The 55,455-nt window shown below is 62.7% G+C and carries 56 protein-coding genes and 1 tRNA gene; 33 read left to right on the top strand and 24 right to left on the bottom strand.

The features are described from left to right. Positions 1 to 80: 80 nt before the first annotated feature. The gene (locus tag V7N12_RS01220) at positions 81 to 1,130 is read right to left on the bottom strand and encodes a LacI family DNA-binding transcriptional regulator (protein ID WP_443089927.1); all 1,050 of its coding nucleotides are present in this window, start codon (positions 1,128 to 1,130) and stop codon (positions 81 to 83) included. A gap of 195 nt (positions 1,131 to 1,325) precedes the next feature. Between V7N12_RS01220 and V7N12_RS01215 the strand changes: the two genes are divergently transcribed. From V7N12_RS01215 to V7N12_RS01185, 7 genes are all read left to right on the top strand, one after another. After that, positions 1,326 to 2,648, top strand: a complete 1,323-nt coding sequence (locus V7N12_RS01215; protein WP_333712078.1) for an ABC transporter substrate-binding protein — start codon at positions 1,326 to 1,328, stop codon at positions 2,646 to 2,648. A gap of 108 nt (positions 2,649 to 2,756) precedes the next feature. Further along, a complete protein-coding gene (locus tag V7N12_RS01210) occupies positions 2,757 to 3,704 on the top strand; it encodes a carbohydrate ABC transporter permease (RefSeq protein WP_333712076.1) in 948 nt (315 codons plus the stop codon). Continuing rightward, a complete protein-coding gene (locus V7N12_RS01205; RefSeq protein WP_333712074.1) occupies positions 3,701 to 4,639 on the top strand; it encodes a carbohydrate ABC transporter permease in 939 nt (312 codons plus the stop codon). Before V7N12_RS01210 ends, V7N12_RS01205 begins: the two co-directional genes overlap by 4 nt. After that, entirely contained in the window at positions 4,639 to 4,824 is a 186-nt protein-coding gene (locus V7N12_RS01200) for a hypothetical protein (RefSeq protein WP_443089926.1), read from the top strand. Before V7N12_RS01205 ends, V7N12_RS01200 begins: the two co-directional genes overlap by 1 nt. A 2-nt stretch (positions 4,825 to 4,826) precedes the next feature. Next, complete coding sequence (locus tag V7N12_RS01195) at positions 4,827 to 5,924, top strand: ABC transporter ATP-binding protein (protein ID WP_333712072.1); 1,098 nt, start codon at positions 4,827 to 4,829, stop codon at positions 5,922 to 5,924. Then, positions 5,917 to 6,912 (top strand): ABC transporter ATP-binding protein, encoded by a 996-nt coding sequence (locus V7N12_RS01190; protein WP_333712070.1) that lies wholly within the window; start codon positions 5,917 to 5,919, stop codon positions 6,910 to 6,912. The genes V7N12_RS01195 and V7N12_RS01190 overlap by 8 nt, the downstream gene beginning before the upstream one ends. 12 nt (positions 6,913 to 6,924) lie before the next feature. Beyond that, complete coding sequence (locus V7N12_RS01185) at positions 6,925 to 8,544, top strand: dihydroxyacetone kinase subunit DhaK (protein ID WP_333712069.1); 1,620 nt, start codon at positions 6,925 to 6,927, stop codon at positions 8,542 to 8,544. A gap of 176 nt (positions 8,545 to 8,720) precedes the next feature. Here the strand turns inward: V7N12_RS01185 and V7N12_RS01180 are convergent. The 4 genes from V7N12_RS01180 to V7N12_RS01165 all read right to left on the bottom strand — a co-directional run bounded on the left by V7N12_RS01180 (position 8,721) and on the right by V7N12_RS01165 (position 12,429). Further along, a tRNA-Arg gene (locus V7N12_RS01180) sits at positions 8,721 to 8,797 on the bottom strand. A 73-nt stretch (positions 8,798 to 8,870) separates the two neighbouring features. Then, positions 8,871 to 10,256, bottom strand: coding sequence for a sensor histidine kinase (locus V7N12_RS01175; protein ID WP_333712067.1), 1,386 nt, complete (start codon positions 10,254 to 10,256; stop codon positions 8,871 to 8,873). 19 nt (positions 10,257 to 10,275) lie between these two features. Continuing rightward, positions 10,276 to 11,694 (bottom strand): dihydrolipoyl dehydrogenase family protein, encoded by a 1,419-nt coding sequence (locus V7N12_RS01170; RefSeq protein ID WP_333712066.1) that lies wholly within the window; start codon positions 11,692 to 11,694, stop codon positions 10,276 to 10,278. Positions 11,695 to 11,697: 3 nt separating this feature from the next. Then, the gene (locus V7N12_RS01165) at positions 11,698 to 12,429 is read right to left on the bottom strand and encodes a TVP38/TMEM64 family protein (RefSeq protein WP_333712065.1); all 732 of its coding nucleotides are present in this window, start codon (positions 12,427 to 12,429) and stop codon (positions 11,698 to 11,700) included. Between the two features lie 289 nt (positions 12,430 to 12,718). On the opposite strand from V7N12_RS01165, the gene rpmH reads away from it, so the two are divergent. Genes rpmH through yidD form a run of 3 tightly spaced genes read left to right on the top strand, consistent with a single transcriptional unit; the run spans position 12,719 to position 13,472 of the window. Next, positions 12,719 to 12,853, top strand: a complete 135-nt coding sequence (rpmH, locus tag V7N12_RS01160; RefSeq protein WP_333712064.1) for a 50S ribosomal protein L34 — start codon at positions 12,719 to 12,721, stop codon at positions 12,851 to 12,853. Between the two features lie 23 nt (positions 12,854 to 12,876). Next, on the top strand, positions 12,877 to 13,254 hold the full coding sequence (gene rnpA, locus V7N12_RS01155) for a ribonuclease P protein component (protein WP_333712063.1): 378 nt from the start codon (positions 12,877 to 12,879) through the stop codon (positions 13,252 to 13,254). Next, positions 13,251 to 13,472, top strand: a complete 222-nt coding sequence (gene yidD / locus V7N12_RS01150) for a membrane protein insertion efficiency factor YidD (protein WP_333712061.1) — start codon at positions 13,251 to 13,253, stop codon at positions 13,470 to 13,472. Before rnpA ends, yidD begins: the two co-directional genes overlap by 4 nt. On the opposite strand, the gene V7N12_RS01145 is transcribed toward yidD, so the two are convergent. Next, positions 13,469 to 14,005, bottom strand: coding sequence for a DUF3833 family protein (locus tag V7N12_RS01145; protein ID WP_333712060.1), 537 nt, complete (start codon positions 14,003 to 14,005; stop codon positions 13,469 to 13,471). The two genes, yidD and V7N12_RS01145, sit on opposite strands and share 4 nt — an antisense overlap. Positions 14,006 to 14,095: 90 nt before the next feature. Between V7N12_RS01145 and ttcA the strand changes: the two genes are divergently transcribed. The 3 genes from ttcA (at position 14,096) to V7N12_RS01130 (ending at position 17,552) form a co-directional block, all read left to right on the top strand. Beyond that, a complete protein-coding gene (gene ttcA, locus V7N12_RS01140) occupies positions 14,096 to 14,977 on the top strand; it encodes a tRNA 2-thiocytidine(32) synthetase TtcA (RefSeq protein ID WP_333712059.1) in 882 nt (293 codons plus the stop codon). Between the two features lie 249 nt (positions 14,978 to 15,226). Beyond that, positions 15,227 to 16,768, top strand: coding sequence for a PstS family phosphate ABC transporter substrate-binding protein (locus tag V7N12_RS01135; RefSeq protein ID WP_333712058.1), 1,542 nt, complete (start codon positions 15,227 to 15,229; stop codon positions 16,766 to 16,768). A 175-nt stretch (positions 16,769 to 16,943) separates the two neighbouring features. After that, complete coding sequence (locus V7N12_RS01130; protein ID WP_333712057.1) at positions 16,944 to 17,552, top strand: LolA family protein; 609 nt, start codon at positions 16,944 to 16,946, stop codon at positions 17,550 to 17,552. A gap of 39 nt (positions 17,553 to 17,591) precedes the next feature. Here V7N12_RS01130 and V7N12_RS01125 read toward each other — a convergent pair whose 3' ends face one another. Then, positions 17,592 to 18,182: a transglycosylase SLT domain-containing protein gene (locus tag V7N12_RS01125; RefSeq protein ID WP_333712055.1), complete on the bottom strand. Its 591-nt coding sequence runs from the start codon at positions 18,180 to 18,182 to the stop codon at positions 17,592 to 17,594. A gap of 76 nt (positions 18,183 to 18,258) precedes the next feature. Beyond that, complete coding sequence (locus tag V7N12_RS01120; RefSeq protein WP_333712054.1) at positions 18,259 to 19,140, bottom strand: AEC family transporter; 882 nt, start codon at positions 19,138 to 19,140, stop codon at positions 18,259 to 18,261. A gap of 81 nt (positions 19,141 to 19,221) precedes the next feature. Here V7N12_RS01120 and hspQ point away from each other — a divergent pair, with 81 nt between their 5' ends. Then, positions 19,222 to 19,548: a heat shock protein HspQ gene (gene hspQ, locus V7N12_RS01115; RefSeq protein WP_333712137.1), complete on the top strand. Its 327-nt coding sequence runs from the start codon at positions 19,222 to 19,224 to the stop codon at positions 19,546 to 19,548. Positions 19,549 to 19,633: 85 nt separating this feature from the next. Continuing rightward, complete coding sequence (gene yaaA / locus V7N12_RS01110; protein WP_333712052.1) at positions 19,634 to 20,419, top strand: peroxide stress protein YaaA; 786 nt, start codon at positions 19,634 to 19,636, stop codon at positions 20,417 to 20,419. On the opposite strand, the gene V7N12_RS01105 is transcribed toward yaaA, so the two are convergent. Both V7N12_RS01105 and V7N12_RS01100 read right to left on the bottom strand, forming a co-directional pair. Next, positions 20,420 to 20,713, bottom strand: coding sequence for a Dabb family protein (locus V7N12_RS01105; protein ID WP_333712050.1), 294 nt, complete (start codon positions 20,711 to 20,713; stop codon positions 20,420 to 20,422). Positions 20,714 to 20,785: 72 nt separating this feature from the next. After that, complete coding sequence (locus V7N12_RS01100) at positions 20,786 to 21,961, bottom strand: acetyl-CoA C-acyltransferase family protein (protein WP_333712048.1); 1,176 nt, start codon at positions 21,959 to 21,961, stop codon at positions 20,786 to 20,788. 155 nt (positions 21,962 to 22,116) lie between these two features. On the opposite strand from V7N12_RS01100, the gene V7N12_RS01095 reads away from it, so the two are divergent. The 5 genes from V7N12_RS01095 to selD are packed head-to-tail and all read left to right on the top strand — an operon-like array spanning position 22,117 to position 28,846. Then, the gene (locus V7N12_RS01095; RefSeq protein WP_333712046.1) at positions 22,117 to 22,773 is read left to right on the top strand and encodes an ABC transporter ATP-binding protein; all 657 of its coding nucleotides are present in this window, start codon (positions 22,117 to 22,119) and stop codon (positions 22,771 to 22,773) included. Further along, a complete protein-coding gene (locus tag V7N12_RS01090) occupies positions 22,770 to 25,151 on the top strand; it encodes an ABC transporter permease (RefSeq protein WP_333712045.1) in 2,382 nt (793 codons plus the stop codon). Before V7N12_RS01095 ends, V7N12_RS01090 begins: the two co-directional genes overlap by 4 nt. Beyond that, on the top strand, positions 25,141 to 26,175 hold the full coding sequence (locus tag V7N12_RS01085) for a lipocalin-like domain-containing protein (protein WP_333712043.1): 1,035 nt from the start codon (positions 25,141 to 25,143) through the stop codon (positions 26,173 to 26,175). Before V7N12_RS01090 ends, V7N12_RS01085 begins: the two co-directional genes overlap by 11 nt. Next, a complete protein-coding gene (locus V7N12_RS01080; RefSeq protein WP_333712042.1) occupies positions 26,168 to 26,725 on the top strand; it encodes a pyridoxamine 5'-phosphate oxidase family protein in 558 nt (185 codons plus the stop codon). Before V7N12_RS01085 ends, V7N12_RS01080 begins: the two co-directional genes overlap by 8 nt. A 24-nt stretch (positions 26,726 to 26,749) precedes the next feature. Continuing rightward, entirely contained in the window at positions 26,750 to 28,846 is a 2,097-nt protein-coding gene (selD, locus tag V7N12_RS01075) for a selenide, water dikinase SelD (protein WP_333712041.1), read from the top strand. On the opposite strand, the gene mnmH is transcribed toward selD, so the two are convergent. The 4 genes from mnmH to V7N12_RS01055 all read right to left on the bottom strand — a co-directional run bounded on the left by mnmH (position 28,815) and on the right by V7N12_RS01055 (position 33,531). After that, positions 28,815 to 29,885 (bottom strand): tRNA 2-selenouridine(34) synthase MnmH, encoded by a 1,071-nt coding sequence (gene mnmH, locus V7N12_RS01070; protein WP_333712039.1) that lies wholly within the window; start codon positions 29,883 to 29,885, stop codon positions 28,815 to 28,817. The genes selD and mnmH overlap by 32 nt on opposite strands. 36 nt (positions 29,886 to 29,921) lie before the next feature. Then, the gene (locus V7N12_RS01065; RefSeq protein ID WP_333712037.1) at positions 29,922 to 30,710 is read right to left on the bottom strand and encodes a metallophosphoesterase family protein; all 789 of its coding nucleotides are present in this window, start codon (positions 30,708 to 30,710) and stop codon (positions 29,922 to 29,924) included. A gap of 8 nt (positions 30,711 to 30,718) precedes the next feature. Then, the gene (gene serA / locus V7N12_RS01060) at positions 30,719 to 32,311 is read right to left on the bottom strand and encodes a phosphoglycerate dehydrogenase (RefSeq protein ID WP_333712035.1); all 1,593 of its coding nucleotides are present in this window, start codon (positions 32,309 to 32,311) and stop codon (positions 30,719 to 30,721) included. Between the two features lie 74 nt (positions 32,312 to 32,385). Beyond that, positions 32,386 to 33,531, bottom strand: coding sequence for a phosphoserine transaminase (locus tag V7N12_RS01055; RefSeq protein ID WP_333712034.1), 1,146 nt, complete (start codon positions 33,529 to 33,531; stop codon positions 32,386 to 32,388). A gap of 224 nt (positions 33,532 to 33,755) precedes the next feature. On the opposite strand from V7N12_RS01055, the gene serB reads away from it, so the two are divergent. Both serB and V7N12_RS01045 read left to right on the top strand, forming a co-directional pair. Beyond that, entirely contained in the window at positions 33,756 to 34,631 is an 876-nt protein-coding gene (gene serB, locus V7N12_RS01050) for a phosphoserine phosphatase SerB (RefSeq protein WP_333712033.1), read from the top strand. 38 nt (positions 34,632 to 34,669) lie between these two features. Further along, a complete protein-coding gene (locus V7N12_RS01045; RefSeq protein ID WP_333712032.1) occupies positions 34,670 to 35,791 on the top strand; it encodes a trans-sulfuration enzyme family protein in 1,122 nt (373 codons plus the stop codon). Here the strand turns inward: V7N12_RS01045 and V7N12_RS01040 are convergent. Both V7N12_RS01040 and V7N12_RS01035 read right to left on the bottom strand, forming a co-directional pair. Further along, positions 35,788 to 36,162 carry a rhodanese-like domain-containing protein gene (locus tag V7N12_RS01040; protein WP_333712031.1) on the bottom strand — a complete coding sequence of 125 codons (375 nt, stop codon included), beginning with the start codon at positions 36,160 to 36,162 and terminating at the stop codon, positions 35,788 to 35,790. The genes V7N12_RS01045 and V7N12_RS01040 overlap by 4 nt on opposite strands. Positions 36,163 to 36,345: 183 nt before the next feature. Next, entirely contained in the window at positions 36,346 to 37,032 is a 687-nt protein-coding gene (locus V7N12_RS01035) for a response regulator transcription factor (protein ID WP_333712030.1), read from the bottom strand. Between the two features lie 158 nt (positions 37,033 to 37,190). Here V7N12_RS01035 and ribA point away from each other — a divergent pair, with 158 nt between their 5' ends. The 3 genes from ribA to V7N12_RS01020 all read left to right on the top strand — a co-directional run bounded on the left by ribA (position 37,191) and on the right by V7N12_RS01020 (position 39,460). Continuing rightward, entirely contained in the window at positions 37,191 to 38,264 is a 1,074-nt protein-coding gene (ribA, locus tag V7N12_RS01030; protein WP_333712029.1) for a GTP cyclohydrolase II, read from the top strand. Positions 38,265 to 38,414: 150 nt separating this feature from the next. Then, on the top strand, positions 38,415 to 38,909 hold the full coding sequence (locus V7N12_RS01025) for a L,D-transpeptidase family protein (RefSeq protein ID WP_333712028.1): 495 nt from the start codon (positions 38,415 to 38,417) through the stop codon (positions 38,907 to 38,909). A gap of 68 nt (positions 38,910 to 38,977) precedes the next feature. Further along, entirely contained in the window at positions 38,978 to 39,460 is a 483-nt protein-coding gene (locus tag V7N12_RS01020; protein WP_333712027.1) for an RNA pyrophosphohydrolase, read from the top strand. Between the two features lie 3 nt (positions 39,461 to 39,463). On the opposite strand, the gene V7N12_RS01015 is transcribed toward V7N12_RS01020, so the two are convergent. The 4 genes from V7N12_RS01015 to V7N12_RS01000 form a co-directional block, all read right to left on the bottom strand. Further along, positions 39,464 to 40,651 (bottom strand): lytic murein transglycosylase, encoded by a 1,188-nt coding sequence (locus tag V7N12_RS01015; RefSeq protein WP_333712026.1) that lies wholly within the window; start codon positions 40,649 to 40,651, stop codon positions 39,464 to 39,466. A 102-nt stretch (positions 40,652 to 40,753) separates the two neighbouring features. Next, complete coding sequence (gene rnr, locus V7N12_RS01010) at positions 40,754 to 43,009, bottom strand: ribonuclease R (protein WP_333712025.1); 2,256 nt, start codon at positions 43,007 to 43,009, stop codon at positions 40,754 to 40,756. An 81-nt stretch (positions 43,010 to 43,090) separates the two neighbouring features. Beyond that, positions 43,091 to 44,233, bottom strand: coding sequence for a succinyl-diaminopimelate desuccinylase (gene dapE / locus V7N12_RS01005; RefSeq protein ID WP_333712024.1), 1,143 nt, complete (start codon positions 44,231 to 44,233; stop codon positions 43,091 to 43,093). 23 nt (positions 44,234 to 44,256) lie between these two features. After that, the gene (locus V7N12_RS01000) at positions 44,257 to 44,994 is read right to left on the bottom strand and encodes a heme-dependent oxidative N-demethylase family protein (RefSeq protein ID WP_333712023.1); all 738 of its coding nucleotides are present in this window, start codon (positions 44,992 to 44,994) and stop codon (positions 44,257 to 44,259) included. Positions 44,995 to 45,077: 83 nt separating this feature from the next. Here V7N12_RS01000 and V7N12_RS00995 point away from each other — a divergent pair, with 83 nt between their 5' ends. After that, positions 45,078 to 45,473 (top strand): hypothetical protein, encoded by a 396-nt coding sequence (locus V7N12_RS00995; protein WP_333712022.1) that lies wholly within the window; start codon positions 45,078 to 45,080, stop codon positions 45,471 to 45,473. Here the strand turns inward: V7N12_RS00995 and V7N12_RS00990 are convergent. The 3 genes from V7N12_RS00990 to dapD are packed head-to-tail and all read right to left on the bottom strand — an operon-like array spanning position 45,450 to position 46,918. Continuing rightward, positions 45,450 to 45,803 carry a hypothetical protein gene (locus V7N12_RS00990; RefSeq protein ID WP_333712021.1) on the bottom strand — a complete coding sequence of 118 codons (354 nt, stop codon included), beginning with the start codon at positions 45,801 to 45,803 and terminating at the stop codon, positions 45,450 to 45,452. The two genes, V7N12_RS00995 and V7N12_RS00990, sit on opposite strands and share 24 nt — an antisense overlap. Further along, positions 45,800 to 46,081 (bottom strand): hypothetical protein, encoded by a 282-nt coding sequence (locus V7N12_RS00985; protein WP_333712020.1) that lies wholly within the window; start codon positions 46,079 to 46,081, stop codon positions 45,800 to 45,802. Before V7N12_RS00985 ends, V7N12_RS00990 begins: the two co-directional genes overlap by 4 nt. 6 nt (positions 46,082 to 46,087) lie before the next feature. Further along, positions 46,088 to 46,918: a 2,3,4,5-tetrahydropyridine-2,6-dicarboxylate N-succinyltransferase gene (gene dapD / locus V7N12_RS00980; RefSeq protein ID WP_333712019.1), complete on the bottom strand. Its 831-nt coding sequence runs from the start codon at positions 46,916 to 46,918 to the stop codon at positions 46,088 to 46,090. A gap of 141 nt (positions 46,919 to 47,059) precedes the next feature. Between dapD and V7N12_RS00975 the strand changes: the two genes are divergently transcribed. Then, a complete protein-coding gene (locus V7N12_RS00975; RefSeq protein WP_333712018.1) occupies positions 47,060 to 47,905 on the top strand; it encodes a TIGR00730 family Rossman fold protein in 846 nt (281 codons plus the stop codon). A gap of 1 nt (position 47,906) precedes the next feature. Then, positions 47,907 to 48,392 (top strand): gluconokinase, encoded by a 486-nt coding sequence (locus V7N12_RS00970; RefSeq protein WP_333712017.1) that lies wholly within the window; start codon positions 47,907 to 47,909, stop codon positions 48,390 to 48,392. Here the strand turns inward: V7N12_RS00970 and V7N12_RS00965 are convergent. After that, complete coding sequence (locus tag V7N12_RS00965) at positions 48,375 to 49,379, bottom strand: LacI family transcriptional regulator (RefSeq protein ID WP_333712136.1); 1,005 nt, start codon at positions 49,377 to 49,379, stop codon at positions 48,375 to 48,377. The genes V7N12_RS00970 and V7N12_RS00965 overlap by 18 nt on opposite strands. 243 nt (positions 49,380 to 49,622) lie before the next feature. On the opposite strand from V7N12_RS00965, the gene V7N12_RS00960 reads away from it, so the two are divergent. The 5 genes from V7N12_RS00960 to V7N12_RS00940 all read left to right on the top strand — a co-directional run. Then, positions 49,623 to 50,849 (top strand): ABC transporter substrate-binding protein, encoded by a 1,227-nt coding sequence (locus tag V7N12_RS00960; protein ID WP_333712016.1) that lies wholly within the window; start codon positions 49,623 to 49,625, stop codon positions 50,847 to 50,849. Positions 50,850 to 50,955: 106 nt separating this feature from the next. Then, positions 50,956 to 51,885: a carbohydrate ABC transporter permease gene (locus V7N12_RS00955; RefSeq protein ID WP_333712015.1), complete on the top strand. Its 930-nt coding sequence runs from the start codon at positions 50,956 to 50,958 to the stop codon at positions 51,883 to 51,885. Between the two features lie 7 nt (positions 51,886 to 51,892). Beyond that, entirely contained in the window at positions 51,893 to 52,795 is a 903-nt protein-coding gene (locus V7N12_RS00950) for a carbohydrate ABC transporter permease (RefSeq protein ID WP_333712135.1), read from the top strand. Positions 52,796 to 52,798: 3 nt separating this feature from the next. Continuing rightward, positions 52,799 to 53,878 carry an ABC transporter ATP-binding protein gene (locus V7N12_RS00945; protein ID WP_333712013.1) on the top strand — a complete coding sequence of 360 codons (1,080 nt, stop codon included), beginning with the start codon at positions 52,799 to 52,801 and terminating at the stop codon, positions 53,876 to 53,878. Beyond that, positions 53,875 to 55,455, top strand: a 1,581-nt coding sequence (locus tag V7N12_RS00940; RefSeq protein WP_333712012.1) for a glycoside hydrolase family 2 protein, incomplete at its 3' end; no start/stop codon positions are given. The genes V7N12_RS00945 and V7N12_RS00940, both read left to right, overlap by 4 nt.

Genomic DNA, 55,455 nt, shown 5'->3' with positions numbered 1-55,455 from the left:
AAGCGCTGTGCATCGTCTGGACCTGCACCGGATACGAAGCAGACATCGGAGCTGGCCGTCCATGCGGCTTCCGCGCTTGGTCAGATATTCGTCCGCAACTGTATCTCGATCCGGATCTGCTCCTGCGATCCAAGCGTCATGCGACGGTCAACGATACCCTTCAGGCGCCGGATTGCACTGCGGACGAGATGACCTGCATCTTGCGCGATGACGCCATCAAGTGTGCCATCACGCAGGGCCTGTTCGGTAAAGGGCGTGCGCTCGTGCGCGATCCTGACGATGTCGCGCGGGACATCCATTTCAGCGAGGATGGACAGAGGGCTGCGTGCTTCGGAAGCGACGATGTATATTCCCACGACGTCCGGATGCGATTGCAGGCTGGCACCGATGATGGTCCGGGCGCGGTCGGCATTGCCGTAGGTTTCGAGAGAGGGCAGGGTGCATAATGCGGGAAAGTTCTCGCCGATCTCCTGATCAAAGCCGAGACGGCGTTCCAGACTATCGCGCGACTGCATGCTTTCGGCGATCACCATGACGGTGCCGCGCCGTCTGCCCACGAATTTCCCCATCAGAAGTCCAGCCGTTGCCCCGGCGGCCCTGTTATCGATCCCGACCCAGTCGGCGTCCATCATGGACTGATTTGAAATGAATGGCAGTGCAGCCACGCCGCGTTCCTGCAATCGGATGATTGCGTCACGGACCTGTGGTGATTCCGGCGACATGATCGCTACGCCTGCGACATCTGTCTTGGACAGCGATGAGAGATAGGCAGAAATGCTGTAGGGGTCGTTTTCGTCGATGTGATACACGTCAAACCACATGCGATCGGCGGAAAACAAGGTCTCGGCTTCCTGAATCCGGCGGATGATTTGATCCAGAAACTGGTCCCCAGATCGGGGCAGCGCAAAGATGAACCGATAACTTTGCGATTTCGCCAGATTGGCGGCTTGAAGATTCCGAACGAATCCCAGCTCTTCAATCGCCTTGTTGACGCGATCTACGGTTTCCTGACGCACGCCATCGCGCCCGTTCAGCACACGGTCCACGGTCGCACGACTGACCCCGGCAGCCTTTGCAAGGTCCTTGGTCGTCGGGCGCAGCATCGCTTTGTGCTCCAACACGTTCTTCATTTCCGTTTTTTTATCAGTAACTTGCCAACCTCGGTCTTGGCCAGCGTAAATTTCCTCGCGCTTGGATAACAGGTTTTGATGCACGTGTCTCAAAAAATGCTTGTTTTGATGCACGTGCCTCATTAACGTTGCGACAGGCGGCAGATGCAGCGAGGAGGCTGAGCCGGTCACATATCCTGAGGAGGAGGATAAGCAATGAAACGCAGTCTTATGACGACAACGGCGGCCGGTGCGCTGGCGGTAGCAAGCCTTGCATCCGCAGCCCAAGCTGAAACCTTGACGCTGTGCTGGGCCGCATGGGACCCGGCCAATGCGCTGATCGAGCTGAGCAAGGATTTCGAGGCGCAATCCGGCCACACCATGCGGTTCGAGTTCGTGCCGTGGACAAGCTTCGCTGACCGGATGTTGAACGAACTGAACTCTGGCGGTCAGTTGTGTGATCTGATGATCGGCGACAGCCAGTGGATCGGCGGCGGCGCCGAGAACGGCCATTATGTCAAGTTGAATGACTTTTTCGATGCCAACGGCATCAGCATGGATGACTTCATCCCCGCCACCGTGACGGGGTATTCCGAATGGCCCAAGAATACGCCCAACTATTGGGCGCTGCCTGCCTTCGGCGACGTTGTCGGCTGGACCTATCGCAAGGACTGGTTCGAGCGCCCCGAGCTACAGGCCGAGTTTCAGGAAACCTATGGCCGGGCGCTGGATGTGCCTGCAACGCTGGAAGAACTGAAAGAGATCGCGCAATTCTTCCAGGGTCGTGATATCGACGGCACCACGGTTTACGGCGCTGCGATCTACACCGAACGTGGGTCCGAAGGGATCACGATGGGTGTCACCAACGCGCTCTATAACTACGGCTTTCTGTATGAAAACCCCGATCAGCCCTATGATCTGGATGGGTTCGTGAACTCGGCAGGCGCCGTCGCGGGGCTTGAGTTCTACAAAGAGCTTTACGATACCGCCACACCCCCCGGATCTTCGAACTGGTACATGGGCGAAAACATCGACGCCTACCGGTCCGGACAGGTGGCGATGCAGATGAACTTTGCCTTCATCTGGCCGGGTGTCGAGGCGGACGAGAACGTGGGCGGCGGCCGGTCGGGCTACTTCCCGAACCCTGCCGGACCTGCCGGACAATTCGCCCAGCTTGGCGGACAGGGGATCTCGGTGGTTGCCTACTCGACCAAACAGGATGCGGCATTGGAATACATCCAGTGGTTCGCACAGCCTGAAATTCAGGCGAAGTGGTGGGAACTCGGCGGCTATTCCGCACTGAGTGCTGTTGTCGAAGACCCCGGTTTCGCCACCAGCCAGCCTTATGCGCAGACCTTCCTCGACAGCATGGCGATCGTCAAGGATTTCTGGGCCGAACCTGCCTATGCCGACCTGTTGCTGACAATGCAGAACCGCATTCACAACTATGTCGTCGCAGGACAAGGCACCGCACAAGAGGCGCTTGACGGGCTGGTCGCGGACTGGATCGAAATCTTCGAGGACGAGGGCAAGCTCTGATCCTCTGAGGCCGCCTGTCATGGGCGGTGCAATGGCCCCAGCCGGTTCTGTTTCTCCCCCTCCGGCTGGGGCGGCCTTTCCGTCAATAACGCCCCAAGGACGACCCCGATGACCCATTCCCCCATCGACAGGGCGGCTGCGAGCACGCCCGACGGGGTGGCCCGCCGTATCCGCGGACTTTCCGACCGGACCATCGCTTGGATCTTTGTCGCGCCCACGATTTTCTTGCTTCTGGCGGTCAATATCTTCCCGCTGATCTGGACGATCCGGCTGAGCTTTACCGATTACCGTGTCAACCGCCCCAACAACGAAATGTCATGGGTGGGATTACGCAATTACGAACGCATCCTGTCGGACCCGGATATCTGGAACACGATGCAGGCGACAGCGCATTTCCTGATCTGGACGATCATCCTGCAAGTTCTGATCGGCTTTACGCTGGCCTATCTCATCAACATGAAATTCAGGGGCAATGACTTGTGGACGACGATTATCGTCTTCCCGATGATGTTGTCGCCCGCCGTTGTCGGTAATTTTTGGACATTTCTCTATCAGCCGCAAATCGGACTTTTCAATTACGTTGTCGCGTTCTTCACCGGCGCGGATCCTGCCAGTTTCTCGATGATCGGAGACGTCCATCTGGCCCCCTGGGCCATCATCATCGTCGATACATGGATGTGGACGCCTTTCGTGATGCTGATCTGTCTGGCCGGTCTGCGGTCGATCCCCGACAGCATCTATGAAGCCGCCGAATGTGACCGTGCCAGCAAGTGGCGTCAGTTCTGGACCATCACCGTGCCGATGGCGCTGCCGTTTCTGATGCTGGCGGTGCTGTTTCGCGGGATCGAGAATTTCAAGATGTTCGATCTGGTCGTGCAACTGACGGGGGGCGGGCCAGGCAATACCACGACCTTGACGTCGATCGACCTGAAACGCGAGGCATTCGAGCGTTGGCGCACGGGCTATTCGTCCGCCTATGCCGTGATCCTCTTCGTCACCGTATTCGGCCTCGCGTCGATCTATGTCAAAGCCCTGAACAAGGTAAAGCAAAGATGAGCTTTTCCGTCACCGAACCTCGCATGGGAACCAAATGGCTGGCCGGCATCCTTGTCGTCGGCTATGCGATCATCACGATCGTGCCGCTTCTGTGGATCATTGCGACAGGATTCAAGTCACCCAATGATTCCATCGCCTATCCGCCTGTCATTGTGTTCGAGCCCACTTTGGAAGGTTACGTCAACCTGTTCACCGACCGCACCCGCGCCACCCCGCAAATGCTGGAGGCTGCGGGCCCGCCGCAAACCTGGTACGAAGAAATCGCGCGCAACCGTGGCACCGTCATCACCGGCCCGTCGCGCTATGGCGAGAGGTTTCTGAATTCCGTCATCATCGGTTTCGGCTCCACAGCACTTTGCATGATCCTCGGCACCGCGGCGGCCTATGCCTTCAGCCGGTTCCGCGTGCCGCTGAAGGACGATCTGATGTTCTTCATCCTGTCAACGCGGATGATGCCTCCGATTGCGGTCGCCATCCCGATCTTTCTGATGTTCCGCAATCTGGGGCTCAGCGATACCCATCTGGGGATGATCCTGCTGTATACGGCGGTGAATCTGTCGCTGTCGGTCTGGCTCTTGAAGGGGTTCATCGACGAAATCCCCGTCGAATACGAAGAGGCGGCGTTGATCGACGGTTACACGCGGTTTCAGGCCTTCTACAAGGTCGTGCTGCCCCAGGCGGCCACCGGTATCGCATCCACTGCAATCTTTTGTCTGATCTTTGCGTGGAACGAATATGCATTCGCCGTGCTGCTGACTTCAGGGAATGCGCAGACCGCCCCACCCTTCATTCCGACCATTATCGGCACAAGCGGCAAGGATTGGCCCGCAGTCGCGGCAGGAGCCACGATCTTTCTGATCCCTGTCATGGTCTTTACCATCCTGCTGCGCAAACATCTGCTGCGCGGGATCACATTCGGAGCTGTCCGCAAATGATGGGGTTCATTACCGGTCTGCTGCGGTTTCGCCGTGGTGCTTGGGAAATGCTGGCGACAGTCCTGATTGCGCTGGGTGTTGTGATGCTGATGCAGCCTTTTGTGCTGGTGCTCTATACGTGGTCCTTCACCGTCACTCTTGTCGGCACGGTGATGTTCATCATCGTCAGCCATTTTCCGGAATAATCATGGCACAGATCAGGATCGCAAATCTGCGCAAGGACTTCGGGGCGTTCAACGCCGTCAAATCCTCGACATTCACGGTGGAGGATGGCGAATTCTTCATGCTGCTTGGGCCGTCCGGCTGCGGAAAGACGACGACGTTGCGGATGATGGCGGGCCTCGAACTTCCGACATCGGGCGAAGTCTATATCGACGGGCAGGAAGTGGGCCAGAAACCCGCGAGTCAGCGCGACATCGCCTTCGTATTCCAGATGTTCGCACTTTATCCGCACATGAATGTCCGCAAGAACATCAGTTATCCACTGGTCAGCCAGGGAATGAAGCGCGCGCAAGTGGCAGCGAAAGTGCACGAGATCGCGGAAATCCTTGGCATCACCGCTCTTCTGGACAACTCTGTCGGTGGGTTGTCCGGTGGAGACCGGCAACGCGTTGCCCTTGCCCGCGCCATCGTACGCGAACCCAAGGCCTTCCTGATGGACGAGCCGTTGGGTGCGCTGGACGCGGAATTCCGCGAGCGGATGTCCGAGGAATTGCGTGCCCTGCACGACCGGATGGGGGCAACAACCGTATATGTGACCCATGACCAGTTGGAGGCGATGCAGATGGGCGACAAGATCGTGGTGATGAACCACGGATCGGTCGAACAATTCGGCGTGCCCCAGGATATCTACGACTGGCCCGCAACGAAATTCGTCGCAGAGTTCATCGGATCGCCGCCGATGAACTTTCTCGATTTCAACGGCGGCATCGGCGCAGGCGCAGATACTGTGGTGCTGGACGGCATTACCATGCAGGTCCCGCAAAGCCGTGATGGACTATCCGGCGCGCTGACCTTTGGTGTGCGCCCCGAACATGTGCGGCTTGATGACAGCGCACCCTATCGCGGGCGGGTGCGGGCAACGGAATATCTTGGCACGACGCAGATTGTGACCTTTGACACGGCGAACGGCCAGATCAAGGCGCGTCTTGCCAGCGGGGATCATGTTTCTGTGGGAGACACCATCGGTCTCGCCTTTGATCCACGCACCGTCACGATCTTTAATGGCACAACCGGTAAGGCGCTGCGGTCAGCCGCGAATGAAGGAGTGTTGGCCCATGGCTGAAGTGGCCTTGCAAGGCGTTTCCAAATCTTTTGGCGCGACAACGGCGCTGCATGATGTGACGATGACCATTCCCGACGGGTCCTTCGTGGTCCTGCTCGGGCCGACGGGGTCTGGCAAGACGACCACCTTGCGCATGGTGTCGGGGCTGGACAGGCCCGATTGCGGGCGCATCACCATGGCCGGGCGCGACATAACGGGCCTGACGCCCGCACAGCGCGATGTGGCGATGGTATTCCAGCAATACTCTCTCTATCCTCATCTGACGGTAAGGCAAAACCTTGAATTTCCGCTGAAATCCCCACTCCTGCGCACCCCACAGGCCGAGATCGACCGCAAGGTCGGTCAGGTGGCCGAGATGCTGCAGATCAGTCACAAACTCGACAACAAAGCCACGGCCCTGTCCGGCGGCGAGATGCAGCGCGTGTCCATTGGGCGGGCGCTGGTGCGTAATCCGTCGGTCTATCTCATGGATGAACCGCTGAGTTCGCTGGATGCCAAATTGCGGTCCGACCTCAGGATCGAACTTAAGAGCATTCAGGCCAATTCCGGCGCGACCCTGCTTTACGTCACTCATGACCAGATCGAGGCAATGACGATGGCAACCCATGTCGGCGTGCTTGACCACGGGCGGCTGGTCCAGTTCGGCACCCCGCGCGAGATTTACCAGAACCCTGTCAGTATCTATGCCGCCAGCCGCCTTGGCCAGCCGCGCATCAATATCTTGCCTGCGGATGTGTTCGGCAGAGCGCCAGCGGGGGCCACGCATATCGGTCTGCGGCCCGAACAGATCGTTCAAGGCGAGGGGCAGGACGGCATCGTGCAACGCGTCGAAAGGCTGGGCGACCAGACCCGTCTGCATTTGACATTCAAATCCCACGACCTGATTACCGTGACCGACGCGCATACCGACCTGAAAGCTGGTGATGTCGTCAAGATCAGCCCGAAACACCCGTTCTACTTTGCCGCCGATGGCGCGCGCGTTGCTTGAGGAGAAAGCACCATGAAACAATTCATCAACGCCAAGGAAACCATGGTCACTGATGCGATCGATGGCACGATTGCGTCATCGGGAGGTTTGCTGACGCGGCTTGATGGCTATCCGCATATCCGCGTCGTGGTGCGCGCGGACTGGGATAAATCCAAGGTCGCGTTGGTCACAGGAGGCGGGTCTGGCCATGAACCGGCGCATGCGGGTTTCGTCGGGCGCGGGATGCTGACGGCGGCGGTCTGCGGGGATGTATTTGCCTCGCCTTCGGTCGACGCTGTCCTTGCAGGCATCTTGGCCGTGACAGGACCTGCCGGCTGTCTGCTCATCGTCAAGAATTACACTGGTGACCGGCTGAATTTCGGGCTCGCAGCAGAGAGGGCACGGTCCTTCGGGCACAACGTCAGCATGGTGATTGTGGATGACGATGTGGCCTTGCCTGACCTTCCGCAGGCGCGCGGGCTGGCGGGCACGCTGTTCGTGCACAAGATCGCGGGTGCCTTGGCCGAACAGGGCGCCAATCTCGAGACCTGCACTCTCGCGGCAGAACGCGTCATCAAGAGCAGCCGCAGTATCGGGATGTCCCTCGATACCTGCACAGTTCCCGGCTCGTTGAAAGAGGACCGAATTCCGGACGGGATGGCCGAGCTTGGCCTCGGTATCCACGGTGAGGCTGGCGTGGAACAGGTCGCGGCTGGCGGCGCACATGATGCGATGGTGAAGGTAGTCGAGAAACTGGCGGCAACCATGCCTGCGACACCGCATGTCGCGCTTTTGAACAACCTGGGCGGATGTACCGTGCTCGAGATGGCAATTCTGGCCAACGATCTGCTGAAATCGCAGATTGGGTCGCAGGTGCAATATATGGTCGGGCCAGATGCGATGATGACGGCGCTCGATATGCATGGTTTTTCCGTATCGGTGATGGAACTTGCAAAGGGTGACGTGGAGCTTCTGACGCAGCCTGTCGCGGTGGCGGGTTGGCCGGGTTGCAAACCCGTGACGGCGCCAAAGGTGCTGCAGCTTCCCGACGGGCTGTCCCCGATACGCGCCCCTGCATCATCCCATGCGGCGACGCAGGCCTTCCTGACCGACTGCTGCAACGTCCTGATCGCGGCCGAAGCGGATCTGAACGCTCTCGATGCGAAATCCGGCGATGGAGACACGGGATCAACCCTTGCCACCGCAGCGCGCGCGCTCATTGGTGCGATGGACCGCTTGCCTTTGGCGGATCATACACAGCTTTACCGTGCGATCGGACTGGAACTCAGCCAGACCATGGGCGGGTCGTCCGGCGTGCTGCTGGCGATCCTCTTTGCCGCGGCAGGCGATGCGTCGTCATCTGGTCTGCCGATGCGGGACGCCTTGCAGGCCGGTCTGGACCGGATGCGACAGATCGGCGGCGCAAATCTTGGTGACCGGACGATGGTGGATGCCCTGTTGCCAGCGCTCGAAGCCCTGCCGTTCGGTCTGGACGCTGCGGCACGTGCGGCGCGTGAGGGCGCGAATTTCACCGCCACCCTCAACCGCGCCAAGGCAGGCCGTGCGACCTATATCAATCCTGAACAGCTGCTGGGCCACGTCGATCCCGGCGCCGAAGCCGTAGCGCGCCTCTTCGAACACCTCGCGCAATAGGGTCGGGACCAGCCACGAGACTTGGTTCAATCGGGTGTCCGCAAGTCAAGCTGGATGATGGCGTCGAGAATTGCACATGGAGACGTGAACCGGGCGGCGACGTCTTGCCAATTGGCCTGTGTGGGCTGAATGATCCTTAGGGGAAATGCCAATGCGCCGTGAAATCAGGAGGCTAATGGCGGACTGGGGAGGATTCGAACCCCCGACCCCTTGATTCGTAGTCAAGTACTCTATCCAACTGAGCTACCAATCCGCGTGCCGCGTGATTTAGCGATGCTTGGCACGTGATGCAAGGGCGAAATCCGATTCTTTCCCCCGTGTTCCGATCACAGCGAGATATCGTCTTTCGGCAGCCTGATCGCAAAAACCGTGCCGCTCTCGTCGGTCCGCAAAAGTTCCAGCCGCCCACCGTGGCCGCGGATCAGCTCGGCCGCGATCACCAGCCCCAGCCCCGAACCGCCCTTGCGGACACCCCCCTGAAACGGCTGGAACAGATGCTCTTGCGCCTTCTTCGGCAGTCCCGGCCCGGTGTCGCTGATCGTCAGTTGCCAGCTTTGGTCATCCTCGACCGCCTGCAGGCAAATCTCGCCCGGTTTGCCTGTCGCCATGATCGCCTGACGGGCGTTGCGCACAAGGTTGAAGATCACGCGGTAAAGCTGCTCGCTATCGGCGCGCAGTGTCATCGAGGCGGGGATATCCTCGGAGAAGGACACCTCGTCGTCGCCGGCTGCAAGGCGTTCACTATCCACCACCTCGTTCACGATCTGGGACAGGTTGACCCGCGAAAGCGAGGGCGAGGGTTCATCGACACGCCCGAAGGCGAGCGTGGATTCACACAGGTTCACAGCCCGCGTGATCGCGTTCACCAGCTTCGGGGCCATCCGTTTGACCAGCGGGTCGTCAGAGGATTCGATGCGGTCGGTGAAAAGCTGCGCCGATGTCAGGATATTGCGCAGATCGTGGCTGACCTTGGCCACGGCACCGCCAAGCTGGGCCAGCCGCTCTTTCTGCTTCAGCGCGCTGGTCAGTTGGGTTTGCATCTTTTGCAGCGATTCTTCCGCATCGCGCAATTCGCGGACGCTGGCGCTGGGCTTGATGATCTTCCGCGCGTCCTCGGGCGCTGTCGCATAGGCCTGCATATGGGTGACGACACCCTTGATCGGGCGCACCAGCAGGATTTGCACCGCAAGGAACAGCAGACTTGCCGTGATCACGGAAATGAAGGCCGAGAGCAGCAGGATATTCCAGCCATAGGCCAGCAGCGCATTGCGCAGTGGCATCTCGTCCATCGTGACCTCGATCAGCAGGCCGCCGTCCCTGACCGGGTTGCCGATCACACGCACGATCTGGTCTTCCGTCAGGAACAGGGTCCGCAGCGCATCGGTGATCAAGGTCAGGCTGCTCGCGTCCCGCAAATCGTATGTCGCGGCGATAGGTGACGGGATCGGTGAGGACAGCGCAAGCTGGCGGACCTCGTCGCGCCGCAGCACGACGTTGTAGATTTCCGCATTGCGCAGAAGCTCTGCCTCGAGCTCGGGGCTGATCATGTCGTCAGCCTCGAGGGCCAGCGACGCGATCTGCGCCCGCTCGAGCCGGGCCAAGAGGTAATCCTCGCGGAAACGGGCGACAGAGGGCACGAAGATGAACACTTCGGCCAGCATCACGAAAATGACCGTGAGGATCAGAAATCGACCTGAAAGTGAGTTGGTCATGGTCCCTCAGTTGCCGGGGCTACGGCAACCACCGCTGCACGAAGCCCACAACCCGTTTTACGTTTGGGTTGTCGAAAAGTCTCGGACTAAAGTAGGCACCCGCCGCCCGTTTGTTAACCTCGCTGACGGTGGGGTATGGGAGAACCGTATTGGCAATCGCGGACATCTTCATGCGGTTAGCGATGGCCATGGCCCACATGCCGATCAACTCGCCCGCCATATGGCCCGCGATGGTGGCACCGACCGGACGGCCCTTGACCACCATGACCTTGATCAGGCCCTTGGTCTTGCGCTCGGCGATCAGCCGGTCGTTGTGGTGGAAGTCAAAACGGACAACCTCCAGCGCGGGTCCATATTTCTTCTTCGCCTGCGCCTCGGTCAGGCCGACCTGCGCCAGTTCGGGGTCTGTGTAGGTCGCCCATGGGATATGGTCGGTGCGCTGCCTTGCGGGCAGACCGAAGAGGATCGACCGGATCAGAACGCCCGCGTGATAGCCCGCGACGTGGGTGAATTGCAGCCCGCCCGCGACGTCTCCGGCGGCGTAGACCTTCTTGTTTGTGACCGACCGCAGATCGGGGCCGACCTTCAGGCCGGTCCGGTCAAAGGCGATGCCGCCCTTTTCCAGATCGAGCTTTTCGACATTCACCTTGCGCCCGACCGCCACCAGCAGGTGCGAGCCGGTGAAATCGCCCTTGGGCGTGTGGACGGTGACGTCGCCCGCCTTGCCGCTGATCTTTTCCGCCTGCGCCTCTTCGATGATGTTGACGCCTTCGGCCTTGAGGTTTTCCAGCACGATCGCCGCCATCTCGGGGTCGTCCTTGCCAAAGGCTTTCATGCCTTCGATCACGGTCACCTCGCAGCCCAGACGCCGATGCGCCTGCGCCATTTCCATCCCGATGGGACCGCCGCCGATGATCAGCAGGTGCTTGGGCCTTTCGCGCAGGTCGAAGATGTTTTCATTGGTGTAGTAGGGCACATCCGCGATCCCGGGGATCGGCGGCACGAAGGGGCCGGAACCGGTGGCCACGACGAAACGGCGGGCCTCGATCACGGTGTCACCGGCCTGCACCTCGGTCTTTGAGATGAACCGACCGAATTCCTGAATGACCTGCACGCCAAGACCCTCGAACCGGTCGACGCTGTCGACAGGGGCGATCTGCGCGATCACGTCGTGGACGTGATCCTTGGCGGCTGCATAATCGACCGTTGGCGCGACATCGCTGACGCCATATTTCGCGCCGTGATTCATCGCATGGGCCTGCTTGGCGCTGGCGATCAGCGCTTTCGAGGGCACACACCCGTAGTTGAGGCAGTCACCCCCCATCTTGTGGCCTTCCAGCAGGACGACCTTGGCCCCCATCTGGACGGCGCCGGCGGCAACGGAAAGTCCGCCCGAGCCGCCACCGATCACGCAGATATCCGTTTTGATACGTTTCATGGCTTACAGACCTTTCTTGCCGCGCAAGGCATTGATGATGATCGGCAGGGCAGCCAGCACGCAAAGTCCGACGATCGGAAACAGGATCTGCGGCTCGAAGATGATGCCGAGGTTCGGTGTCTCGCCGCGGGCAAAGACCTCGCCCAGACCGGCCCCGACAGAGGTGTAGACAACCGTGCCGGGGATGATGCCGATGAAGGTGGAGATGACGAAGCGGTGCAGCGGCACTTCGAGGAAGGATGGAATGAGGTTCGCCAGAAAGAAGGGCACCGCAGGCACCAGCCGGATCAGGAACAGCATCGACCACTGGTTCTCGTCGATACCGTCCTTGAATTTCTTGACGGTCCCGGCCGCGCCTTCAAGCCGCTTTCCCAGCGCCTCGCCGAAGCCCCAGCGTGCCGCAAGAAAGATGCCCGTTGCGCCGATCGTCGCACCCAGGATGTTGAACAACGCACCCGGGAAGGTCGCGAAAAGGAAGCCGCCGGTCAGGGTCGCCATGGTTGCGCCCGGCAGCGAGAAGGCGACGATCACGACATAGGCCGCGATGAACACCAGAGCGGTCAGCAGATAGTTGTTGTCACGAAACCCGATCAGCGCCTCGCGGTTTTCGGCCAGCGCCTCGAATGTCAGATAGTCGCGCAGGAAGAACGCACCAAGGATCGCGACGATCGCGATGACGATCAGTGGCAAGCGCTTGAGGAACGGGTTCGCAGGGGGTTGTGTCATATCGCTCATGTCTCGGTCCAGGGTATATACGCGGTCGGGGGATAGATGGACCGATCCCCCCAGCGGCGATACCCACATCACGGCCCATTGATAGCGCAAGGCGCGGATGTTTCAGTTTCATGTGTTTTCGCCGTGATGATTGAAACATTTGGTTGCGGTGAAATCTGGCAAATGTTGCAGTTTCTCTGCCTTGTGCGCGTTGACATGGGGCCAACCCGCCTCTAAATGACGGGTCTGAATTGTCAGTCGGCTTCGAATCCCGCTTCGTGGATTTGGCCATCAACCCGGAGAGCCCGCTATGAAGCGCACGTTCCAGCCATCAAACCGCGTTCGCAAGAATCGCCACGGATTCCGCGCACGCATGGCCACCAAGAACGGCCGCAAGATCATCAACGCACGCCGCGCCAAGGGCCGTGCCAAGTTGAGCGCGTAAGCGCCTCGATAGCGTTGCATGTCATGGAACCGCCGGTGGTGCCAGAAAACGGCCCTCCGGCGGTTTCTTTATGCGTGCTGACCAAGCGCGGGGATTTTGTCCGCGCCAGCCATGGTCGCCGCTACGCCGCCCCCGGCTTCAACCTGCAAGCCCGCAAACGCGCGCTGGGCGAGGCCGCAGGGATCCGCATCGGTTTTACCTGTTCCAGGAAGGTGGGCAACGCCGTTGCCCGCAACCGCGCCAAGCGCCGCCTGCGCGAGATCGCGCGTCAGGTGCTGCCCGACCTTGGCCGTGACGGTTGGGATTACGTCCTTGTGGGTCGCAATGACACGACCGCGTCCCTACCTTTCGATCAACTGCTGGCCGATCTGCGCCGCGCATTGAAAAAGGTTCACGGATGACGCCCATGGCCTACATCGTTTCCTTGCCCGTCCGCGCCTACCGCGTGGTCCTGTCTCCATGGGTCGGCCACGGGTGCCGGTATCAGCCGACCTGCTCGGCCTATTCGCTTGAAGCGTTGGAAAAGCATGGCGCGATCAAGGGGACCTATCTGACGATCCGCCGGATCATGCGATGCCACCCCTGGGGCGGCTCGGGGATCGACAACGTGCCGGACTAGAGTTTCTCGAAAGAGATCGTCACGACCCCGATATCGAACCCATACCGTTTGACATAGGCAAGGTTCAGCAACCGGTCATCGGCCAGCAGCCACATCCAGTCGTCGAATGTCACGCGCAGCGTTTCGGTCTCGCCAGTCGCGCTGGGGATCGGCAGGTCGATCTCGTAGACCCAGTTGAAACGGTCGCCGTCCTCCAGCCCCTTTGCCTCGCCGATCACGCCGGGGGCGGTGCCGGTCCAGCTATCCTCGCCGGTCTTCACAAGTGTCCAGATGCGCTGCTCGGTCGATCCGTCCTCATAGACGAAGTCCTCGACCAGCCGCAGACGCTCGCCGTCCCAGTCGCCTGCGATCTCGACCACGAAGTTGCGGCGGACGGTGCCGAGAACATCCTGAAACTGCCCGTAGGCGACCAGTTCACCGTCAAAGAATTCTTCAAGGTTCAGCTTGCGGTCAGACAGAACCGGATCATCAAACGAAGGTTTCCCCGTGCAGGCGGCAAGCAACATCAGGGTGGCGGCAAGAATCAGGCGCATCAGTTTTCTCCGGTCTTTGCACTTGATACGGGGTGCGGGCGTGATCGGATGCCTCTAGGCAGGCGTGTCCCATTCTGGCATATCCGCGCCATGCTTGATGAAACCGAAATCCACCCGCTTTTCGAAGGCGCGCCTTCCACGACGGAGTTCAAGAAACTTCGCAAGCGGATCGTGCGCTATACCCGCGAGGCGATCGAGCAATACGGCATGATCCAGCGTGACGCGCGCGATCCAGACGCGCCTGCGGTGCGATGGCTCGTTTGTCTTTCCGGCGGCAAGGACAGCTATACGCTGCTGGCCGCGCTCTATGAATTGAAGTGGCGCGGGCTGCTGCCGGTCGAATTGATCGCCTGCAACCTCGATCAGGGCCAGCCGGGCTTTCCGGCGACGGTGCTGCCCGCGTTCCTTGAACGCATGGGCGTGCCGCACCGGATCGAATATCAGGACACCTATTCCATCGTCATGGACAAGGTGCCCCAAGGGCGGACCTTTTGCGCGCTTTGCTCGCGGCTGCGGCGGGGGAACCTCTACCGGATCGCGCGGGAAGAGGGGTGTTCGGCGATCGTGCTGGGCCACCACCGCGACGATATCCTCGAAACCTTCTTCATGAACCTCTTTCACGGCGGTCGGCTGGCAACGATGCCGCCGAAGCTTCTGAACGAAGAGGGCGACCTCTTCGTCTACCGTCCGCTGGCCCATGTGGCCGAGGCGGATTGCGAAAAATTCGCGCGTGCGATGAACTATCCGATCATCCCGTGTGATCTTTGCGGATCGCAGGACGGGCTGCAGCGCCAGCAGGTCAAACAGATTCTGGACGGTTGGGAAAAGAACAGCCCCGGGCGGCGGCAGGTCATGTTCCGCGCGCTGATGAATGCGCGCCCCTCGCATCTGCTTGATCCCAAACTCTTTGATTTTGCCGGGCTTGAACGCGGCGCGCCCGACGTGCGCGAGGATGGTCCGGACCTGCGCTAGGACTTGCGGAAGAGGCCATGCTGCGATGCAGCGGCAAAGGCGGGAAATATGGCGGAATTGTGGACCATGCGACAGGCCATCCGATGCGAGACATCGGCTTTGTTGGACATCATGGTGCGGCATTGTTGCCTTTTGGTCCACAGTTCACCAAGTTTTTTGGCAATTCATCCAAGTTTTGCCAGCTTTCGGTGGTCTAGTTGATTCGAAAATGGTTCTGTTGACCACAACATCCTGTCGGAGCGGAAAGAAATGAACGTAAGAGTAATTGCAGCGTTTCTGTGTAGTGCGGCCCCCCTTGCGGTCAGTGCACAACAAGTCAGTCTGACCTCGCCGGACGAGTTCATCAGCGTGGATGGCGAGATCGTGGGTTTCAACGGCGTCATGTTGCGCGTCGAAACAATTGTGGGTACGGTCAGCGTCCCGGCAAGTGAAGTGATCTGCTATGGCGAAGCCTGCCTTGACGTCTTGGCCAATAACGACTTCGGCCTGACGGCCGATCAGCTGGCGGGGGTCGTGGCGTCCCCTCCCGAGGCCCCCACCGCGCCTGCACCAAGCCGTGAATTGACCATCGGTTTTGCCTCTTCGGCCGGCAGCGCAATCCATACCTCGCTTGCGGCGGGGGTAGAGGGTGCCGAGGTTTCGGGCACCACCGTCTCGCTTTCGGGTGGCACGACATTGACCGTGACCGACGATCTGGGTTCCGCCGATGTGGTGGTGCGCACTGTCTCGCTTGCAGGGGTCGCGGATGCGGTCGCGACCGGGCCTTCGGGCTGGGCGTCCAGCACGGAAGGTCTGACGTACCAGATGCTGGGGCTCGATGCGCTGGCCGTTCAGCTGTCGCCCAGCACGGGCCTTAGCGCCATTTCCCTTGACGATCTGTCCCGTATCCTTGCGGGCGAGGTGACCAACTGGTCGCAGATCGGCGGGGCCAATCAGTCGGTTCTGGCGTTGCGTCTTCCCGATGATGCCCTGCTGTCGCGTGATCTGTCTTCCATCCTGATGGCACCGGCGGGCCGAGAGGTTTCGAATGCGGTTCTGGTCATGGGCGACGAGACCAGCATCGCCGCTTCGGTCAATCAGTTCCCGGGCAGCGTCTCCGTTGTCAGCACTGCAAGCGCCATCCCAGAACTGACGGTCCCGGTGATCGGTACGTGCGGGGTGGCTGTTGCGCCCACGCCTTTCACCATCGCCTCGGGCGACTATCCGCTCTTGCGTCCGGTGATGGCACGCCACAACGTCGCACCAAGCCCGGATCTTGTGGATCTGTTTGACGCGGCAGCCGCCGGCGGTGGCCAGTCGGTCGGACTGATCGACGATAGCGCCGTGGTGCAGGACACTGCGGTCAAGAACATGCGCCTGAACGGGCTGATGACGGCGTCGCTGGACGAGGATCAGCGTGCCTCGGCAGCCGCGATGTTCGAGGCTCTTTTGCCGGCGCAGCGTCTGTCGACGACCTTTATCGGTGGCACGGTCAGTGGACCCGAGGCCGGATGGAACCGCGCGATGCTGGTTCACCTGATCGAAACGCTTGCGGAACCGCGCTTTGCCAACCGTGAAATTCTGTTCGTCGGTCTGGGGTCTGGCGATGCGGGCCCGCAGGCGGCACTTGCGGCCTCGGCGCAGGCAGCCTCGGACATGCAGGCGGCGTTCGAGGGTGTCGCGGCAGGTCTGGTCGCGGATGCGGGTCTTCGCCTGTCCAGCGTCGGATTTGGTGATATCGCGCCTGCAACCTGTATCGACGGGCAGGCAGCCGGTGACGAGGCCACGCGCGTCGAGGTCTGGGTCCGCTAAGCGCCTTCCTGACGGACGGACGGACGGAAGCCGCGGCGGTCATCCGCTGCCCTCCGCCCTGTGGGGCAAGCTATCGCCTATCACATCGCCTGATATCGCTTAGCGCGGTATCACATGCTGTTGTCTGACCTGCCCAAGACGTGCAAATCAGCATGCAGCATCATAGGTAGGACCCATGAAGAAACATATCGCATCTTTCGTCGCCGTGATCGCCCTTGTGATCTATGCAGGCGCGGTTTCGGCGCAGCAGTTGTCGCTGCGGCAGATTTCGGATTACCTGAACGCCTTGCAGACGGCGCAGGGTGGATTCACGCAGATCAATGCCGACGGGACGCTGTCGACCGGTCAGATCTATATCAAGCGCCCCGGTCGCATCCGCTTTGAATACAACGCCCCCGATGACACCATGGTGCTGGCTGGCGGCGGTCAACTGGCGATTTTCGACCCCCGTTCCAACGCAGGCCCTGACCGCTATCCGCTGCGGAATACGCCGCTGAGCATCATCCTGCGAGAGAACGTCAATCTGGATGCCGAGAACATGGTCACGAATGTGGTATCGGACGGGACGACGACGACGGTGACCGCGCAGGACCCCGAGAACCCGCAGTATGGCAACATCCAGCTGGTCTTCACCGCCAATCCGGTCGAGTTGCGCCAGTGGATCGTTACCGATGATCTGGGCACGCAGACCACCGTGATCCTCAACGATCTGGTGGCGGGGGCGGAAATCCGCGACGTGCTGTTCAACATTCAGGCCGAGATGCGGCGGCGCGGGAACAACTGAACCCCGCTTTGAAAAAGGCGATCTTCGGGTCGCCTTTCGTCAGATCTTGCGGCAGGCGCGAAGCTGCTGGTCATACATCAGCGCCCGGGCTTCGACCTCGCCCGCGATCCGCACAAGCCAGCTTTTCGACCGCCATGTGCCGCGCAGATAGCCCGTGCGACCGTCATGGTAGGCCAGATACTGGTTGCGGGTGTCGTTGATCGGCACACCTGTTTCCGCGACGGTCAGGGTCATGTACCAGCCCATGAAATCCGTGGCATCGTAGATGTTGTCGCGCCTTGCGCCTCGGCTTCCGACGGTTTGCAGATACTCTGACCAGGTGCCGTCAAGCGCCTGGCTATAGCCGAAGGCCGACGACTGCCGCCCGACGGGGATCACCCCCAGCGCATAGCGGTGCGGCGTGCGGTTGTCGCCGATGAATTTGCTTTCCTGATAGATGATCGCCATCAGCGTCGGGATCGGCACGCCATACTTCCGCTGCACGGTGCGGAACGCATTCAGATAGGACGGGCGCTCGGCCAGAATACTGCAGGCATCGTCAAGGTTGCGCGGGGCCGAGTTATACCCCGTCCCGCCACTGCAACTTGCCAGCAGCATCACTATAGCCATCGCGCGAAAGAAACTGCTCATTTGCCTCTCGCTTTTTTCTGTTTTTCCGAAAGCATAGCGCGAGAAGGCGATTGTGGGAATGCCCAAGACGCCCCGATCACATCACAAATGCAAGGATGACCGGCAAAGCGACGACCGACAACAGGGTCGAGGCCACGACCAGACCCGCAACCGGTCCCGCATCCGCCCCGTATTTTTCGGCGATCAGATAGGATGTGACAGCGACGGGGGTCGCCACTTGCAGGATCAGGACCGCCGAGGCGACAGGGTCGAGGCCGAACCAGAGCGCCGTCGCCCAGCCCGCGCCGACGCAGATCACCAGCTTGGCCAGCGACAGCAGAACCGCCTGTGACATCGCGCTGGTCTCGAGCCGCGCCACGGCGACGCCAAGCGTGATCAGCATCATCGGAATGGCCATCTGCCCGATCAGGTCGATCGTATTGGTCAGAAATACCGGCGTCTGCCATCCCTGCCACAGGAAAAGCGCGCCCAGCAGCGTGGCCCAGACCAGCGGTTCCGAGATCACCTTGCCGAAAGACCCCGCACCCGCAACCATCCAGATCCCTATGGTAAAGGACAACATCGCCATGACCGCGAAGACGACGACCGCGTAGCCCAGCCCAAGTTCACCGAAGGCGAACAGCGCCAGCGGCAGCCCAAGGTTGCCGGTGTTCCCGAAGATCAGCGGGGCAAGATAGGTCCGCGCATCAAGTCGCGCGGCTTTCACCAACACGAAAGTCACCAGCGCGACCAGCACATAGGCCACCAGCGCCGCCAGCGACAGGGCCGCCAGCGCCTGAGGTGCGATCTGGGTTTCCATCAGGGCCACGAAGATCAGACAGGGGACCGAGACCGTCATCGCAAGCCGCGTGACGAACTGGACACGATACTCGAACCCCAGCTTCACCCAGACAAAACCGACCGCCGCAAGCAGGAAAACTGGTGCTGTGACATTCAGGACTGTCAGGGCAAGGTTCACAAACTGTTTCCTTCAAATCTGTCGCTGGCCGATGGACTTTGCACGTGCAGCAGACATATACAGGGGACGAAGATGAAAGACATGCTCAAAACACGCGCCAAATATCACCTCGGCCAAGTGGTCCGGCACCGGAAGCATCCCTTCCGGGGTGTGATCTTTGATGTCGATGCCATGTTCGCCAATACCGACGAATGGTATAATGCCATCCCCGAGGACAGCCGTCCCAGCAAGGACCAGCCGTTCTACCACCTTCTGGCCGAAAACGAGCAGAGCTTTTATGTCGCCTATGTCTCGGAACAGAACCTCGTCGCCGACTACTCGGGCGAACCGGTGGACCACCCCGATGTCGATGACCTCTTCGGGCCGTTCGAGAACGGGCACTATCCCTTGCAGGTTCAGCTGAACTGATCGCCGCGATCCTTGACCGGTCCTGAGGGTGGCCAATGCCGCGCGGCATGTTACATCCCGGCAGAGACTGTAAAGGAGATCCCCCATGCTTGTTGTCGTATCGCCCGCAAAATCGCTGGAGTGGTCCCCCGTCGCGGTGGCGGCGACCGAACCCGCCTTTCAGGACGATGCGGTGCGGCTGGCCAAGACCGCGCGGAACCTGACGCTGCGCGACCTGAGGGGCTTGATGGATATTTCCGATGACCTTGCGCGGTTGAACCGCGACAGGTTCAAGGCTTTCGCGGCAACGCCCGATGCAGAGGCGACCAAACCGGCGGTTTTCGCCTTCAACGGCGATACCTATCAGGGGCTCGAGGCCAGGACACTGTCCGACGACGACCTTGACTGGGCGCAGGATCATCTGCGGATTCTGTCAGGTCTTTACGGCCTTTTGCGCCCGCTCGATGCGATCCAGCCCTACCGGTTGGAAATGGGCAGCCGCCTGAAGACGCGGCGGGGTGCCTCGCTTTATGACTATTGGGGCGACACGATTGCCAAGGCGCTGAACGCGCAGGCCAAGGCGGTGGGCGCCGACACGCTGATCAATTGCGCCAGTCAGGAATACTTTGGCGCCGCCGACCGCAAGGCGCTGAAGCTGCGTGTGATCACGCCGGTCTTCATGGAGGTGAAGGACGAAAAACCCCGCATCGTCAGCTTTTTCGCAAAGCGCGCGCGCGGTGCGATGGCGCGGTTCATCGTCGAAAACCGGTTGACTGACCCGCAAGAGATCAAATCCTTCGCAAGCGGCGGCTACGGCTTCGACCCTGATCTGTCCGAGAATGACCGATGGGTCTTTGTCAGGGACTATCCCGACCAGATGACCAGCCGATAACTAAAAGTCGGCGGCGATCCGGATTTCGCGCAAGGGGCGCACCGCTTTGATAGCGGCCTCATAGAGAGGGTCGGCCTTGTAGGCGGCCAGGGCCTCTTCGCTGTCGAATTCGGCATAGACGACCACGTCCACCTCGGATGACAGGGCATCGCGTCTTGCGTTTTCGCGGACCTCGAAGACGCGCGTATGCGGGATACCCGAGAGCAGGCGCAAACCCTTCACGATGTGCGGGATGTCCGCCTTGTCCTTGGCACTGAAAAACACGACATGGCGCAGGGCGGGGCGGTCGGTCACGGGGGCTGTCCTTTGTCGAAAGCGGTCTGGGTGACGTCATAGCGCCTGCCTTCCCCGCTGCAACCCTTGGTGTCAGAGCCGCGCGATCGCCAGTGCAATTCCCTGACCGCCGCCAATGCACATGGTGATCAGCGCCCGCTTGCCGCCGATGCGTTCCAGTTCATACATCGCCTTGACGGTGATGATCGCGCCGGTCGCGCCCACCGGATGACCCAGCGCAATCGCCCCGCCATTGGGGTTCACGCGGGCCGGATCGAGACCAAGCTCCTTGCTGACCGCAAGGGCTTGGGCGGCGAAGGCTTCGTTGCTTTCGATCACATCGAAGTCGTCCACAGTCAGCTTCAGCCTGACCAGCAGGTTCGCCACCGCAGGCACGGGTCCGATGCCCATCACCTCGGGGCGCACGCCCGCATGGGCATAGCCCAGAATGCGGAACCTCGGGGTCAGGCCTGCCGCCTCTGCCGCGTCAGCGCGGGCCAGCACGATGGCCGCCGCCCCGTCATTGAGACCCGAGGCATTGCCCGCCGTCACCGTCCCGTCCTTCCGGAAGGCGGGGCGCAAGCCGGCCAGCGCCTCGGGCGAGGTCGCCTTGGGGTGTTCGTCGCGCACAAAGTCCACCATCTCGCGCCGCTGCTTGACCTGCACCGGCACGATCTGGCTGTCGAAATGGCCCGCTTCGATGGCCGCTGCCGCGCGCCGCTGGCTTTCCAGCGCGAAGGCATCCTGTTCGGCGCGGGTGACGGTGTGTTCCGCCGCGACATTCTCGGCCGTGATCCCCATATGCCCCGTCCCGAAGGGGCAATTCAGCGCGCCCAACATCATGTCCTGTGTGCGGATATCGCCCATCTTGGCGCCCCAGCGCTGGTCGGGGATGATGAAGGGCGAGCGGCTCATGTTCTCGGCGCCGCCTGCCAGACCGAAGTCCGCGTCATCCAGCATCAGCGATTGCACGACCGAGACGATGGCCTGCACGCCCGATCCGCAAAGACGGTTGACGTTCATCGCAGGTGTGGTGTCCGGCACGCCTGCACCCATCGCCGCCACACGGCTGAGATACATGTCCCGGGGCTCGGTGTTGATCACATGTCCAAAGGCGACATGGCCGATCTGCGCACCTTCCACGCCTGCGCGGTCAAGCGCCGCTTTGGCCGCGACAGTGCCCAGTTCAATCGGCGTCGTGCCCGCAAGCGATCCGCCGAATGTGCCGATGGCCGTCCGCGCACCACCAAGAATGACGATATCTGTCATTTTCCCCCTCCCGAAACATGTTTCAGTCATGCTACCGCAAGACAAAGGAAGCGCCAGAAAAACGTGGCGGCAAGACCGTTACTCTGGCAATCAAATCGGGCTGATTGCGGCCTGGGCCGGTTTCCTTTCGCCGATCTCGTGTTAGGTCACCTGCCATGCTGCTGGACGTGAAAGACCTTCATAAAACCTACCAGACCGCCGACGGTCCCTTTGCCGTGCTGCGTGGCATCGACCTGCAACTTGCGGCGGGCGAGACGCTGGCCCTGACGGGCGAATCCGGCAGTGGCAAAAGCACGCTTCTGCACCTGATCGGCGGTCTCGATACCGTGGATCGGGGCGCCATCCTGATCGAGGGGCAGGATATCGCAAAGGCCGATGACACCGCCCGCGCGGCCTTGCGGCGCGGCACGGTGGGTGTTGTCTTTCAGCAGTTCAACCTGATCCCCAGCCTGACGGTTGCGGACAATATCGCCTTTCAGGCACGGCTGGCGGGGCGGCATGATCCGGCATGGACCGACGCGCTGACCGACCGGCTGGGTCTGACCGAACAGCGCGGCAAATACCCCGAGCAATTGTCCGGTGGCCAGCAACAGCGCGTCGCGATAGCCCGCACGCTGGCCCCGCGCCCCAAGCTGGTGCTGGCGGACGAACCGACAGGCAACCTTGACGAGGACACCGCCTCGAAAGTCATGGACCTGATGCTGGACCTTGTGGCCGAGACAGGCGCGGGGCTCTTGATGGTGACCCATTCGCAGGCGCTGGCGGGCCGCTTGGGTCGTCGCCTGCACTTGCGGTCAGGGCTGCTGGCATGACGCGGACGGTGCTCGCGGCTCTTTTGTCGCATTGGCGGCGCAATCCCTTGCAATTGTTCACCTTGCTGGCGGGGCTGGCGCTGGCGACGGCGCTCTGGTCCGGTGTGCAGGCCGTCAATGCCGAGGCGCGGGCCAGTTATGACGCTGCCGCCGCGACCTTGGGCGAGGGTCAGTATGACCGTCTGGTGCGCCGCGACGGGCAGCCGATGGATCAGGCGACCTATGTCGCGCTCAGGCTCGCCGGTTGGCTGGTCAGTCCGGTGGTGCAGGGACGCTATCAGGGCGTGCGGATCGTCGGGGTGGAACCACTGACGATGCCTGCGGGCCTTGCGCCGGTGCAGGTGGCGGATGGTGCCGAGATCACCGATTTCCTTGGCGCAGAAGGCCTGTTCATCGCTGATGCCGGAACGGCAGCCGAACTTGCCGGTCTGAATGTCGTGACAGACCAGAATACCGCCCCTAACACCGCTCTGACCGATATCGGTGCAGCACAGCGGCTCTTGGGCAAGGCGGGCCTGATCGACAGCCTGATCGTGCTGCCGCGCCAGCCGATCGGACAAACACAGCTGGAGGCCATCGCCCCCGACCTGATCCGCCAGCCCGCACAAGGCGGCAGTGACATCGGGCGGCTGACGGACAGTTTCCATCTGAACCTCACCGCTTTCGGCCTTCTGTCCTTTGCCGTCGGCATCTTCATCGTCCATGGCGCAATCGGTCTGGCGTTCGAGCAGCGCCGCCCCGTGGTGCGGACCTTGCGCGCGCTGGGCGTGCCGCTGGGGCGACTGATGGCAGTGATCGCGGCCGAGCTTTTGCTTTTCGCGCTGGTGGCGGGCCTGATCGGCGTGGCACTTGGGTATGTGATCGCGGCCGTTCTGCTGCCGGATGTCGCGGCGACCCTGCGCGGCCTTTATGGGGCGGATGTCGCGGGAACGCTGCAACTGCGGCCTGTCTGGTGGCTGTCTGGCTTGGGCATCGCGCTGGGCGGGACCGCGCTGGCTGCAAGTGGGGCATTGGCGCAACTGGCGCGGATGCCGATGCTGGCAGCCGCGCAGCCGCGCGCGCTGGCGATGGCGGCAGGGCGCAGGGCGCGGGTGCAGGGTGGGATCGCGCTGATCCTGCTGGCCACCTCCGGCATCCTTATGGCAACGGCCGAGGGGCTGGCGGCCGGGTTCGCCCTGCTGGGTTCACTGCTGATCGGTGCCGCATTGGCCCTGCCGTTGGTGCTGGACCGCACCCTTGCTGGCCTCGCCGCGGGGGCGCGCGGCGTCAAGGCCGCTTGGTTCTGGGCCGATACACGCCAGCAGCTGCCGGGTCTGTCGCTTGCGCTGATGGCGCTCTTGCTGGCGATGGCGGCGAATGTCGGGGTCTCGACCATGGTGTCCAGCTTCCGCCTGACCTTCACCGATTTCCTCGACCAGCGGCTGGCCTCGGAACTTTATGTCCGGACCGAGGATGCCGCACAGACCCAAGCCCTGATCGCCCATGCCACCCCGCGTGTCGATGCGATCCTGCCGATCCAGAGCGTCGAAACCGACGTTCTGGGCCAACCGACCGAGGTTTACGGCGCCCGTGACCATGCCACCTATCGCGACAACTGGGTGTTTCTGTCAGGCACCAGCGATTCGTGGCAGACGACCTTCGCCGGGAAGACGGTCGTGATCAACGAACAGCTTGCGCGGCGCACGGGCCTTGGCATCGGGGACGCGATCACCCTGCAAGGGCGCGTCTTTCCCGTCGCCGGCATCTACGGCGACTACGGCAATCCCATTGGGCAGGCAGTGATCGGCGAGGCGGTCTTTGTGGCGCTATACCCGCAGATCGTTGCGCTGAACTTCGGCCTGCGGATGCCGTCCGACGCGGTCGAAGGGTTTGTCGAGGGGCTGGCGGCGGCGGGCATCCCCGCGACCCAAACGGTCAATCAGGCGGGGATCAAGGCGATCTCGCTGGCCATATTCGAGCGGACCTTCACCGTGACCACCGCGCTGAATGTGCTGACGCTCGCCGTGGCCGGTTTCGCGATATTGATGAGCCTGCTGACGCTGGCGACCATGCGCATCCCGCAACTTGCCCCCGCGTGGGCCGTCGGCATGACGCGGGCCGAGATCGGGCGGCTGGAACTGGTCCGCGCGGTGATGCTGGCGCTGCTGACAGCCTGTCTTGCCTTGCCGCTGGGCCTTGCGCTGGCCTGGGCGCTTCTGGCGGTCGTGAACGTCGCGGCCTTCGGCTGGCGGCTGCCGATGTATCTTTTCCCGCTCGACTATGCGCGTCTGGGGGTCTTCGCCCTGCTGGCCGCCGCCCTTGCCGCCACATGGCCCGCGCGCAGGCTGGCCCGCACCCCGCCTGCCGATCTGCTGAAGGTGTTCTCGAATGAGCGTTAGGGTCCTGTCGTTCCTGCTGCTATTGCTGCCCTTTGCCGCCCATGCGCAGGGCTTTGCGGGCCTTGGCACCGCGGCGGGTGCAGGGTTCACCGAACCGCAGCGCGGCTATACCTTCACCTTCCCGCGGGATCATGGCGCACACCCCGATTTCCGGATCGAATGGTGGTATCTGACGGCGAACATGACCGATGCAGAGGGCACGCCCTACGGGTTGCAATGGACCCTGTTCCGCACCGCATTCGCCCCCCAGACGACAGAGACATGGTCCTCGCCGCAGCTTTGGATGGGGCATGCCGCGGTGACGACAAAGACCGATCACTATGTCGCAGAACGTCTGGCCCGCGACGGGATCGGGCAGGCGGGGGTGATCGCTGATCCTTTCGCTGCATGGATCGACGACTGGCAGCTTGCGGGGGACTGGCAGAGCATGCGCATGACCGCCTCGGGCCCTGATTTCGCCTATGACATGACCCTGACCGCCCAAGGTCCGCTGGTCTTTCATGGCGAGAACGGTTTTTCGGTCAAGTCGCAGAACGGGCAGGCGTCCTACTACTATTCGCAACCCTTCTTCGCCATCGCGGGCACCCTGACCCTGCCCGAGGGCGAGGTCGCGGTCACCGGCAACGCATGGCTGGACCGCGAATGGTCGTCGCAGTTGTTGTCGGACGACCAGACAGGGTGGGACTGGTTCTCGCTGTCGTTTGATAGTGGCGACAAGCTGATGGGGTTCCGTCTTCAGCACAAGGAGGGAAACCACTTTACCGCCGCCACATGGATCACGCCGGACGGCGGGACAACGGCTTTCCCGAACGGTGCCTTTGTTGCAACGCCGCTGTCCACCAACGACAGTGACGTGCCCGTCCGCTGGCGCGTGGAACTGCCCGAGAAGGGCGTGGACGTGACCGTGGCCGCGATCAACGACAACGCCTGGATGACGACCAGTGTTCCCTATTGGGAAGGGCCGGTGACGGTCAGCGGGTCTCACACAGGGATCGGCTATCTGGAGATGACAGGCTATGACTGACTGGTTCGAAACGCCCGAGGGGATTTGGCAAAGGCTGTGGCAGACGCTTGCAACGGGCGTCACCGACCCCGGCCACCCCGCGCGGCTTCCTGCCTTTGCGACGGTTTCACCGCAAGGCTGGCCCGAGGCGCGCAAGGTGGTGTTGCGGTCCGCCGATCAGGCCAGCGCCACGGTGACGGTGCATACCGATCTCTATTCCGGCAAGATCGCAAGCCTTCAGGCGACCCCGCGCGCGGCATTGCTGATCTGGGACGCCGGGGATGCCCTGCAAATCAGGTTGCAGGCCCAGGTGACCATCCAATCGGGCGATCAGACCCGCGCGCTCTGGGACAGCGTTCCCGACCATGCGCGACAATCCTATGGGGTGACGCCACCGCCGGGAACGCCGATCCCGAAGGCCCTTGCCTATGTCAAGGAACCGAACCCTGCCACCTTTGCCGTCCTGACCTGCACCCTCAGCCAGATCGACGCGGTGCACCTGGGGACCGCGCACCGCCGTGCGCACTTCTCACGAGGCCGTGCTTGGATCGGTGAGTGGCTTTCCCCCTGACGAACCAGTCGCTAGAACGAAGGCATGATCACGCTTCCCCTTACCCAAGACCTTGTGTTGATCGGCGGTGGCCACACCCATGCGCTGGTCTTGCGCAAATGGGGGATGAACCCGCTGCCGGGGGTGCGGGTCACGGTGATCAACCCCGGACCGACCGCGCCCTATTCGGGGATGCTGCCGGGGTTCGTGGCAGGGCATTACACGCGGGATGAACTGGACATCGACCTTGTCAGGCTGGCGCGCTTTGCGGGCGCGCGGCTGATCAATGGCGCGGTGGACGGGATCGACAGTGCGGGCCGGACGATCACTGTCCCGGGCCGACCGCCGATTGGCTTCGATGTGGCCTCTGTCGATGTCGGGATCACCTCTGCCATGCCGGACCTGCCGGGGTTCGCCACCCATGCCGTTCCTGCCAAACCGCTGGGCACCTTCGCGGCCCGCTGGGATGCGTTTCGGGCAAGGGCGGAGGCGCCGCAGATCGCCATTCTGGGCGGCGGCGTTGCCGGGGCCGAGCTTGCCATGGCCATGGCCCATGCCTTGCGAGACCGGTCCCCGTCGGTCCGCCTGATCGACCGCAGCCGCATCCTTGCCGGTCTTGGCTACAGGGCGCGCCAGTTGATGCTGGCGGCCTTGTCCGAGGCCGAGATCGAGGTCTTCGAAGAGACCCGGGTGACCGAGGTTTTCGCCGAAGGTCTGGTGCTCAGTGACGGGCGCACCATCCGCAGTGATTTCACCTGTGGCGCGGCAGGGGCCAAGCCGCATGGGTGGATCGCGGGCACGGATCTGGACCTGCATCAGGGGTTCATCCGCGTCGGTCCGACGCTGGAAAGCAGTGTCGCGAGCATCTTCGCCGTTGGCGACTGCGCGCATCTTGCGCATGACCCGCGCCCCAAGGCCGGTGTCTATGCCGTGCGGCAGGCGCCGGTTCTCTTCGACAATCTGCGCGCCGCCCTGTCCGGAGGACGCAAGCGCGCCTACAAACCGCAGCGCGATTACCTCAAGCTGGTGTCGCTGGGGCGCAAGGCCGCACTGGCCGAGAAATTCGGGACCGCGCGGCAGGGGGCCTTGCTCTGGCGGCTGAAGGATCACATCGACGTCAAGTTCATGCGCCAGTTCGACGATCTGCCGATGATGCAGACCCCGACGCTTGCCGGCACGACAGCACTTGGCATGCAAGAGGCGCTGGGCGACAAACCGATGTGCGGCGGATGCGGCGCCAAGGTTGGCCGCGCGGCGCTGCAGACGGTGCTGGGTGACAGCTTCGGCGACGATGCCGCCATGGTGCAAGCCGGTCAGGTGATCAGCACCGATCATTTGCGCGCTTTGGTCGATGATCCGGTCACGATGACGCGCATCGCCGCAATCCATGCGCTTGGCGATATCTGGGCGATGGGGGCTGCGCCGCAGGCCGCGACCGTCTCGCTGATCCTGCCGCGTCTGTCGCCTGTCTTGCAGGAACGCACCCTGGCCGAGATCATGCAGGCCGCGCATCAGGTGATGGACGCCGCAGGCGCGCGGATCATCGGTGGCCATTCCTCGCTTGGGTCGGAATTGACCATCGGGTTCACGCTGACGGGTCTGACAGACAGGCCGATCACGCTGGCGGGGGCGCAGGCGGGCGACCGGCTGATCCTGACCAAACCCATCGGCAGCGGCACGATCATGGCCGCCGAGATGGCGGGCAAGGCGCGGGGGGCGGATGTGATCGCCTGTTTGGACCTGATGATGCAAGAGCAGGGGACCGCATCACGGATCCTGCAACAGGCCCATGCGATGACCGATGTGACGGGCTTTGGTCTGGCAGGCCATCTGCGCGGGATCTGCGATGCCTCGGGCGTCGGGGCGCGCCTGAAGGGTGCTGCGATCCCCGTGATGCAGGGTGCCGGGGCGCTTTCGGCGGCAGGGGTGCGTTCTTCGCTTTTCGCGGACAATCGTCTGGGCGCAGGGGTGGTGAACGGGCCGGTGCCCGACCTGCTTTATGACCCGCAGACGGCAGGGGGTCTCTTGGCTGCCATTGCAGAAGCCGAGGCAGAGCCCTGTCTGAAAGCCCTGCAAGACGCCGGCTACACGGCGGCGATCATCGGCGAAATCACCGCCGAGCCTTCGCTGAGCCTTGTGTGACGACCGCAGCGATCGCATCCGCCAGACGCTCTTGTCCGTCGGTATCCAGCGCATCGGTGGCAAGGGTCGCCAGAACCTCGCGTTCGTCGATGCGCCGCGATTTGGTATAGGCGGGGTCGTAGTGCTGGACCATCAGCGCGTGGGACAGATCGACCAGCGCGCCGTCCTTCGAGAGGGCGATCCAGCCGTCGACCACCGCGTGACCGCGCAGACGGCGTAAGGGGGCCAGTTTCTCGGCCAGCCTTGCCGGGTCCGAGATCACGTCGCGATAGGCTTCGGCCAGATAGCGCGCGCGCGCCTGTGCCGGAATGTCCAGCACGACGCGCGGGGCGGCAAGCATCGCCTGCCACAGCGACTTGGGCAGGTTCAGCCGCCCGATCTTGCTGCTTTCGGCCTCGACGATCACCGGCCGGTCCGGATCAAGTCCCTGCAATGCCACCGCCAGTGCCGTCTCGAACATCTTCTGTGACGGCTGCCCGCCCGGCATCTCGCCCAGAAGCGAGCCGCGATGACAGGCCAGCCCTTCAAGGTCGAGCGTCTGGACACCCCGCGCCGGCAGTCGCGGCAGAAGGGCGGTCTTGGCGGTGCCGGTATAGCCGTCCAGCAGGATCAGCCGATGCGGCAATGGTGCATCATGCAAGGCCCCGTTCACCAGCCGACGGAAGGTCATGTAGCCGCCTTGCACCGTTTCGGCCCGCCAGCCGATCTCGGACAGGATGGTGCGGAAGACGCCCGACCTCTGACCGCCGCGCCAGCAATAGACCAGCGGCCGCCAGCCGCCGTCCTTGTCCTGCAGTGGCCCGTCGATGTGGTCGGCGACATTGCGGATCACCATGCCCGCCCCGATCTTGCGGGCCTTGAAGGGGCTGACCTGTTTGTAGATCGTGCCCACCTCGGCGCGCTGGGCGTTGTCGAGCGCGGGCAGATTGATCGCGCCCGGCATGTGGTCTTCGGCGAATTCCGCAGGCGAGCGTACGTCGATCACGGTGTCGAACCCGTGCTTCAGGATGGCGTCGAGACTGGTGAATTGCAGCGGCATGTGTGGTGCATAGGTCCGCCGAAGGGCAGAGGCAAGCTATGGGGTCAGCGCAACCCGCCCCGCCGCGGTCAAAAGCCAGCAATCGCGGCCTTCGAAGACCGCAGGCACCAGCGGACGGCCATAGCCCGCGCCCCCGTCCAGATCGACGCGGTTGCCGAAATGCCAAGGGGTTTCCAGCGCGGTATGCCCATGCACGACAAGCTTACCGTGGTCATGGTCATTGTCGAGGAAATCCTCCCTGATCCAGAGCAGGTCCTCGACATCCTGATCATGCAGCGGGATGCGCGGGCGCAGTCCGGCATGAACGAACAGCAGATCATCGGTCTTGTGCCAAAGCTGCAGACCTTCGAGGAAATCGAGATGCGCCGCGGGAACGGCAGCAGTGGCCAGCGCCTGCAAACCGGCCTTGTCCGTCGCGCCATCGGGCCCTGCGAAGCAGACAAGGCTTTCGCGGTAGCTGTCCGGCGCGTGGTCCAGATGCATCACGCCCTCGATCCCGTAAGAGGCCAGCGTCATCGGCCCGCCAAGCCGTGCATTCAGCCAGCCCGCACCGGATTTGATCCGCGCATCATGTTCTGTCCCGTCGCGGACAAAGCGGCTGAACATGCGGTCGTGATTGCCTTTCAGGAACGTCCAGTCCCGTCCTGCATCGCGGCCCGCCAGCAAAGTCTCGATCACGGCCCGGCTGTCCGGGCCGCGATCGGTATAATCCCCCAGAAACACGATCCGCGCATCGGGGCCACCATCCGCGCGGATCAGGTCGAGCGCCTGATCCAGCATGGCTTTCTGGCCGTGAATATCGCCGATTGCATAAAGGGGTGTCATCGGCATCCTCAGACGTTGAACCGCAACGGTTTCACCTGCCGGAACTTGCCGGTGGCCTTCAGCGCGTCCATCGCGGCCTGTGGCAATGCCTCGTCCAGATAGAGCAGGGCAATCGCCTCGGCTTTGGCGGCCGCGCGGCCAAGGGTAAAGTTGGCGATGTTCACATCATGCGCACCCAAGGTGGACCCGAGCGTGCCGATGATGCCGGGCACGTCCTCGTTCGTGGTATAGACCATGTGTTCGCCGATCTCGGCGTCGATGTTGATGCCCTTGATCTGGATGAAACGGGGCTTGCCGTCGCTGAAGACCGTGCCCGCGACAGATCGTTCGCGTTGCTCGGTCACGACGGTGACCTTGATGTAGCCCTCGAAGGCGCCCGACTGGTCCTGCTTGGTGGTCGAAACCTTGATGCCGCGTTCCTTGGCGATCACCGGCGCGCTGACCATGTTGGTGTCGGGGTTCGCCTTCATCATGATCCCCGCGATCGTCGCGGCGGTCAGCGCCTTGAGGTTCATCTCCGAGGCCTGACCGTCAAACAGGATGTTGATCGCTGTGATCGGCTCGTCCGTCATCTGGCCGATGAAGTTGCCCAAGTGCCCCGACAGCTTGATCCACGGCCCCATCACCTTGGCCTCTTCGGCGGTGACGGATGGCATGTTCAGCGCATTCTGCACGGCACCCGTCAGCAGATAGTCCGACATCTGTTCGGCCACCTGCAGGGCGACGTTTTCCTGCGCCTCGGTCGTGGCGGCCCCAAGGTGCGGGGTCACGACGACATTGGGCAGGTTGAAGAGCGGGCTTTGCGTGGCCGGTTCGACGGCGAAAACGTCGAAGGCGGCACCGGCGACGCGACCATCCTTCAGGGCATCGGCCAAGGCCTCTTCATCCACCAGACCGCCACGGGCGCAGTTCACGATCCGCACGCCTTTCTTCAGTTTCGCGATATTCTCGCGGCTGAGGATGTTGCGGGTCTGGTCGGTCAGCGGCACATGCAGCGTGATGAAGTCGGAGCGCGTCAGAAGATCGTCCAGTTCGACCTTTTCCACACCGATCTCGGTCGCGCGTTCTTCGGACAGGAAGGGATCGTAGGCGATGACCTTCATCTTCAGACCCAGCGCGCGGTCGATCACGATCGACCCGATGTTGCCCGCGCCGATCACACCCAGCGTCTTGCCGGTCAGTTCCACACCCATGAACCGCGACTTTTCCCACTTGCCCGCATGGGTCGAGGCATTGGCTTCGGGGATTTGCCGTGCGACCGCCATCATCATGGAAATCGCGTGTTCGGCGGTGGTGATCGAGTTGCCGAAGGGGGTGTTCATCACGATGATCCCCTTCTTGGATGCCGCCGCGATATCGACGTTGTCGACGCCGATCCCCGCACGACCGATGACCTTGAGGTTGTCGGCGGCGGCGATGATTTTCTCGGTCGCCTTGGTGGCCGAGCGGATCGCAAGACCGTCATACTGACCGATCACTGCAAGCAGCTTGTCCTTGTCCTTGCCAAGATCGGGCTGGAAATCCACGTCGATGCCGCGGTCCTTGAAGATCTGCACGGCTGCGTCGGATAGTTTGTCGGAGATAAGTACCTTGGGTGCCATTTTCGGTGTCCTTTTCGGGACGGACGCCATGGGATTTCTAGAAATCCCATACGACCGCCGGAATGAATTTGGGGTTAAGTCTGGGCCGCCAATTCGGTCTCGAATGCCCATTCGAGCCACGGCAGCAACTTTTCGATGTCCGAGGTCTCGACCGTCGCACCACACCAGATCCGCAGACCGGCTGGGGCGTCGCGGTAGGCGCCGATGTCGAAGGCGATGGTCTCGGCCTCAAGCCGTTTGGCCACGGCTTTGGCGAAGGCGGCGCCGTCCTTGATCCGGTCGTCGGTGAACTTCAGGCAGACAGAGGTGTTCGACCGCGTGGCAGGATCAACGGCCAGATTGGCAATCCACGGCTTTTCGGCGCAGAAGTTCCAGATCGCCTGCGCATTGGCATTGGCGCGGTGGATCAGCGCATCCAGACCGCCGATGGACTTGCCCCATTTCAGGGCCACCAGATAATCCTCGACCGCCAGCATGGACGGCGTGTTGATCGTCTCGCCCTTGAAGATGCCCTCGATCAGCTTGCCCTTCGAGGTCAGGCGAAAGATCTTTGGCAGCGGCCATGCGGGGGTGTAGCTTTCAAGGCGTTCCACGGCGCGGGGGCTCAGGATCAGCATCCCGTGCGCCGCTTCGCCGCCCATGACCTTCTGCCAGGAGAATGTCGTCACATCCAGCTTGTCCCAGGGCAGCTCTTGCGCGAAGGCGGCGGATGTCGCATCGCAGAGCGTCAGGCCCGCGCGGTCAGCGGGGATCATATTGCCATTGGGAACCCGCACGCCGGAGGTCGTGCCGTTCCACGTAAAGCAGACGTCGTTGTCATAGTTCAGCGCCGCCATATCGACGATATGCCCGTATTCGGCGGTGTGGACCCTGGCGTCGATCTTCAGTTGCTTGACCACATCCGTGACCCAGCCTGCACCGAAGCTTTCCCAAGCGACCATCTCGGCGGGGCGCTCACCCAGAAGCGACCACATCGCCATTTCAAAGGCGCCGGTGTCGGATGCGGGCACGATGCCGATCCGATAGTCGGCGGGCACGCCCAAAACCTCGCGGGTCAGCGCGATCGCTTCGGCCAGTTTGGCCTTGCCGACAGCCGCACGGTGTGACCGGCCAAGCGGCGCGTCACTCAGGGCTTGCAGGTTCCAGACGGGGGGTTTGGCACAGGGGCCGGACGAGAACCGCGGATTGACCGGCCGCGATGCCGGGGTCTTCGTAACCATCGGTGGTATCCTCACAGATATATGCCCCTCGTTGGGGAGGGGTGTCCCGCCGCCGCAGATAGTCCTGTCCGCGATTGGCCGCAACGGGAAAGAGCTGCCGGAAACCGGCAATTCGCGAAAATTTTGCGACAGGCGAGACGCCGATCGGAAACTGACGGGATGCGCATTGCCTCGCGGCTGCATTTGCGCTTTAGAAACACCACGGCCCGAATGGAGAGACCGGCATGTATGTCGTCACCTTGATCACCACCCCGCAGGAACGCAGGCTAGACCGTGCCTTGGTCGACAATCTGCGCAATGCATGGGGGGGCGGTGATGTGGTCTGGCTTGCCATCGACGAAGCTGCGGAATTCGCCATTCCCACGGCGCCCGAAAATCAATGGCAGGTCTGGCAAGACCTGCAACAGGGCTGCGTCGATCTGGTTGTGCAGCCCGCCGCAGGCCGCCGCAAGAATATGCTGCTGGCCGATATGGACAGCACGATGATCCGGCAGGAATGTATCGACGAACTGGCCGCCGAAGCGGGCGTGGGCGAAAGGGTCGCGGCGATCACCGCACGTGCCATGAATGGCGAGCTTGATTTCGAAGAGGCCCTGATCGAACGGGTGGGCCTTTTGCGCGACCTGCCCGAAAGCATCATCGAAGAGGTGCTGGACCAGCGGATCAGCTACATGCCCGGCGGCCACGAACTGGTGAGCACCATGAAGGCGCATGGTGCCTATGCCGCCCTTGTCTCGGGCGGGTTCACGGCCTTTACCAGCCGCGTCGCCGCCGCTTTGGGCTTCGATGAAAACCGCGCGAATACCCTGCTGGTCGCCGATGGGAAACTGAGCGGCGCCGTGGCGCGTCCGATTCTCGGCAAGGCCGCCAAGGTGCAGGCACTGGAAGAGATCACCGCGCGGCTTGGCATTGCCGAAACCGATGTGCTGGCCGTGGGCGATGGCGCAAACGATCTGGGGATGCTCACGCGGGCCGGCACCGGGGTCGCGTTGCACGCCAAACCCGTCGTGCAGGCCGCTTGCGATATCCGCATCAATCACGGCGATCTGACGGCACTTCTTTATCTGCAAGGCTACGGGCGCGACGCATTCGTCACCTGAGGCTTGCCTGCCCGCAGCGCCGCTTCAACAAGGTGTCCATGGACCACAAAGACAAACCCGCGACCATCGCCGCACATGCCGCAGGCGCCATCGATCCGCAGTCCGGTGGCGTGGTGCCCGCACTCCAGCCTTCGACCACGTTCCTGCGGGACGAGGGTTACAATCTCGTCCGCCCCGACAATCTTTATTCACGCCCCGACTCCGACAACCTGCGGCAGGCGGAAGAGGTCATTCGCAGGCTCGAAGGGGCAGAGGAAACGATGCTTTTCCCCTCGGGTATGGCCGCGACTGCCGCTGTGCTTCAGACCCTGCCGAACGCGGCCCATGTCGTGGTTCAGGCGGGGATATACTATGGCACCACGGCTTGGGTCCGCGAATTCTGCACAAGGCGCGGCCTGACCCTGAGCGAAGTTCCAGCCGAGGATCTGGTCGCGCATTGTCGGGCGCATCGGGCGGACCTCGTCCATATCGAGACCCCCTCGAACCCGTGGCTGAAGTCGGTCGATATCGCTGCGGTGAAAGCCGCGACAGGCGGGATCCTGGTCGTCGATGCAACCGCCGCCACGCCGATCCTGACCCGCGCGCTGGATTTCGGCGCGGATATCGTGATGCACTCGGCCACCAAGGCGATCAACGGGCATTCGGACGTGCTGGCGGGCGTTCTGTCAACGCGGGATGCCTCATCGCCTGTTTGGAAGACCATCCGCAACGACCGCAAGATGGCTGGCGCAATCCTCGGTCCGTTCGAGGCCTGGCTTCTGACCCGCGCCATGCGGACCCTGCCGTTACGGGTGGAACGGATGAGCTGGAATGCGCAAAGGCTGGCCGAATTTCTGCTGGCCCATGATCAGGTCGCGGATGTCTTCTACCCCGGCCTGCCGCATCATGCAGGCCACGCCATCGCGCAAAAACAGATGACAGGCGGCTTCGGCAGCCTGATGTCCGTCTTGGTCAAGGGCGATCGGGAACGGGCACTTGCCGTCACCGGCAAGCTGCGGCTGTTCCTGAGTGCGACGTCACTGGGCAGTGTCGAAAGCCTTGTGGAACACCGGCACACCATCGAGCCGCATACCGGGATCCCTGAAAATCTGATCCGCGTCTCGGTCGGGATCGAGGATATCGACGATCTGACCGCGGATTGGGCGCAGGCGCTGGCCTAATCCTCGGTCGGGCCGCCTGCGTCTTTCCACGCGGAAAAACCACCGATGTTGGTCACATCGGTATAGCCCATGTCCATTAGCGTCTTGCCCGCAAGGGCGGCCTGACCGCCCGCCCCGCAGATCAGATAGATTGCGGCATCCTTTTGCAGCACGTCGTTGTAGAAAGGCGTTTCGGGATCGGCGGTGAACTCCATCATGCCACGGGCAATGCGGTGCGCGCCCTTGATCGTGCCCGATTTGGCAATCGCGCCGCTGTCACGCACGTCGATGAAGACCCCACCGCCCGCGTTGTATCTTGCAATGGCGTCCTCTGGCCCCAAGCGCGGCACGACGGCATTCGCTTCGTCCATGAAGTCTTTGGCGGTTTTCATTGCTGTCTCCCAAATGGCTTTGACCCCAACTTAAGCACTCGCGGGCAAATGACCAGCACAGAAAAAAGCCCGGGCGCAAGGCCCGGGCAAGTCCAACAGGGAGGTGAAGATATAACCCGATCTTCAGCGGGAACTTGGGAACCGGCGGCCAGCAAGGGGAAGCACAGGGCCGCCGGAAAGCACTTATGCCACCAGTCTATATCCACCCGATTCGGTAACAAGAAGGCGGGCATTGGACGGATCTGGTTCTATTTTTTGACGAAGACGGTAAATATGTGTCTCCAATGTGTGCGTGGTCACACCGGCATTGTAGCCCCAGACCTCGTGCAGCAGCACGTCGCGGGCGACGACCCCTTCGGTCGCGCGATAAAGGAACTTGAGGATATTCGTCTCTTTTTCGGTCAGACGGATCTTCTTGTCATCCTCGGTCACCAGCAGTTTCTGCGCAGGTTTGAACGTGTAGGGCCCAAGCTGGAAAATGGCGTCTTCCGACTGTTCATGGGTGCGCAACTGGCTGCGGATACGGGCCAGCAGAACCGGAAACTTGAAGGGTTTGCTGACATAGTCATTGGCGCCCGCATCAAGGCCAAGGATGGTGTCCGCGTCGCTGTCCTGTGCGGTCAGCATCACGATCGGACATTTGATGCCCTGTTTGCGCAGCAGGCGGCACAACTCGCGCCCGTCGGTGTCCGGCAGGCCCACGTCGAGGATCATCAGGTCATAAAGACCCTCTTTCGCCTTCACCATGGCGCTGGCGCCGTCGTCGGCCTCGAAAACGTCGAAGTCTTCGGTCATCAGCAATTGTTCGCCCAGCGCCTCGCGCAGGTCGTCGTCATCGTCCACCAGCAAAATCTTCTTCAACTGTGCCATGTGCGCCTTTCCTCCGTCTTGCGTGTAACATTTGTGGTGTTGCTACGTGATCAACAAGTCAGGTGATGATCGTTTCACACGGACGTGTGATTTGACGGGCAATTGTTTCACTTGGCGGCGGAAACGGCTATCAGGTGAAACAAACAGAAAGGTGCACGATGGGTTTTTCCCCCGACATAACCGAGCGTCTGGCCCGTGCCCGGGCCGACCTGCGCATGGGTGTGCCCATCGTTCTGGAAGGCGGCGCGATCATCTTTGCGGTCGAGACACTGGATGCGGTGCGTTTTGCCGACCTGCGCGCGATGGGGATGCCCGTGCTTGCGATCACCTCGTGGCGGGCCGAGACACTGAAGGCCCGCGCCTATGACGGTGATCTGGCGCGGGTGGCCTTGCCGCAGGATGCGACGCTTGCATGGGTGCAGGCGGTTGCCGATCCCGCCGACGATCTGCGCAACCCGATGAAGGGCCCCTTGCAGACCGTGCGCGACGGGTCCGCCGATCTGCACCGCGCGGCCATCGCGCTTGTGAAGTCCGCGCGCCTGTTGCCTGCCGCCTTGGTGATGCCTGTCGCAAATGCGCAGGCCTTTGCGCTGGATCACAACCTGACCATGGTGCCCGAGGCTGCGACCCGCGACACAGCCCTCAGCCCCTTGCGTCCCATCGTGAACGCGCGCCTGCCGCTCGAGGTTTCCGAGGCGGGCCGTCTGCACATTTTCCGCCCCGATGACGGCGGCGAGGAACATTACGCCGTCGAGATCGGCCAGCCCGACCGCAGCAAGCCGGTCCTGTCGCGGCTGCACTCGGCCTGTTTCACCGGCGATCTGCTGGGGTCGCTGAAATGCGATTGCGGCCCGCAGTTGCGTGGCGCGCTGGCGCAGATGGGCGCGGAAGGGGCAGGGGTGCTGCTTTACCTCAATCAGGAAGGGCGCGGGATCGGTCTGGCCAACAAGATGCGGGCCTATTCCTTGCAGGATCAGGGGTTCGACACGGTCGAGGCCAACCACCGGCTGGGGTTCGAGGATGACGAGCGCGATTTCCGCATCGGTGCCGACATCCTGCGGCGGATGGGGTTTTCGCAGGTGCGCCTTTTGACCAACAACCCCGCCAAGGTGGACCGGATGAACGCCTGCGGGCTGCAGGTGGTCGCGCGTGTCCCCCTGAAAGTGGGCGAGAACCGGCACAACCATCATTATCTGGCGACCAAGGCGGCGAAGTCGGGGCATTTGCTATAGTCGGGCAATGGGATTTTCGGGACCGAAAGCGCGTCTTTGGCTGTCTGCGCTCTTTGCCCTTGCGGCATCCCGCGGGCTAGGCATCATGACCGGCGCGCAGGCAGGGCTGCGTTGCACCCTATCCGACCCGCTGCCACTGGATCGACAGCCATGAAACCCACCGACCTTGTCCTGACCCCGACCCATCTGCGGTTCATGAACCGCCGCTTTCCCTGCACCATCGGGCGCGGTGGGCTGACCGCGCGCAAGCGCGAAGGCGACGGCGCGACGCCGCGTGGCACGCACCGAATCGTCGGGATGCTCTACCGTCCCGACCGGATGGAGCGCCCTGCCGATTGGGCCCTGCCGATCGGTCCCTCTGATCTGTGGTCCGACGACCCGGCGCACGAGGATTACAACCTGATGGTCCGCGCGCCTTATCCCCACAGTCACGAACGGCTGCGCCGGCCTGATCCGATGTATGATCTGGTCATCCTGACGGACTGGAATTGGCCCTATGCGGTGAAGGGGCGCGGCTCGGCGATTTTCATACACCAGTGGCGCGGGCCGGGGCGGCCGACGGCGGGTTGCATCGCCGTCCGGCGCGACCATCTGACATGGATCGCTGCAAGGATCCGGCACGAGACGCGGCTGGTCATCGCCTGAGCTTGCAGGCTTGCCTAACCGCCTTGCACACCGCAAAAGGGAAAGCAGACCCAAGTTGAAGGCCGCCCATGTCCCCTGAAGAGATCGCGAAACTCCCCTATCGGCCTTGCGTCGGCATCATGCTGGCCAACCGCGACGGCAAGGTCTTCGTCGCCCAGCGCCGCGACCGTGACACGGATGCATGGCAGATGCCGCAAGGCGGTGTCGACAAGGGCGAAGACCTGCGCGACGCCGCCCTGCGCGAGCTGTTCGAGGAAACCAGCATCCCCGCGACCCGCGTGATGATCGAGGCCGAGACCGCCGGAATGATCCCCTACGACATCCCGCACGATCTGGTCCCGAACATCTGGGGCGGGCGCTATCGCGGGCAGGCGCAGAAGTGGTTTCTGATGCGGTATCAGGGCACCGACGACCAGATCGACCTCGACACCGACCATCCCGAATTCACGGCTTGGAAATGGATGGATGCGGGCGATCTTGTCGCCAATATCGTGCCCTTCAAGCGCGCGGTCTATGAACAGGTGCTTGCCGCGTTCCGCGACAGGCTCTGACCGCTACCGCAGACGTTCCAGCAACCCGACCGAGGGATGCCCGTCCGGGATCAGCCCCTGACTGCGCTGGTAGGCGCGGATCGCCGCACGCGAGTTCGGCCCGATCCGCCCATCGACCCCTTGGGTCGAGAACCCCGCATTGGTCAGCCGCTGCTGCAACGCGATCCGCTCGGCGCGGTTCAGGCCCCGTTCACCGGCGGGCCACGGGGTGCGCAAGGGTCCGGCACCCCTGATCCGGTCGGCCAGATGGCCGACGCCGATGATATAGGCCTCGGCGTTGTTGTAGCGCGCGATGACATCGTAGTTGCGGAAGATCAGGAAGGCCGGACCGCCCGCGCCGGTCGGCGTGATCAGATCGGCGTTGCCATAATTCGGCACCGCGCGCGCATCGACGCCGACAACGCCTTGCGCCGCCCAGTCCGATGGCGCGCGCGTCACCGCCCGGCCGGTCTGGTTAAAGTCGAACCCGCGCGGCAGGATCACCTCGACCCCCCAGGGCTGGCCGCGTTGCCAGCCGAAGCGCCGGAAATAGGCAGCGGTCGAGGCGAGCGCGTCGCTGGGGTCATCCGCCCAGATATCGCGCCGCCCGTCACCGGTGAAATCGACGGCATAAGCTTCATAAGATGTGGGAATGAACTGCGTGTGGCCCATCGCCCCCGCCCATGATCCGGTCATGTTGCGCGGGGCGACATCGCCGTTTTGCAGGATGCGCAAGGCCGCGATCAACTGGCTTTCGAAGAACTGCCCGCGCCGCCCGTCATAGGCCAGCGTGGCCAGCGTCGAGATCAGCGGCACATCACCCCGGCGCTGGCCATAGTTGCTTTCCATCCCCCAGACCGAGGTGACGACATGCCCCTCGACCTCGAAACGCCGGTCGATGGCCGCAAGGACACCGGCATGGCGCTGCACGTTCTCGCGACCGTTGCTGACCCGTGCATCCGAGACCGCCGTCGCCATGTAGTCGGCCAAGGGCCTGACGAATTCGGCCTGATTGCGGTCGCGCTCGATGCTGTCGGGCAGATAGCGCACATCTGCGAAAGCCGCATCAAGGGTCCGGTCGGTGATCCCCGCCGCCCGTGCGCGTCCGCGAAACCCCGCGATCCATCGCTGGAACCCGTCGGCCTGTGCGGCTGTGGTCGTTGCGATAACCGCCCCCGTCACGGCGCCAATGATCATCGTCCTGCGTTGCATCTGCCTGCTCCTCTGGTTTTTTTCTCATCATAGCCGAAGCCATGGCGCCGCAACATCACAACTGCGTAGCGGCGCGGGAAACCGCCGGTTTTCCGGTCGGGACTATTTCCGCGTCCGCTTGACCTTGCGCGCGGTCTTGGCGGCGGCCTTGCGGGCGGCCCCTTGCTTGCGGCGGGGCGGCTTGCCGCGGCCCACCGAAGGGCCGCGCGGCATGATGCGGTCGTCCAGCGCGACCAGTTCGACGATCAGCCCGCCGGTGGTCGGTGCGACCTCGGCCAGTTTCACGGTCGCGCGTTGACCCAGCCCGATGACGGTGCCGGTATCGGACCCCATCAGCGTCTGGCTGTCCGCGTCATAGTGGAAATACTCGCGCCCCAAGGTCCGGATCGGGATCATCGCATCCGCGCCGGTTTCATCCAGTTTCACGAAGACCCCGAATTTCGCGATCCCGCTGATTTTGCCCGTCAGTTCGGCCCCCACGCGATCGGACAGGAAGGCCGCCAGATAGCGGTCGGTCGTGTCGCGTTCCGCCGCCATCGAGCGGCGCTCGGTATCGCTGATCTGTTTGGCGGTATCGGCGAGGTTCTCGACGTCCCAAGGGCTGAGGCCATCGTGACCCCAGCCGTGGGCGGCGATCAGCGCGCGATGCACGATCAGGTCGGCATAGCGCCGGATGGGCGAGGTGAAATGCGCATAGGACCGCAGGGCAAGGCCGAAGTGCCCGAAGTTGTCGGGGCTGTAATAGGCCTGCGTCATGGCGCGCAAGGTGGCCATGTTGATCATCTCGTCGTTCTCGGTGCCCTCGGCCCCGCGCAAGAGCTGGTTCAGATGCGCGGTCTTCAGCACCTGCCCCTTGGCGAGGTTCAGGCCCGAGGCTTGCGCGACCTCGCGCAGCGCCTCCAGCCTGTCGGGATCGGGTTCTTCGTGCACGCGAAACAGCAGCGGGGATTTCTTGGCAATCAGCGTCTCGGCGGCGGCGACATTGGCCAGCACCATGAATTCCTCGATCAGCCGGTGCGCGTCCAGCCGTTCCTTGAAGCGGACCGAGGTCACCTTGCCCTTGTCGTCCAGCACGATCTGGCGTTCCGGCAGGTCGAGGTCCAGCGGCTGCCGCCGCGCGCGCGCCTGCGTCAGCGCCGCAAAGGCGCCGTAAAGCGGGGTGATGATCCCGTCCATCAGCGGGGCGACCTTGTCGCTTGGTTGCCCGTCGACGCCTGCCTGCACCTCTTCATAATTCAGCGAGGCGACGGACCTCATCAGCCCGCGATGGAACTGGTGGTCGATCTTGTTGCCTGCCGCATCGATCCGCATTTCGACGGCAAGGCAGGCGCGTTCGACCCCTTCGTGCAAAGAGCAAAGGTCGCCCGACAGCCGGTCCGGCAGCATCGGCACGACGCGGTCGGGGAAGTAGGTGGAGTTGCCGCGCTTGCGCGCCTCGCGGTCGAGCGCGGCACCGGGGCGCACGTAATGCGCCACATCAGCAATCGCGACCCAGATGATATGGCCGCCTGCGTTTTTCGGATCGGTATCCGGCAGGACAAGGCAGGCGTCGTCGCGGTCACGCGCATCCCATGGGTCGATGGTGATCAGCGGCAGGTCGCGCAGGTCGCGACGCTTGCCCAGGGGCGCTGCTTCGGCCCGTGCGGCCTCTTCTACGACCTCATCGGGAAAGTGATCGGGGATGCCGTGCTGGTGAATGGCGATCAGTGAAACCGCGCGCGGCGCTGTCGGGTCGCCCAGCCGCGCGACGATCCGCGCCTTGGGCAGACCCAAGCGGCCCTTGGGGCCGGCCTGTTCCGCCTCGACCAATTCGCCATCCTTGGCCCCGCCTGTTGCCCCTGCGGCGACCGTCCATTGCTTGTCCGCGCCCTTGTCGATGGGCAGGATGCGTCCGCCTTCGGACCCTGCACGGAAGATGCCGACAATCCGCAAGGGGTTCGCACCGATCCGGCGGATCATGCGGGCGGTGTGGGAATGATCCTCGGTCTTGTCGACGGTCAGGCGGCCGAGGATACGGTCGCCCGCGCCCAAGGCCGGATCGCTTTCGCGCAGCAGCATCAGGATACGCGGCTCGGCCCCTTCGCCGGTCCATTCCAGCGGGCGCGCGAAGATGTCGCCGTCGGCATCGGGGGCCATGATTTCCAGCACTGCAACGGGGGGCAGTTCCTCGGCGTCGCGATAGGAGGACCGGCGCTTGGCGAGCTTGCCGTCGTCTTGCAATTCGCGCAGGGCGCGCTTGAGATCGATCCGCGCCGCCCCCTTGATGCCGAAGGCCTTCGCGATATCGCGTTTCGCGGTCTTGGTGGGGTTCGCGAAAATCCAGTCGAGGATTTCGGACTTCGAGGGGATACGTGTCATGCTATCGCCGTATCACGCCCCCCGAAGGCCGCCAATTTCTTTCGCAGAAATTGGTCCAGAGTTTTCCAAAACGCCGGGTCTCTAGCCGAAATAGTCGCGCAGGATACGGGCATAGATCGCCTTGAGCTGTCGGATTTCGTCCACCTTCACCCTTTCGTCCACCTGATGCATCGTCTTGCCCGTCAGGCCGAATTCGACGACCGGGCAATGATCCTTGACGAACCGCGCGTCCGAGGTGCCGCCGGAGGTCGAGAGTGCGGGTTTTACCCCTGTCTCGGCCTCGACCGCCTTGCCGACCAGATCGGACAGCGCGCCCGGCGGGGTGACAAAGCTTTCGCCGGATACCTTGACCCGCATCGCGACCTGCACGCCGAAGTCGGCGGCGACCTTGTCGGCCTCGCCTTGCATCCACGCGGTCAGGGCTGCGCTGTCATGGGCATCGTTGAAGCGGATGTTCACGGTCGCGTGGGTCTGCGCGGGGATCACGTTGGTCGCGGGATTGCCGGTGTCGATGGTCAGCACCTGTAGCGAGGAGGGATCGAAATGGTCGGTCCCCTCATCCAGCGCGCGGGACGACAGCGCATCCATCAGCCGCGCCATCGCGGGCATCGGGTTTCTGGCGCGATGCGGATAGGCCGCATGTCCCTGCACGCCGGTCACGGTGAAAAAGGCCGCCATCGACCCGCGCCGCCCGATCTTCATCGCTTCGCCCATGACATCGGGGCAGGTCGGCTCGCCCACCAGACAGATGCTCATCCTCTCGCCATTGGCGGCCATCCAGTCAAGAAGAGCGGTCGTGCCGTCGGTCGCGTCACCTTCTTCGTCGCCGGTGATCGCAAGGATGATCGCCCCGTCGGGCGGGGTCTCGGCCACAAAGTCAATCGCGGCAGCGGCAAAGGCCGCAACGCCCGATTTCATGTCCGTCGCGCCGCGCCCAAAGAGATACCCGTCCTTGATCTGCCCCCCGAAGGGCGGCATGGTCCATGCAGCCTCGTCCCCCAAGGGCACCACATCGGTATGACCGTTGAAGCCGAAGGTCCGGTTCGCCCCCTGCCGCCCCCAGCGGGCAAAGAGGTTCGCCACCCCGCCCCGATCCACGCGGGTGCAGTGAAAGCCGCCCTCGGTCAGCACCTTTTCGAGATGCACCAGCGCACCGCCTTCCGCGGGCGTGATCGAGGGGCAGCGGACCAGATCGGCGGTCAGGGCAACGGGATCGACAGGCATGGGGTAGCTCCTTTGCCCCATGGCTAGCGGGGTGGGGCGGGGGATGCAATCGCGGGGTCACCTACGACATAGGTATGGATGGTAAAGACCACCGCCTGCGTGCGTGGCAGGCGCAGGATGCATTGCCGTTCTGACCGGTGATAGGGGCGGGGGGCGTCGGGGTCCTGCCTTACGGGCTGGTGCAGATCGGGGTCGGCATAGCGCAGGCGGTTGAACCGCCAAAGCGGGCGACCCACCTGCACCCCGTCGAAAAGACGTTGCACGCGGGCGGCGATATTGCCGTCATAGGCGGGCACGGGATCGTGGATCGTGGTCAGCGGACGGCCCACCTTGTCGGCCAGTCGCCAGCTTGCCGGAAAGCACAAGGCAGCACCGGTCAGCACATGCTCGGATCCGCGTTTTTCAAGGATGCAAAGGTCCTCTTGCACCAGATGGCCAAGGGTCAGCAGGGGCGCATTGCGGTCGATTTGCACTTCGCGCCCGTCGGGGCATCCGACCGTGCCGCCCGCGACGGTGAACCCCTTGACCGGCAGGATCGCCAGCGTTTCTTCCAGCAGCTCGCGCGCGGGGTCCAGCGCATCGTCAGGCGCAAAAAGCACCGCCGCGCGCTTGTCCCGCAGCAATGCGGCGCGATAGGCCATTTGCGGGGCATAGACCTCATCCACGCGCAGCCAGTCGTCCGGATCGCAGGGCCGCGTGCCCGGAAGGGCCGCGTTTCCCGTGAGGGCTTCGGGGATGGCAGAGTGCAGAATGACAGACATATCGCATTATCGGTCGGCAATACGGCAATGGCCAGCCGCCAAATCATGCTTGAGCGGCGCTTACGCCCGTGCAAGACATGCCCATGATCTATGTCGCCGTCACACCGTCTTCCGTATGGATTGTCCTGATCTTGGCGGGGCTTGCCGTGCTGGTCATGCAGCGACCCAAGGGATCAACCGTCCACAATGTCGCGCTGATTATCGCCATCGCGCAGGCCGCCGTCGCCTTCCTGGCAATCTGGGCCACGGCGGATTATGCCATTGGCAGTTTGGCATGCATGGTCGGTTACACCGGGTCGCGGATCATGGTGATGGTGCTGCTTGCCGTGATCGGAACGCTGGCCACTTTCCTGCTTGCAGCGCGGCAGGCGACGGTTCGGTTGCTGGCAAAGCGCAAGGGCTTTACCGCCGCCTTCGCGATCCTGCAACTGCTGACCCTTGGTGCCACCTACCGGTCAGCCCTGGTCTGCACCGTCTGAAACCGGATCATCGAAGAACGGCGTCATCTGCGCCACGATCACGCTGTTTTCGTCCAGCGCGCGCTGCATCAGCGCCTGTTCGTCATCGTCGATGTCGTGCCCTTCGGCCAGCCGTTCCGCCAGCGTGCCGTAGCCCGAGACATCCAGCGGTGCCAGGTCCGCCTGCTTGAGGATCGCCACCGTTTCGCGCACCGCCTCGGCCTCGTCCACGCCGCTGGCATAGCACATCAGGGCGGCCCCGGTGGCACCCTCTGGCAGGCCATCGCCTGCATTGCGGCCGACCTCGACCAGCAGCGTGTAGACCTGATGGGGCTTCTTGGGCTTGTTCATTCGGTTTCGTCCTCTTCCCAGCGCGACCGGACCGCCCAGATCGTCGAGACGATGATCACGATCTGCAAGGGCGCATAGATCACCACCATCAGGAACAGGATGCGCCAGAACAGCGAGAGGTTCATGATGATCGTGGCCGACACCGCAGGCAGGAACAGCCATGCAAGGATCAGGCCGATCACCAGCACGTCGAAGACGACCGGCAGCCACGCCGCCTTGAACGAGGGCCGCACCCCCGCCTTGATCCGCCTGCGGGCAAGGATGCGGCTGAGGATCATGGCGCGTCAGTCCCGCAGCAACTCGTTGATGGCGGTTTTCGAGCGGGTCTTTTCGTCCACGCGCTTGACGATCACCGCGCAGTAGAGATTGATGTTGTTCTTGGACGGCATCGACCCTGCGACGACCACCGAATAGGGCGGCACTTCGCCATAGATGACCTCGCCGGTGTCGCGGTCGACGATCTTGGTCGATTTGCCGATGAAGACACCCATGCCAAGCACCGCGCCTTCGCGGACGATGCAGCCTTCGACCACCTCGGAACGGGCGCCGATAAAGCAGTTGTCCTCGATGATGGTGGGACCCGCCTGCATCGGTTCCAGCACACCGCCGATGCCGACACCACCCGACAGATGCACGTTCTTGCCGATCTGCGCGCAGGACCCGACGGTCGCCCATGTGTCGACCATCGTGCCCTCATCCACATAAGCGCCGAGGTTCACGAAAGACGGCATCAGCACGACACCGGGCGCGATATAGGCGGACTTGCGCACCACGCAGTTCGGCACCGCACGGAAACCGGCGGCCTTCCAGTCCTTCTTCTTCCATCCGGCAAACTTGCTGTCGACCTTGTCCCACCAGCCGCCGCCCTGCGGGCCGCCTGTCTGCGGTTCCATATCCTTGATCCGGAAACCCAAGAGGACCGCCTTCTTGGCCCATTGGTTCACATGCCAGCTGCCATCCGCCTGCTTTTCCGCCACCCGCAGTTTCCCGCGATCGAGCGCGTTCAGCGTTTCCTCGATCGCCTCGCGGGTCTTGCCCTTGGTGGCAGAGGTGACCGTATCGCGCGCCTCCCAGGCGGCTTCGATGGCGATTTCAAGCGCGGCGTTGTCGGTCATGTCACGGTCCTCAGGCTATCTGCGACCTGCCATATGAAAACAGCGGACACTTGGCAATCCGTCGCAGTCCGATAGCGCGCATGATTGCATCTTGGGGCCGCACAGGGTTTGGTGGGCCACAAGGAGAAGTGAGGCACCCCGATGAAAGACGATCCCGTCCATCCGCTGCGCGACAGCCATCAGGACCGCGAGGCGGTCACCCGTTACCCCGATACGCCGCAGACCCGGTCACCGACCTATGCGCTGGCCTTTGCCGATCCCGATTTCCTCTGCCGTGAGGAACTGCGGCCAGTGCGGTTGCAACTGGAACTGCTCAAGCCCGAGATGCTGATGAACGAGGCGGGGGTGGATTCGACCGTGGTCCTGTTCGGCGGGGCGCGGATACCGGAACCGGGCAAGAAGGACACCGCGCGCACGCAGACCCTTGCGGACCTGTCGCGCTACTACGACGAGGCGCGGGAATTCGCGCGGCTGATGACCGAACGCTCGCTGGCCTCGGGCGGGCGCAAGGACATCATCGTCACCGGCGGCGGACCCGGCGTGATGGAGGCGGGAAACCGTGGCGCCGAAGAGGCGGGCGGGCGGTCCATCGGGCTGAACATCGTGCTGCCGCACGAACAGGCGCCCAATCCTTACGTCACGCCTGCGCTGTGTTTCAATTTCCACTACTTCGCGATCCGCAAGATGCACTTCCTGACCCGCGCCTCGGCCATTTGCATCTTTCCGGGCGGGTTCGGCACGCTGGATGAAACATTCGAAGCATTGACCCTGATCCAGACCGGCCGGATGGCGCGCGTGCCCTTCCTGCTGTTCGGCCGCGCCTTCTGGGAAAAGATCATCAACTGGGAGGCGCTGGCCGAGGCGGGGACAATCTCGGCCGAAGACCTGACGCTCTTCCGGTTCGTCGAAACGGCGCAAGAGGCGATCGACGCCATCGACACATGGGAAGGCAAGGGCGAACGCCGCGGTCAGATCCCGGGGCGTTAGGATGCAGCGCGCGTTCATGGTGATGGGTGTGTCCGGTTGCGGCAAATCCACGGTTGGTGCCGCCTTCGCCAAATCCATCGGCGGGCGTTTTCTGGACGGCGACGACTACCACCCGCAAAGCAACGTCGATCACATGGCGGCAGGGCACCCGCTGACCGACGAGATGCGATGGCCATGGCTGGACCTGCTGTCGCAGGCCGTCAACGCCGCGCGCGCGCATTCGGATACGGTCTTCGCCTGTTCCGCCCTGCGCCGGTCCTACCGCAATTACCTGCGCCAGCGCATCCCCGAACTGCGGGTGATCTATCTCGACGCCCCGCGCGATCTGGTGGCCGCGCGTCTGTCTGTCCGCAGCGACCACTTCATGCCTGCGTCGCTGCTGGACAGCCAGTTCGCCACGCTTCAGGTGCCGGCGATGACCTTCGCCACCCTGCGGATCGACCAAAGCGTCGATGACATGGTGGCGCAGCTAGGACGCCTCGTCTGACGGGACCTCGAGGCCCTGCAACGGCGGCGCATCCGGTTGGCGGATCGCCTGCATGGCGGCCTTGGCAAGGAAAGCACCGGCGGTGCCGACCTCTTCGGACACCGTCAGGATGTCCTTCCGGAACAGGCGCAGGAACGGCACGGCCTCTTTCGAGAAGACGTCGATGGTGTCGCCGACGGTGCGGCCCCTCGCCTCGATGGCGGCGACGGCGGCCATGGCGGAAGAGGTCGAGGCCGTCAGGATCGCATCAATCGACGGGTCCGCCTGCAGCCGTGCGATGACATGATCGACGACATCGCGACTGGGCGAATCGCTGGTGACGCCTTCTGCGATGACGACCTGCGCACCGGAAGTCTTGGCGGCTTCGCGCACGCCTGCCACCAGATGCCGCGCATAGGCCTGCGTCTGTGGTGGTGCGACGACATAGATGTTGCCGCGTCCGCGTCCGGTCAGCCGCTTGGCGGCAATGGACCCGAAGGCATGGTTGTCGAAATCGAAATAGGGGTGCTGGTCGGCCCAATCCGTGCGCCCGTGCGTGGCGAAGGGAAAGCCGCGCTCCATCAGATAGGCGACGCGCGGGTCCTGGGGCTCGATCTGGTTCATGATGATGGCGTCGGCCGATCCGGTCTCGACGATATAGCGGACAGGCACCATCGGGTCCTGATCGGGGAAGTAGGGTGTCACGATCAGGTGATAAGGCGTGTTCCGCAGCCCGCCCGCGACCGAGGCGATCAGCCGCGCGGTGTGGTTCATCATGTCATGCTCGGTCGACATCACCAGACTGATCACGTTCGTGCGCCCGGTGCGCAGACGCACGCCCGCACGGTTCGGGACATAGCCGATCTCGGCGGCGATCTTGCGGATCAGTCGCTTGGTCTCGGCGCCGATGTCGGGCGCATCATTCAGCGCGCGCGAAACCGTCGGCACCGCAAGTCCGCTGATTCGCGAAATCGTCTTGAGGGTCGGCTTTTTCGTTAGCGATAACATCGCTTGCGTTGCCGCAGGGGTTTGCTTTGCGTCTGTCATGTCTTTTCGCACCTTTTCGGCAGTGCCTTCGGACCTCTGAAATTTCACCGGAAAGCAGGATGCATCTCGGCAAAAATATCCTAACAACAAAGCGTTATGCGGTGCCGTAGCGATTTTTCCCAGTCTGCAGAAATTGTCTTGCTAGGTCAATCTAAATCGTTATAGGCTCTTCTACAACGATTTAGAACCAGGGAGGAGAAGATCGTGAAATTGTCAACCAAACTGCTGGCGGCAACCGCACTCGTCAGCGCATCCGCGGCATCTGCCGTTGAGCTTGAAGTCACCCATTGGTGGACATCCGGTGGCGAAGCCGCCGCTGTTGCGAAGTTCGCCGAGGCCTGGAACGCGACCGGCAATACATGGCTGGACGGCGCGATCGCCGGTTCCGGCGGCACCGCCCGCCCGATCATCATTTCCCGCATTCTGGGCGGCGACCCGATGGCCGCGACCCAGTTGAACCACGGCCGTCAGGCCGAGGAACTGATCGAGGCCGGCCTGATGCTGGACCTGACCGATGTGGCGGAAGCCGGCGGATGGACAGACATCGTCAACCCGTCCTCGCTTCTGGACAGCTGCACGCTGGATGGCCGCATCTACTGCGTGCCGGTCAACATCCACTCGGCGCAGTGGCTGTGGCTGAGCCATGAAGCCTATGAAAAGGCCGGGCTGGACGTGCCGACCGACTGGAACGAATTCGTCGATTCCGCCCCTGCACTCGAAGCGGCGGGCGTGATCCCGCTGGCCATGGGTCAGCAGGGCTGGCAGCAGAACCTTGCCTTCGGCGCGATCACCCTTGCGGTGGCGGGTCTTGATGACTGGCGCGAAGTGACCGTGAACAAGAATGCCGATGTCGCCGCAGGCCCAAGCTATGCCGCCGTATTCGAGGCGGCCGCCGATGCCCGCGAACTGGCCCGCAGCAGCACCGTTCAGGACTGGAACCAGGCCACCAACCTTGTGATCACCGGTCAGGCCGGTGCGCAACTGATGGGTGACTGGGCGCAGGGCGAATTCGCCGTCGCAGGTGCGGTCGAGGGTCAGGATTACTCCTGCCTGCCCGGTCTGGGGCTGAACGCCATCCTCGATACGGGCGGTGACGCCTTCTACTTCCCGCTCAACAGCGATCCCGAGATCACAGCCGCCCAGAAAGAACTGGCCGCCCTGCTGATCTCGCCCGAGGTTCAGGTGGCCTTCAACCTTGCCAAAGGCTCGCTGCCTGTGCGGGGTGACATCGACATGTCCGCCGCCAACGGCTGCATGCAGAAGGGTCTCCAGATTCTGGCAGACGGTGGCATCCTGCCATCGGGCGACCAGTCGCTCTCGGCTGATACGCAAACCCAGATCGAAGACCTGATGGCGCAGTTCTGGACGTCGGATATGTCTGCTGCCGAAGCGCAGGAGAAATACGCCGCGATCATCGCAAGCGCTGACTAAGCACTCCTCCCAGATGGCCTGCGGCGCCCTGCGCGTCGTGGGCCTTTTGGGCAATTGACGTCAATCCGGCACAAGATCGGATCAAAAGCCAAAAAGGGGGGATGCCATGTCAGTGGCCGATGAACGGGTGGCCCTGTCCGCCACCAGCGGTGCCAAGCGCCCGATACGCCTTTTCCGGAATATGTCCGCCAAGATCGCTTCGATCCCGATGATCCTGACCGCACTTTGCGTCTTCGTCGGTGGAACCGCATGGACGGTCATCTATTCTTTCACCAACTCACGGATGCTGCCGCGCGAGACCTTCGTCGGCTTCGACCAATACGTGCGCCTTTGGTCGACCGACCGCTGGATCATCTCGATCAAGAACCTTGCCATCTACGGCGTCTGTTCGATGATCCTGACGCTGGTCATCGCCTTCTGCCTTGCGGCCTGCCTTGACAGGAAGATCCGGTTTGAAAGCGCGTTCCGCACGATCTTTCTCTATCCCTTCGCGCTGTCCTTCGTCGTGACAGGCCTGGCGTGGCAGTGGATCCTGAACCCGCAGTTCGGCATGCAGAACGTGGTGCGAAGCTGGGGCTGGGAAAGCTTCACCTTCGATCCGCTCAACAACCCCGATATCGTGATGTTCGGCCTGCTGATCGCGGGTCTCTGGCAGGGGACGGGTCTGATCATGTGCATCATGCTGGCCGGCCTGCGCGGCATCGACGAGGATATCTGGAAGGCCGCCAAGGTCGACGGGATCGGCACGATCAAGACCTATGTGGTCGTGATCATCCCGATGATGCGGCCTGTCTTCATCACCTCGCTGGTGCTGATCGCATCGGGCATCATCAAGCTTTACGACCTTGTCGTCGCCCAGACGGGCGGTGGCCCGGGCCTCAGTTCCGAAGTGCCCGCGAAGTATGTGATCGAATACATGTTCCGCGCGCAGAACCTCGGGCAGGGCTTTGCGGCCTCGACCATGATGCTCTGCTCGGTGGTGATCATCCTGATCCCTTGGGCTTACCTGGAATTCGGAGGCAAGAAACGTGGCTGATACAACCATGCACGCAGGCGCTGCCGCCTTCAGCGGTCCGAAGGGGCCGAAACCGAAACGGCGGTTCAGCCGTGCGAATATCTTCCTTTACGGCACGTTGATCCTCGTCAGTATGTATTACCTGCTGCCGCTCTACGTGATGATCGTGACCTCGCTGAAAGGGATGCCCGAGATCCGTCTGGGCAATGTCTTCGGCCCGCCATTGGAAGTCACCTTCGAGCCATGGGTCAAGGCATGGTCGCAGGCCTGCACAGGGCTTGACTGCACAGGGCTGTCGAAAGGGTTCTGGAATTCGGTGCAGATCCTGATCCCGTCGGTGGTGCTGTCCATCGCCATCGCGTCCGTCAACGGTTACGCGCTGTCCTTGTGGAAGTTCAAAGGGTCCGAGGTCTTCTTCACCATCCTGATCATCGGGGCCTTCATTCCCTACCAGACGATGCTTTACCCCATCGTGATCATGCTGCGGGAAATCGGGCTGATGGGTGATCTTTGGGGGCTGGTGCTGGTGCATACGGTCTTCGGGATGCCGATCCTGACGCTGCTCTTCCGCAACTATTTCGCATCCGTGCCAGAGGAATTGTTCAAGGCCGCCCGGGTCGACGGCGCGGGGTTCTGGCAGATCTATTTCCAGATCATGTTGCCGATGGCGCTGCCGATCTTCGTCGTGGCGATCATCCTTCAGGTCACCGGTATCTGGAACGACTTCCTCTTCGGGGTGATCTACACCAAACCCGAAACCTATCCGATGACGGTCCAGCTGAACAACATCGTGAACTCGGTGCAGGGCGTCAAGGAATACAACGTCAACATGGCAGCCACGCTGCTGACCGGCCTTGTTCCGCTCGTCATCTACTTCGCCTCTGGCAAACTCTTCGTGCGCGGCATCGCTGCGGGTGCTGTGAAAGGCTGATCCATGAACCATTCTGTTGAAATCAAGAAACTCGATCTGTCGTTCGGTCCGGTCAAGGTCCTGCAGAACCTCGATCTGGACATCAACGAAGGGGAGTTCCTCGTGCTGCTGGGGTCGTCCGGTTGCGGGAAATCCACCTTGCTGAACTGCATCGCGGGCCTGCTGGAGATCACCGACGGGCAGATTTTCATCAAGGGCAACAACGTCACATGGGCCGAACCGTCCGAGCGCGGCATCGGCATGGTGTTCCAGTCCTACGCGCTTTACCCGCAAATGACGGTGCGCGGGAACCTGTCGTTCGGTCTGAAGAACGCCAAGGTGCCGAAAGCCGAGATCGACAAGCGTGTCGCCCGGGCCGCCGAGATCCTGCAGATCGAGCCGCTTCTGGACCGCAAGCCGGGGGCATTGTCGGGTGGTCAGCGCCAGCGTGTCGCCATCGGTCGCGCGCTGGTCCGCGATGTGGATGTGTTTCTCTTCGACGAACCGCTGTCGAACCTCGATGCCAAGCTGCGCGTTGACCTGCGCGTGGAACTGAAGCGGCTGCACAACCAGTTGCAGAACACCATGATCTATGTGACCCACGACCAGATCGAGGCGATGACCCTCGCCGACCGGATCGCGATCATGAAGGGGGGCAAGATCATGCAGCTTTCGTCTCCTGACGAAATCTACAACAAGCCGCGCAACCTTTATGTGGCCGATTTCATCGGCTCGCCTTCCATGAACTTCCTCGAAGGCCATCTGGAAGGCGGCAGCTTCAAGGTCGACGATATGGTCATGCCGATGACGGGTTACGAATTCGCCGCCCCGCAGACGGCCGACCGCCCTGCGATCATCGGCATCCGGCCCGAGCATGTGGTGACGGGTGAACTGGTCCCCAATGCGCCGCTGCAATATCAGGTCGATGTCGATCTGGTCGAACCCATGGGGTCCGACACGCTGGTCTATGCCAAGCTGGGCCGCCACGCCTTCCGCATCCGGATGGACGGTCAGGCCAAGGTGAGGGCGGGCGCCACGATCGCCATCGGCATCGACCCATCCAAGGCATCACTCTTCGACAAATCCACCGAGGACCGTTTGTGACACCACTGATACTGTCGGGTGACTGGTCCCTGTCGGATGACAGGGGGCAGCATACCTGCGCAATTGCTCTGCCGACGGACGGTATCACGGCCCTGCATGACGCAGGGCTGATCCCCGATCCCTATTGGGGCCGGAACGAATACGACCTGCGCTGGATCGCCGAAAGGGACTGGACGGCAGGGCGGACAGTGACGCTGGACCGGACAGAGGTGGACCTTGTCCTGTCCGGGGTCGATACGATCGTCGAGGTGCGTGTGAACGGCGCGCATGTCTTCACCTGTGATAACGCGTTCCGCACCTTCCGCATTCCGCTGGGCGGCGTGGCAAAGGTCGGCGAAAACGAGATCGCCTTGACCTTCAAGAACTCCATCGCGCATGCCGCCGCCTTGCAGGCGGGGCAGCCTTTCTACCTGCCATATCAGGAAGGCAACAACCCGATCCCCAACGTCAACCTGCTGCGCAAGCCGCAGTGCGATTACGGCTGGGACTGGAACATCGCGCTGGCCCCTTTCGGCATCTATGGCGAGATGCGGATCGAACCGGCAGATCGCCCGCGCATCGACGCGGTTCTGGTGCATCAGAAACACGACGCAGGCGGCGTCACCCTTCAGGTCACCGCCCTGACAAACCATATCGCCGACACGCTGACCTTCCAGATCGCCGGTCAGTCGGTCACCGCACCGGTCGTGAATGGGAAATGCGCGGCCTCTCTGCGCGTGCAAAGCCCCGATTTGTGGTGGCCGGCGGGGCAGGGCAAGCAGCCGCTTTATGACCTGACCGTCGCGGGTAAGGGCGTCGAAACGACCCGCAGGATCGGTTTGCGCCGGATGGAATGCGTCACCGAGCCCGACGCCTCTGGTCTGGGCTTCAAATTCCGCGTGAACGGCCGCGATATCTTTGCCAAGGGTGCCAACTGGATTCCCGCCGACGCACTGGCGGGCAGGATCACGCCCGAAAAGACCCGCGACCTGCTGCAATCCGCCGTTGACGCCAACATGAACATGATCCGCGTCTGGGGCGGTGGCCGGTATGAGGCCGACTGGTTCTATGATCTTTGCGATGAACTGGGCCTGATGGTCTGGCAGGACTTCATGTTCTCCTGCAACATCTATCCTTCGGACCGCGATTACCTTGCCAACGTGCGGGCCGAGGCGGTCGAGACTGTGCAGCGCCTGCAACACCATGCCTCGCTCGCGCTTTGGTGCGGCGACAATGAACTTGTCGGTGCCCTGACCTGGTTCGAAGAGACCCGCGCCGACCGCGACCGTTACCTTGCGAACTACGACCGACTGAACCGGACGCTGGAAGACGCGCTGCTTGCCACCGACCCCGAGGCGAACTGGTGGCCCTCTTCTCCCTGTGCGGGGCCGCTGAATTTCGCGGATACCTGGCACAATGACGGGGCGGGCGACATGCACTTCTGGTCGGTCTGGCATGAAGGCGGCGAATTCGACCATTACCGCGATGTCGCCCCGCGTTTCTGCTCGGAATTCGGGTTCCAGAGCTATCCCTCGATGACGGTGATCAACAGCTTTGCCGCGCCAAAGGACCAGAACATCGCCGCCCCCGTGCTGGAG

Origin of the sequence: Yoonia sp. (assembly GCF_036770585.1) — a bacterium.
Taxonomy (GTDB): Bacteria; Pseudomonadota; Alphaproteobacteria; order Rhodobacterales; family Rhodobacteraceae; genus Yoonia.
The sequence above is the reverse complement of the archived record's forward strand: the minus strand, read 5'-3'. Positions and strand labels throughout refer to the sequence as shown.

What these genes read in the sequence shown, in the direction of transcription:
- V7N12_RS01220 (WP_443089927.1), bottom strand. Translation starts at nt 1,130, where the DNA reads ATGAAGAACGTGTTGGAGCACAAAGCGATGCTGCGCCCGACGACCAAG.
- V7N12_RS01215 (WP_333712078.1), top strand. Translation starts at nt 1,326, where the DNA reads ATGAAACGCAGTCTTATGACGACAACGGCGGCCGGTGCGCTGGCGGTA.
- V7N12_RS01210 (WP_333712076.1), top strand. Translation starts at nt 2,757, where the DNA reads ATGACCCATTCCCCCATCGACAGGGCGGCTGCGAGCACGCCCGACGGG.
- V7N12_RS01205 (WP_333712074.1), top strand. Translation starts at nt 3,701, where the DNA reads ATGAGCTTTTCCGTCACCGAACCTCGCATGGGAACCAAATGGCTGGCC.
- V7N12_RS01200 (WP_443089926.1), top strand. Translation starts at nt 4,639, where the DNA reads ATGGGGTTCATTACCGGTCTGCTGCGGTTTCGCCGTGGTGCTTGGGAA.
- V7N12_RS01195 (WP_333712072.1), top strand. Translation starts at nt 4,827, where the DNA reads ATGGCACAGATCAGGATCGCAAATCTGCGCAAGGACTTCGGGGCGTTC.
- V7N12_RS01190 (WP_333712070.1), top strand. Translation starts at nt 5,917, where the DNA reads ATGGCTGAAGTGGCCTTGCAAGGCGTTTCCAAATCTTTTGGCGCGACA.
- V7N12_RS01185 (WP_333712069.1), top strand. Translation starts at nt 6,925, where the DNA reads ATGAAACAATTCATCAACGCCAAGGAAACCATGGTCACTGATGCGATC.
- V7N12_RS01175 (WP_333712067.1), bottom strand. Translation starts at nt 10,256, where the DNA reads ATGACCAACTCACTTTCAGGTCGATTTCTGATCCTCACGGTCATTTTC.
- V7N12_RS01170 (WP_333712066.1), bottom strand. Translation starts at nt 11,694, where the DNA reads ATGAAACGTATCAAAACGGATATCTGCGTGATCGGTGGCGGCTCGGGC.
- V7N12_RS01165 (WP_333712065.1), bottom strand. Translation starts at nt 12,429, where the DNA reads ATGAGCGATATGACACAACCCCCTGCGAACCCGTTCCTCAAGCGCTTG.
- rpmH (WP_333712064.1), top strand. Translation starts at nt 12,719, where the DNA reads ATGAAGCGCACGTTCCAGCCATCAAACCGCGTTCGCAAGAATCGCCAC.
- rnpA (WP_333712063.1), top strand. Translation starts at nt 12,877, where the DNA reads ATGGAACCGCCGGTGGTGCCAGAAAACGGCCCTCCGGCGGTTTCTTTA.
- yidD (WP_333712061.1), top strand. Translation starts at nt 13,251, where the DNA reads ATGACGCCCATGGCCTACATCGTTTCCTTGCCCGTCCGCGCCTACCGC.
- V7N12_RS01145 (WP_333712060.1), bottom strand. Translation starts at nt 14,005, where the DNA reads ATGCGCCTGATTCTTGCCGCCACCCTGATGTTGCTTGCCGCCTGCACG.
- ttcA (WP_333712059.1), top strand. Translation starts at nt 14,096, where the DNA reads ATGCTTGATGAAACCGAAATCCACCCGCTTTTCGAAGGCGCGCCTTCC.
- V7N12_RS01135 (WP_333712058.1), top strand. Translation starts at nt 15,227, where the DNA reads ATGAACGTAAGAGTAATTGCAGCGTTTCTGTGTAGTGCGGCCCCCCTT.
- V7N12_RS01130 (WP_333712057.1), top strand. Translation starts at nt 16,944, where the DNA reads ATGAAGAAACATATCGCATCTTTCGTCGCCGTGATCGCCCTTGTGATC.
- V7N12_RS01125 (WP_333712055.1), bottom strand. Translation starts at nt 18,182, where the DNA reads ATGAGCAGTTTCTTTCGCGCGATGGCTATAGTGATGCTGCTGGCAAGT.
- hspQ (WP_333712137.1), top strand. Translation starts at nt 19,222, where the DNA reads ATGCTCAAAACACGCGCCAAATATCACCTCGGCCAAGTGGTCCGGCAC.
- yaaA (WP_333712052.1), top strand. Translation starts at nt 19,634, where the DNA reads ATGCTTGTTGTCGTATCGCCCGCAAAATCGCTGGAGTGGTCCCCCGTC.
- V7N12_RS01100 (WP_333712048.1), bottom strand. Translation starts at nt 21,961, where the DNA reads ATGACAGATATCGTCATTCTTGGTGGTGCGCGGACGGCCATCGGCACA.
- V7N12_RS01095 (WP_333712046.1), top strand. Translation starts at nt 22,117, where the DNA reads ATGCTGCTGGACGTGAAAGACCTTCATAAAACCTACCAGACCGCCGAC.
- V7N12_RS01090 (WP_333712045.1), top strand. Translation starts at nt 22,770, where the DNA reads ATGACGCGGACGGTGCTCGCGGCTCTTTTGTCGCATTGGCGGCGCAAT.
- V7N12_RS01085 (WP_333712043.1), top strand. Translation starts at nt 25,141, where the DNA reads ATGAGCGTTAGGGTCCTGTCGTTCCTGCTGCTATTGCTGCCCTTTGCC.
- V7N12_RS01080 (WP_333712042.1), top strand. Translation starts at nt 26,168, where the DNA reads ATGACTGACTGGTTCGAAACGCCCGAGGGGATTTGGCAAAGGCTGTGG.
- selD (WP_333712041.1), top strand. Translation starts at nt 26,750, where the DNA reads ATGATCACGCTTCCCCTTACCCAAGACCTTGTGTTGATCGGCGGTGGC.
- mnmH (WP_333712039.1), bottom strand. Translation starts at nt 29,885, where the DNA reads ATGCCGCTGCAATTCACCAGTCTCGACGCCATCCTGAAGCACGGGTTC.
- V7N12_RS01065 (WP_333712037.1), bottom strand. Translation starts at nt 30,710, where the DNA reads ATGACACCCCTTTATGCAATCGGCGATATTCACGGCCAGAAAGCCATG.
- serA (WP_333712035.1), bottom strand. Translation starts at nt 32,311, where the DNA reads ATGGCACCCAAGGTACTTATCTCCGACAAACTATCCGACGCAGCCGTG.
- V7N12_RS01055 (WP_333712034.1), bottom strand. Translation starts at nt 33,531, where the DNA reads ATGGTTACGAAGACCCCGGCATCGCGGCCGGTCAATCCGCGGTTCTCG.
- serB (WP_333712033.1), top strand. Translation starts at nt 33,756, where the DNA reads ATGTATGTCGTCACCTTGATCACCACCCCGCAGGAACGCAGGCTAGAC.
- V7N12_RS01045 (WP_333712032.1), top strand. Translation starts at nt 34,670, where the DNA reads ATGGACCACAAAGACAAACCCGCGACCATCGCCGCACATGCCGCAGGC.
- V7N12_RS01040 (WP_333712031.1), bottom strand. Translation starts at nt 36,162, where the DNA reads ATGAAAACCGCCAAAGACTTCATGGACGAAGCGAATGCCGTCGTGCCG.
- V7N12_RS01035 (WP_333712030.1), bottom strand. Translation starts at nt 37,032, where the DNA reads ATGGCACAGTTGAAGAAGATTTTGCTGGTGGACGATGACGACGACCTG.
- ribA (WP_333712029.1), top strand. Translation starts at nt 37,191, where the DNA reads ATGGGTTTTTCCCCCGACATAACCGAGCGTCTGGCCCGTGCCCGGGCC.
- V7N12_RS01025 (WP_333712028.1), top strand. Translation starts at nt 38,415, where the DNA reads ATGAAACCCACCGACCTTGTCCTGACCCCGACCCATCTGCGGTTCATG.
- V7N12_RS01020 (WP_333712027.1), top strand. Translation starts at nt 38,978, where the DNA reads ATGTCCCCTGAAGAGATCGCGAAACTCCCCTATCGGCCTTGCGTCGGC.
- V7N12_RS01015 (WP_333712026.1), bottom strand. Translation starts at nt 40,651, where the DNA reads ATGCAACGCAGGACGATGATCATTGGCGCCGTGACGGGGGCGGTTATC.
- rnr (WP_333712025.1), bottom strand. Translation starts at nt 43,009, where the DNA reads ATGACACGTATCCCCTCGAAGTCCGAAATCCTCGACTGGATTTTCGCG.
- dapE (WP_333712024.1), bottom strand. Translation starts at nt 44,233, where the DNA reads ATGCCTGTCGATCCCGTTGCCCTGACCGCCGATCTGGTCCGCTGCCCC.
- V7N12_RS01000 (WP_333712023.1), bottom strand. Translation starts at nt 44,994, where the DNA reads ATGTCTGTCATTCTGCACTCTGCCATCCCCGAAGCCCTCACGGGAAAC.
- V7N12_RS00995 (WP_333712022.1), top strand. Translation starts at nt 45,078, where the DNA reads ATGATCTATGTCGCCGTCACACCGTCTTCCGTATGGATTGTCCTGATC.
- V7N12_RS00990 (WP_333712021.1), bottom strand. Translation starts at nt 45,803, where the DNA reads ATGAACAAGCCCAAGAAGCCCCATCAGGTCTACACGCTGCTGGTCGAG.
- V7N12_RS00985 (WP_333712020.1), bottom strand. Translation starts at nt 46,081, where the DNA reads ATGATCCTCAGCCGCATCCTTGCCCGCAGGCGGATCAAGGCGGGGGTG.
- dapD (WP_333712019.1), bottom strand. Translation starts at nt 46,918, where the DNA reads ATGACCGACAACGCCGCGCTTGAAATCGCCATCGAAGCCGCCTGGGAG.
- V7N12_RS00975 (WP_333712018.1), top strand. Translation starts at nt 47,060, where the DNA reads ATGAAAGACGATCCCGTCCATCCGCTGCGCGACAGCCATCAGGACCGC.
- V7N12_RS00970 (WP_333712017.1), top strand. Translation starts at nt 47,907, where the DNA reads ATGCAGCGCGCGTTCATGGTGATGGGTGTGTCCGGTTGCGGCAAATCC.
- V7N12_RS00965 (WP_333712136.1), bottom strand. Translation starts at nt 49,379, where the DNA reads ATGTTATCGCTAACGAAAAAGCCGACCCTCAAGACGATTTCGCGAATC.
- V7N12_RS00955 (WP_333712015.1), top strand. Translation starts at nt 50,956, where the DNA reads ATGTCAGTGGCCGATGAACGGGTGGCCCTGTCCGCCACCAGCGGTGCC.
- V7N12_RS00950 (WP_333712135.1), top strand. Translation starts at nt 51,893, where the DNA reads ATGCACGCAGGCGCTGCCGCCTTCAGCGGTCCGAAGGGGCCGAAACCG.
- V7N12_RS00945 (WP_333712013.1), top strand. Translation starts at nt 52,799, where the DNA reads ATGAACCATTCTGTTGAAATCAAGAAACTCGATCTGTCGTTCGGTCCG.